Below are 57,671 nucleotides of genomic sequence, written 5' to 3'. Positions count from 1 at the left end.
GAGGAAGAGGCCAAGGAGGTCCCCTTCAGCGTCAGCGTCCTGAGCGGCGAGGCGTTGGAGACCCGGCGTCTCGTCACGCTCGAGGACGCCCTGAGACAGACGCCGGGCGTCGACGTCAATTCATCGGGCGGCGCGAGCGACGCCAACATCCGCATCCGCGGCGTCGGCTCGCTCTACCAGGTCAACGCCGAGGACGGCTCGGTGGTCATCAATATGGACGGCGTTCCGCTCTCGGGTCGCGACGCCTCGCTCTCGACGCTCGACGTCGAGCGGGTCGAGATCCTGAAAGGGCCGCAAGGGACCCTGTTCGGACGCAACAGCGAGGCCGGCGCCATCAATATCCGCAGCCGCCGTCCGACGCGCGAGCGCGAGGGATACCTCCGCATCGAGGGCGGCCAGGAGGGTCAGCATCTCGAAGAGGCCGCCGTCGGCGGGGCGCTCTCCGAGAATCTCATGGCCCGGCTCGCGGTGCGCAACTCGGGCTCGGACAACCCGGTCGACAACGACCAGACCGGCGATCCCGTGACCTATCAGCGCGACCTCGCCTTCCGCGGCTCGCTGCTGTGGGAGATCGCCCCCTCCACCTCGGCCTTCCTGAGCGTCCAGCATCAGGAGATGGACGGACAGATCCCCCAGATCGTGCTGATGCCCTACGACGATCACCCGAGCGTCGACGTCTCCCGCAGCTCGATCGACGACAACGAGAAGACGCTCGACATCCAGTCGCTCGAGATCCAGCACGACCTCGCGAATAGCCGCATCACCTCGGTCACCTCCTACAACAGTTCGGACCTCTCGATCGACAAGGTTTACGGGCGCAAGGCCATGCAGGCGCTCTACGGCTATGGAATCGAGTACCCGGCCACCGACATCTCCGAGAAGAACACCTTCAACCAGGACCTGCGCTGGTCGTCCCTGCCCGAGTCTCCCGTCTTCTGGGTCATGGGGGTCAATGTCACCCGATCGAAACGCACCCTGGATTCGATCGATCACCTCAACGACAACGCCCAGGACCGCCGCTTCGACACCCACAGCGACGCCGTCTACGGCGAGGTCACCTATCCGCTCGGCGATGCCTTCAAGGTTACCGGCGGCTGGCGCCACACCTGGGACCGCAAGCGCTACGGGGCGACCTACAGGGACTCGAGCGGCCATCGGACCTCTGACAGCCGCCGGCTCAGCGACAACTACGACACCGGCCGCGTCGCCCTCTCCTACGCGCTGAATCCGGCGACCAATGTCTATGGCGTCCTGTCGCGCGGCTACAAATCGGGCGGATTCAACGACTATGCGACCAAGGCCGCCGACAGCGAGCCCTACCGGGCCGCGGTCGTGAACACCGCCGAGCTCGGCTTCAAGAGCGAGTCCGAGGACGGCCGCTTCGACCTGAGCGGCGCGCTCTTCTTCAACAGCGTCGCCGACGACCATCTGCTCGGCTACGAGATCGCGACCATGGCCACCCAGGCGGTCAACGCCGACACCGAGAGCCTGGGCGCCGAGCTGCAAGGTACCTGGCGCGTCGGCGGCGGACTCTCGCTCTCGGGCGGACTGAGCTACATCGACGCCACCATCACCAGCGACGCCACCGGGGTGCAGGGCGGCGACGTCGAATCCGGCAATCAGGTGCCGGACGTGCCGCGCTGGAGCGGCCTGCTCAACGCCAGTTATCAGCGGGCGCTGGACGATTTCTGGGGGCTCTCGGCACCGGTGCTCAACGCCCATATCGACTACCGCTACAACGGCTCGCGTCCCGCCGATCCGCAGAACCACTTCGACCTCGACGCCTATCACAAGATCGACCTGCACCTGGGCCTGCTGGTCGGCGACGCCGAGGTCTATTTCTGGGCCGACAATCTGCTCGACGAGCGCTACGACCTCTACGGCTACTACCTGGCCCCGGGGATCAATATCGGCATGCCCAGCCGCGACCGCACGCTCGGCCTCGGCGTCAGCTATCTCTTCTGAGCGACCAATAATAGGGATTCGAACGATGACGGAAGCGGCGCACTCGATCCTGGATCAGTATCGATCCACCTCCCTGGACGCTCTGGTGTCCCAGGAGGAGGAGCCGCCACGCCCCCACACCGGGGTGCATCGACACGAACGGCTGAGACTGGCGAACGGTGGAGGACAGCTCGAACATCTCTGCTTCGCCAACGGGCTCCTGATCGGTCGCGGCGACTATCGGCTGGAGCAGGCACACACCGGAAGCTATCAGGACACGGAAACCGTCTTCGGGGCGGGCCTTCTGCTCGCGGGCCACTTCGACCTCGAGATCCGGGACCTGCGCCTGCGCGAGCGCATCTCCACCGACCGCATCTGGATACACTCCGGGCACTTCCCCTCGATGCGCTACTGTCAGCCGCCGGGCGAGAGGCTCCAGTCGATCACGGTCGAAGTCTCGGACAGCCTGCTGGAGAGCTTGCGCGAGGAATCCCCCAAGTCGATCAACGCCAGCGTGCGCAGGGCTCTGAGACGATCCGGCCCCACCTTCGAGGCGCTGCCCGGAACTGGCCGATCCGCACGCCTCATCGCTCGACGCATGCTGCACCTCGACACCGCCGATCTCTGCGAACGGCTCGAATTCGAGTCCCTCGCGCTCGATCTGCTCGTCCGCCTGCTGCGCGCCGACGACGGCAGCGAGCCGGGGCTCACGGCGGCGGAACGGCGCGAGCGCCGCCTGCGGGTCGCGCTCGAGGAGGCCCGAGACATCCTCGACACCGACCTGACCGCCACGCCGACGATCGCGGAGCTGGCGCGCCGCGTCGGGCTCAACGAGTGCTATCTCAAGACCGGATTCCGCCAGCGCTTCGGCTCCACGATCGGCGTCTATGCCCGCGCGCAACGCCTGGAGCATGCGCGCAGGCTCATCGAGCGGGAGGGCCATGGCGTGCAGGAGGCCGCCCAGGCGGTCGGCTATTCCAGCCTCGGCTGGTTCTCGTCCTGCTTCCAGTCGCACTTCGGCTATCGGCCCTCGCATCTCGGACGGCGCCCGCGGCATTAGCGGCGCAGACGGGCCTGCAGGAAGAGGTCGTCGGACAGCCCCTGATCGAAGCGTATGTCGGAGAACAGCAGGGTCGTGTGCGAATCGCGGCGCATGGAGGTCACGTCCATTCGGGTGCGCATCCAGATCCCCTGGATCTCTTCGAAGCCGCTGTATTCGTCGACCTTGAGCAGACGGTCCTGCTTGTCGTAATACTCGATCCGGACCGGGAGCCAGATGTCGCCCCGCACCCAGACCAGACGCCGCCCGTAGTTGCTCTCGCTGTCGTCCTTGAGACGCCGTTCGACGACGTAGCAGCGGGTCTCGAGACAGGGCTCGGTGCGCAGCAGACGATGGGTGTCGTCGTCGAGCTCGCGCTTGCGCAGGTCCTCGTTGTAGAGATCGCTGCGCATGAAGACGCCGCGCATCCCGTTGCCGCTGATCCGGCGCAGCAGATTGTTGGCCGGCATGAAGACCCACATGTCGTCGTGCCGGGCCGGATCCTCGTAGTTGAAGGTCAGATACTTGACGCCGCGCACGTCGGTCGGCGCCTGGAAGCGCATCAGGTCCTTGCGGACCCCGTCGTAACGTTTCGAGTCGCTCTCCAGCACCCGTTTCAGCGTCTTGCCGTCGCGCTCGACCAGGATGGTGATGACCTGCCGACGATCGCGGCTGGTATCCACGGCCTCGACGCGGCGCGAGACCTCGCGTCCGTCCGCCGGCGGCGTCTCGTACTCGGGTGCCGCCTGCGCCGAGGCGCTCAAGAGTCCGAGGACCGCACATCCGGTCCGCAAGACGTGATTCAGTCGCTCGTTCATCCGTTCCTCCCGTGTAATGCATGGACAGACCGACCCGGAATCCGGGGCGCGCGTCTGCCGCTAGCGGAAAAAGTGGGTCAGCTGCGCGTACAGCAGCCAGTTGTCGGCGAATTGGCCCAGCCCGCTGTCGGCCGGCCCGTCGATGAAGTAATGCCCGAGTTGGAAGCTCCAGTCGTCGACCGGGCTGTACTCGGCGTAGATCTCGGTCATGCTCTCGCCGCTGACGACGTCGGCCATGCCGCGCACTCCCAGGGTCAGCTGGTCGTCGAGATAGCGGTCGCTGAGGCCCAGGGTCAGGCCCGCGTACTGTCCCTCGCCGTACTCGTCGTCCGCCTCTACGTCGTGGAAACGGTCGACGTAGAGCTGCAGATTCAGGTAGGCGGTGGCATCGAGCTGGTAGTCCCAGCCGACGACCAGCTGCGTCCGGGCGGTGCGAGTCATGCGTCCGTCGCCGCCCGTGATCGGATAATCGGGCTTGTGCGCCAGCTCGAGACGCAGGGTCGAATCGCCCACCCCCAGGGCCACCTGGGCGCCATAGGCGTGATAGCGCCGATAGCCGGTGCGCAACATCCCCTCGCCCAACCGCTCGACCAGCGGATCGTCGCGATAGCCGTCGAAATAGACCAGATACCAGTCGAGCCCCTGGCCGTAGTGGCTGTAGCGCAGGGCCAACTCGGAGTCGTCCGGGTCGTCGGCCTCTTCCAGGCGCAGCTCGCCGAGCCGGTCCGCCTCGCGCAAGGCGTGAACGGCATCGGGCTCCCAGGGGCTGCCGAAGGCGGCCTGCTGGTCGACCGCCGCCCAGGGCAGCCAGACCAGCTCCAGCGACTGCTGGGCACCGAGCCATTCCAGGGCCACCAGATCGCTGGCCAAACGGGTACTGCTGCGTCCGGTGGCGAGCGGGTCGCGGTTGTCCGAGGGATTGATCAGATCCATGGTGTTGCGCCCGTCGGCCACGCCCCAGAGGATGCGCTTGCGCCCGACGCTCAGGCGCAGGTCGGACACCGGGCGTAGGTTCAGGTACAGCTCGTGCAGGCGCGGCTCGAGCGTCGCGTCGAAGTCGTGACGCTCGGGGTCGAGATCCACGCCGGCCTTGGCGAACAGCTCCCAGGAGGCCTGCTGCCGATTCAGGTTGACCCACAGACGCTGGCGCAGCGAGAGCGTCTCCATGCCCTGGCGGGTCAGCCCCTGATAGCGGCTCTCGACATGACCGTCGTACCTCCAGCTCCCGGTCTCGGCGGACGCCGCCGAGACGACGGCGATCAGCCCGCAGCAGAGGGCCCGCAAACGGCACGAACGCACGGCCGATCTCGGCGATCGCAGCATCTAGACGCGGGCCTCGTCGCCAAGCGCCGTGCTCGCCTCCCGGCGGCCCCCCTCCTCGCCCAGCGGCTTCAGCAGCACCAGCAGCGCCGGGCCGAGCAGCAGATCCGCGATCAGGGCACCGACGAAGGCGCAGCTGGAGAGCAGACCGAAGTCGTTCAGGGTGTCGATGGAGGAGGCGCTCAGGACGCTGAAGCCGATACTCAGCACCAGGGTGGTGAACAGCAGCGGACGGCCGACGCTGACCAGGGTCCGGTGGATGGCCTGGGCGTAGTACGGGGTGCGCAGGAACTCGAGGCGGAAGCGGTAGAAGAAGTGGATGGTGTCGTCCACCGAGACGGCGATGACGATCGGCGCCAGGATCATCAGCATCATGTGCATATGGATCCCGACCAGGCCCATGACGCCCAGCGCCAGCAGGACCGGAAAGAGATTGGGCACCATGGCGATCAGCCCCAGGCGCAGCGACCGCAGCACCAGGATCAGGAGCAATGCGATGCCGCTGAAGGCGGCGAGGAAGCTGGATTGCTGACCGCGCACGATATGCCCGGCCAGCGACGCGATCATGGCCATGGTGCCCGTGTAGGTCACTTGGATGTCGGACGAGAGTTCCGACTGGACGAAGCGGTCGACATCGGCGATGAAGCGATGCACGTCCGCGGTCGACAGCCCTTGGGTGCGCACGCGCAGACGGGCGCGGTCGTAGTCGAAGCCGACGAAGCGGTCGAGCAGCGCCCCGCCCCCGGTCTCGTAGAGAAACAAGAGCTCGGCGGCCTGGCGGCGGGTCTCCGGGAGGCGGTAGAAGGCCGGATCGCTGCCGTTCAGGGCCTGGCGGGTGCGCTTGACGGCATCGAGGATGGAATCGGTGCGCCGGGTCAGGCGATGGTCGTCGATATAGGTCTGCAAGGCCTCCATCTGGCGCAGGAATGCCGGATCCTTGATGCCGTCGGAGCGGCCCGAGTCCAGCACCACCTCCAGCGCCATGGATCCGCCCATCTGGCGGTCGACGTATTCGTAGGCCTGGCGCAAGGGGTGATCGGGCGCGAAGTCCTTGACCGAGTTGGTCTCGGTCTCGACCTGGGCGTAGCCCGCCAGACTCAGGGCGCTCACGGCCAGGAAGGCGGCCAAGACGCGGCGCGGATGGGCGACGGCGAGGTCGCCGGCCGCCGCCAGCAGGCGATGGAAGCCGTCGATGCGATCGCGGCCCCCGTCCGTCCGCGACACCGCGCGTCCCGTGCGCCGGGACCGCGAGAAGGACGCCAGGATGGGGGTGAGCGTCACCGACACGATCAGGGCGACCACCACCCCGAGGGCCGCCTGCAGACCGATTTCGCGGATCGGGACGATGGCGATGGTCAGAAAGGCTAGGAAGCCGACGGCCGTGGTGAGACTGGTCAGCGAGATGGGCATCAGAACGCGCCGCCATGTCTCCAGGATGCTCGCGTTCAGCGCCTCGTGCCCGCCGGCGCCCTGGAGCCGGAAGCGGCGCTGCTGCTCGGCGACGAAATGCATGCTGTCGCCGATGCCGACGCAGATCAGCAGGATCGGCAGCATGATCGCCAGCTCGGACAGACCGCCGCCCAGCATCCCGATGATGCCGAAGGTCCAGACCAGGCTGACCAGGATCACGGTAAATGGGATCAGCACCCCGGAGAGGCTGCGCGTGGTGAGCGCCAGCAGCACGACCATGAGCCCCAGTGTGAAGAGGCCGAGCGAGGCGCTCTCCTGTGCGGCGATCTTGCTGTAGGTGGCGTTGATGATGGGCCCGCCCACGGCATAGGTCGTCAGATCCGGGAAATCCGCCAGGATGCGCGGCACGGCCTCGGCGACCGCCCCGCGCGGATCGGCGGCATGATCGGACGTGTCCTCGGGATAGTCGTCCAGCTCCAGCAGCAGGGCGGCGGTACGCCCGTCGCGCGAGATCAGGTTGTCGAGCAGCTGGGGATCCCCGGCGATGCGTTCGCGCAGGGCGTCCATCCGAGGTCCTTGCTCGGGAATCCGCTCCATGAGGGGACGGACCTCGATGCCGTCGGGAACCCCGATCACCTGCTCGGCGTTGCCCAGCCAGGTGAGTCGGCGCAGATAGGGAACGTCCAAGCGCAGCCGGACCGCCAGGGTCTCGAGACGCTCGAGCACCGCAGGATCCAGCACGCCCTCGGTATCGACCAGGATGTAGATGAAATCGTCGTTGCCGAAGGTCTTCCAGAAGTCGTCCAGGGTCTGCTGGGCGCGATCTCCGGGCATCAGCGCTCGGTCCTCGTGCTCGGTGTAGAGGTGGCTCCACTGGCTGGCGAGAAAGACCGTCAGCAACACCAGCAGCACCAGCGCCCACCAGCGATAACGGACCAATAGAGCGGCCAATCCCGCCTTCGCTTCAGTCATATCCTGTTCTCGTCAAGGTGAAGGACGTCGAAAGCCCCTCGGCAACCGAAAAGGCGGTCGCCGACTGCGATTCGTGTTCGATATCGAGGCGCCGCCTTCGTGCTGGCGGCGCCCGGCGCCGAGGCTAGAAGGCGTAGCTGGCGGTCACGCCGAAGGTGCGGGGCGCCCCAAAGATGGCGAGGGCGTCCGTGCCGTAGGCGGAGGCGTAGCGGATGTAGTCCTCGTCGGTCAGATTCTTGCCCCAAAGCACGACCGACCAGTCGTCGCTGCTCAGTCCCAGCCGCAGATTGAGCAGGGCGTAGGGATCCTGAGAGAGGGTGTTGGCGGTGTCGAAGTAGACGCGCCCGGTGCCCTTCAGCTCCAGGCGCGCACCCAGGAGCAGATTGCCGAGTGGCTTGTTGTACTGGGCCGCCAAGAGATAGGTGTAATCAGGCGCGAAGGGTGCGCTGTTGCCGGTGTAGTCGGCCCCGGCGGAGGGGTCGACATAGTCCATGAATTCCGTGTCCAGATAGGCGCCGTTGGCGATCAGCTCCAGCTCCTCGGTCACGGCCGCCTGCATTTCCAGCTCGACGCCGTAGTTGCGCGACTCGCCGGCGTTGGTGGTGATGACGAATGCCGTGCCCGGAACCGTCTGGCCGATCTGCTGATCGTCGATGTCCATGCGGAAGATGGCACCGTTCAGACGCAGGCGACGGTTCCACCAGATGGACTTGAGGCCGAGTTCGTAGCTGGTGCTGAGTTCGTTGTCGTAGGTGTTACCCGTGGCGCTCACCAGGGGGCTGTTGAAGCCGCCGCTGCGCGCGCCCTGCGACACGCTGGCGTAGGCCATCAGGTCCGGCGACCAGTTGTAGGACACGGAGAGCTTCGGCAGGAATTCGGAATAGCTGGCGTCTTTGTCGAAGCGCACGGGTTCGCCGTACAGCAGCCCACTGCTGGAGAAGTCCTTCTCCTCGTGTTCGTAGCGCAGTCCCCCGGTCAGGCTCCAGCGCTCGGTCAAGTCATAGCTGACCGAGCCGAAGACCGCCTGTCCCTGTTCCTCCAACTCGTCGCTGCCCACGGAAAGCGGGAACCCTTCCGGATATCCGTACACCGCCATCGCGTCGCTGCCGGTCGTGCTGTCCAGCCAGTTGTCGTGCTTGGTGTCGAAGAGGAAGACGCCGACCAGCCACTCCAGGCGTCCGCCGTCTTCCTTGGACGTCAACCGCAACTCCTGGGTCCATTGCTCTTGGTTCAGCTTAGCGAGGGCTTCCATAATGTCGTAGGCGGAGAAATCTGTATCACCGAGATTTTCGGTCTCGTTCTTGCGGTAGGCGGTGATCGATGTGAGGGTGGCGACATCCATGTCGTAGTTCACATCCAGGGAGAAACCGTAGGAATCGTGATGTTCGCGCTGATCGTCCCGGTCGGAGGTGATCTTGCGTGGAGTCGCGTTCGAGATATCGCTGCCGCTCACGTAGGAATAGTCGTAGGTCCCGTCACGTGCCTCGGCCTTGTCCACCGTGAGCTGGACGTCCAGCCCGGAGAGCGGCAGCCAGCGCAGTTTGCCGCGAAACATGCCCTCGTCGACGTCGTCCACGTCCTGGCCGGACACAGTGTTGGTCGAATAGCCGTCGCGCAGGGTGCGCACGCCCGCGAGACTCAGGAACATCTCCTGATCGATCAAGGGGATGTTGCCGCTGAGCTCGCCGACACGGTATCCCTCGTTGCCGACCGTCACCCGCGCCTTGGCGCGCGCCTCGTTGTCGGGTCGGCGGGTCACGATGTTGATGGCGCCGGCCTCGGTGTTGCGTCCCCAGAGCGTTCCCTGTGGGCCACGCAGCACCTCGACGCGCTCGACGTCGAGCAGGTCCACGTTGCTCATGAGCGCACTCAGGGGGTCCATGCGGATCACGCCGTCCACATAGACGCCGATCCCCGCCGGTGCCCCCGGCGTCTGCTGACTGACGATGCCGCGCAGCGACATGAAGCTGGTGGCGGTCGCGCCGTTCTGGATGTAGAGGCTCGGCACGCGCGCATCCAAGTCGTCGGCGGTCTCAATGCCGGCGTCCTCCAGCTCCACTTCATCGATCGCCGACACGCTTAGGGGGACGTCCTGCAGGGACTGCTCGCGCTTCTCGGCCGTCACGATCAGGGTCGGCAGCGAGACACCGTCTTCGAGGCCGGTCTCCTGTGCCGTCGCCGGTCTCGGCAGACCTCCCATCAGGACCAGACTCCATCCGAACAGGACGGTTTGCGCGAGATGGATACGAGAATTGGACATGCATCACTCCTGAACGAGGGCATGGCCCGCGCGATTACTGCTCCGCGCCACGCACCGACTCCGACGAGGGTTTCAGAATGAGGCAACGGCGCACCAGCGGCGCAAGCCTCAACGAAGAAGCCCAGATAAGAAGAATCATTCTCATATCCGTGGCCGATCGAGAGCATGCCCCAGTCCTGTCCGCCGCAGCAAACGACCAAGCCGGAAAGTTCCCGATCCAGATAGAAGGATTCCCGTTTCGGCTCATCCTTGCGGCGCATATACGGGAATAATTCTCAATCGCTATTTGTTTGGGAGCCCCGATGCATACCGATCGAGAGAAATCCGAGCCCGACGACAAGAACCCCTGGGACGTGATGCAGCCCGTTCGGGGCCAGATCCGCTTCGCCATGGCGCTGGCGGGATTAGGAACGTTTCTGGGACTGGTGGCGCTCGCCATGCTCGCCTGGGTGATCCATCGATTGATCGAGGCCCCAGGAGACTGGCCCTGGACGCCGATGTTCGGCGTCCTCGTCTGTACGGTGCTCGCCTATCTGCTGCGCATCAATTCCTTCGACCAGTCGCACTACGCCGCCTTCCGACTGGAGCAGATCCTGCGCACCCGGCTCGCCGAGCACCTGGCACGGGTCTCGCTCGGCGAGATCCAGCGCATCGGCGCCGGGGCGCTCGCCAAGGTCATCCAGGACGACGTCAAGGAGCTTCACATCTTCGTCGCCGACAGCACACCGCTCTATGCACGGGCCTATGCGGGTCCGGCGATCACCCTGATCGCCCTGATCTGGCTCGACTGGCGTCTCGCACTCGCGGCCGTCGCGGTGCTGGCGCTCGGCTTCGCCGCCATGAGTCTGGCGATGCGCGACCGCGCCGAACTGGTACGCCGCTACCATGCCGCACGCGAACGCGTCAGCGCTGCCGTCGTCGAGTTCGTCCAGGCGATGCCGGTGGTGCGCACCTTCGATACAGGCACCGACACCTTCGGCCGCTTCCAGCGCGCGCTCGAGGCCTATCTCGGATTCCTAACCCACTGGTACCGCGAGGCCAGTCTCTCGGGCCGGCTCGGCATGGCGGTGCTCAACCCCATGCCGACGCTCGCCGTCCTCTTGTGGCTCGGGGCCTGGCTCGGCTGGAGCGAGTCGCTGGACTTTTCGACCTGGCTCGCCGTGCTGCTGATCGGCACCGGCATGGCCGAGGCCATGATGCCGCTGATGAGCCTCTATCACCTGGTGGACAAGGCCAAGCTCAGCATCGCGCGCATCGACGAGGTGATGGACAGGCCCGAGCTGCCGCAGGTCGCGCCCGAAAAGGCACACCGCCCGCAGGACGCGAGCCTCGTGTTCGAGGGGGTCGGATTCCGCTACGACACGGACGGGGAAGAGGCCATCGCCGACCTGAGTTTCACTGCCGCGCCGGGCACGGTGACCGCGCTCGTGGGTCCGTCGGGGGCCGGCAAGACTACGGTCGCGCGGCTCATCCCGCGCTTCTGGGACGTCACGGCCGGGCGCGTGCTGGTCGGCGGCGTCGACGTGCGCGAGATGCGCGCCGACGATCTCATGGGCCAGGTCTCCTTCGTGTTCCAGGACACCTTCCTCTTCGCCGGCTCGATCGCCGAGAACATCCGTCTCGGTGTACCGGACGCCAGCCAGGAGGCGGTCGAGGCGGCCGCCCGCGCGGCCCAAGCCCACGCCTTCATCGAGTCCCTGCCCCAGGGCTACGAGACCCGCGCCGGCGAGCGCGGCATCTTCCTCTCCGGCGGCCAGCGCCAGCGCATCACCATCGCCCGCGCCATCCTCCAGGACCGCCCGATCCTGGTCCTGGACGAGGCCACGGCCTTCGCCGATCCGGAAAACGAGCTGGCCCTGGTCGCGGCCCTGTCGCAGCTGATGCGGGGCAAGACCGTGATCCTGGTGGCCCACCGTCTCTCGACCATCCGCGACGCCGACCAGATCCTGGTCCTGGATCGCGGACGCCTGGCCGAGCGCGGCCGTCACGACGATCTGCTCGCGCAAGACGGGCTTTACGCCCGGCTTTGGCATGGCTACGAACAGGCCCAGGCGTGGATGCTGCACCCAGACGCACCGCCGAGCGCGCACGCCCCCTCCCCCGCCCGCCTCGCGGAGATGCCATCATGACGACCGACTCCAGCCCGACCATGTCGGCCCCGAGCGCGGGTCCGCGCCCCATCACACCCTGGCTCGAGACCTACCGCCAGCTCCTGCGCAGCTCCGGCACGCGCGCCGCCGAGCTCCGGGCGGCACTGCTCGGACTGACCATCGCCGCCGCCCTCCAGGGTCTGGCACTGGCCTGTCTGCTGCCGCTCTTCTCGGCCGTCCTGCCGGATCCTCACTGGCCGGCCGTCTGGACCTGGCTCGCGGTCATGACCGCACTGATGGGACTGGCGACGTTCGCGCGCTGGCGCGCCCAGGGCTTCGATTTCGACGGCCACATGGCCGCCGCGACCCACGAGCTGCGCACCCGGCTCGGCGAGCAGCTGCGCCGCATGCCCCTGGAGCGGCTGCAGGACAAGCGCACCGGAGAGGTCAGCTCGACCCTGCTCGGCAACGTCGACGAGAACCTCAACTATCTGCTCACGGTGGTGAATCTGATCCTGAGCGCCATCGTCACCCCTTTGGTCGCAGCGCTCGCCACCCTCTTCGTCGACTGGCGCATGGGACTGATCCTGCTGCTGATCTTCCCGACCATCCTCCCGCTCTACCGCTGGCGCCGACCGGTCTTCGCCCGCAACATGCGCCGTCTCGCCGAGACGCATCAGCGCATCAACGGGGACATCCTCGAATACACCCAGGGACTGCCGGTGCTGCGCGCCGCGCGCTGCGCCGGGGAGCGGGCGGCCAGCCTGCAGGAGGGATTCGAGGAACTGCGTCTGGTGCAGAGCCGGGCCCAGCGCGCCGGCAACCGGCCCAAGGTGCTGATCGCGAGCCTGGTGGAACTCGGACTGCTGCTGGTCGTCGCCGTCGGCGTCACCTGGGTGATCGCCGGCACGCTCGATGTCGCCGTCCTGGCGGCACTGCTGGTGATGGTCTCGCGCTTCGCCGAACCGCTGGCCAATTTCGTCAACTACACCGCCATCCTCGAACTGATCGAGACGGCGCTCGAGCGCATCGAGGCCCTGCTCGCCATCGAGCCCCTGCCGCAGCGCACACCGACGGCGGTACCGACGGAGTTCGACATCGCCTTCTCGGGCGTGACCTTCGGCTATGCACAGAGCGATCGTCCCGTGATCCGCGACCTGGACGCCGAACTGCCGGCACGGCAGATGACGGCGCTGGTCGGCCCCTCGGGCTCGGGCAAGTCGACTCTGACCCGATTGCTGATGCGCCATGCCGATCCGCAGCGGGGCACGATCACCATCGGCGGGGTCGACGTACGCGCCATCCCGCCCGAGACGCTGAACGGCCTGATCTCGGTGGTCTTCCAGGACGTCTATCTGTTCGACGACACGGTGCTGGCCAACATCCGCATGGCCCGGCCCGACGCCAGCGACGCCGAGGTCGAGGCCGCGGCCCGCGCTGCCCGCTGCCTGGACTTCATCGAGCGACTGCCCCAGGGCTGGGACACACCTCTCGGCGACATCGGCGGACGCCTCTCCGGCGGCGAGCGTCAGCGCATTTCCATCGCCCGCGCCCTGCTCAAGCAGGCACCCATCGTGGTCCTCGACGAGCCGACCGCCGCGCTCGACACCGAGAGCGAACGCTCCGTGCAGGAGGCGATCGACGCACTGGTGCGCGACAAGACGGTCATCGTCATCGCCCACCGGCTGTCCACCATCGCCGGCGCCGACGCCATCCTGGTGCTCGAGGACGGACGCTTGGTCGAGCGGGGCCGACACGCCGCGTTGCTCGCCGCCGACGGACGCTACCGCGCCATGTGGGACGCCCAGCAGCGGGCCAAGGCCTGGCATCTGATCGAGACGGAGCCGGACCGCGACACCCTGCCCCCGACCGACCCCCAAACCATTCCAAACAGCGCTGCTGGCGAGCCGCGCTGACGCACGCCCATCCATCACGCAACAACGAGGTCACCACATGAACCGAATCTCCGCCCTGCTGGCCGCCGCCACCCTATCGGCGACCGCGCAGGTCCAGGCCCATTCCGTCTGGATCAATTCCTTCGAGTCCCATGCCCACGAGCCCAGACACACCATGGTGTCTCTGGGATGGGGCCATGCCCTGCCCATGGACGACCTCCTCACCTCCCCCAACGGGCGCATCGCCATCGAGCGCTTCGAGCTGTTCGACCCGGCCCTCGAGAAGACCGCCCTCCTGGTTCCGGAATTCAAGCTGAGCACCCCGGAGCTCGAGACCGACAATTTCGATCTCTTCGCCGGAGACCTGGGCACCCAGAAGATCGCCCTCAAAGAGGGCAGCGCCAAGGGCGTCTATCAATTGAGCGCCGTGTCCAAGCCCACCTTCTACACCCAGTACATCGACAAGGACGGCAGGCAGCGGATGAAGCTCAAGTCCAAGGATCAGCTCGACGACATCGAGAAGGTCCTGATGTCGGTGAAATACCAGGCCTTCGCCAAGTCCTATCTGACGGTGGGCGAATGGACCGCGCCAGAGCCATTGGGTCAGGCCCTGGAGATCATTCCGCGCACCGACCTGAGCGACCTCCATGTCGGCGATCTGGTCGAGGTGGACGTGCTCTTCTACGGCAAACCCCTGAATGCGACGGCCAAGAGCATCGAATACATCACGGCGCACTCCAGCAGCTTCGGCCAAAGCGACGGCTTCTACCTGATGTCCTACATCATGGAGGGCAAGGCGCAATTCCGCGTCCAGAGCGCCGGGCAATGGATGATCTCGGTGAACCACAAAGACGACGTCACCCCGGATGGCCCCCTCGCAGATCTGCAGGGCAAGGCCGAGCACGTCTACACCGGAGCCAGCTTGACCTTCAACGTCAAGTAATCGCCCCCAGGGAAACGCCGATTCATGGCGTTTCCCGTCCCCGCCTCTCTGAACCGACATTCTCGAACTCGCGGATGCCTGCGCTTGGTCTCGACTCGGAGAATCCGAGCGGGCGATGTCGTGGCGGGTTTCGAAGAACGCGTTTCATTGGCGACCTTCGGGGAGCCGCGAACGGTCGGGATTGGGGTGCGATACCGATTCTGAACTCATGCATCGCCAGATCCATCACCCATCACCGGAGCATTCCGCCATGAACAGGCTTTTCATCCTATCGACGACATTGCTGCTGCTCTGTGGACCGGCCCATGCCGAGCCGAGCGGCCGCGACATCATGCTGAAGGTCGATGCGGTCGACACCAGCCGCGATACCAGGCTGGTCTCCACCATGATCATCGAACGGGGGAACCAGAAGCTGGTCCGGCGCATGGAGAACTGGACCAAGCAGTACGGAGAGGATCTCAAGGACGAGCGCACACTGGTGCGCTTCGTCGAGCCGGCCGACGTGTACGGAACCGCCTACCTGACCTGGTCCTACGACGACCCGGCGCGCGAGGACGACATGTGGGTCTTCCTCCCGGCCGAGAGTCTGGTCCGGCGCATCAGCGGCGGCGGGAAGAAAGGGTCCTTCATGCGCTCGGACCTCGCCAACGAGGACATCGAGGATCGCGGCGTCGACGACGATACCCATCGCCTCCTCGGCAGCGAGACGCTGAACGGTGCCGAGTGTTTCGTCATCAAGTCCGTCCCGCGCCCGGAGCTCAAGAAGGACACCAACTATTCCAAGCGGGTGCAGTACATCCACAAGGATGTCTATCTGCCGGTGCGCGTCGAGTATTACGACAAGCGGGGCAAGCTCCTCAAGACTGCCACCCACGGCGGATTCGAGCAGATCTGCGGTATCTGGACCATCACCAAGAGCCTCTTCGAGACCCCGAGCCGCAAGACCCGCACCCTGTTTCAACGTTCGGAGATCGTCTACGACCAGGGTCTGGACGAGACCCTGTTCCTGCAGAGCAATCTGAAGCGCTGAGCGGTCGGAACGTGACGAAAGCTCGGCTCGCAGCCTGTTTCGCTCTGCTGATCCCGCTGGCGACCCCGGCCCATGCACGGGAACCGGCGCCCGCCGGCGGCCTCGGCGGAGACCCCTTCGGCTCGGGATCGGAGACGGATCCCTTTGCCGCGCTCGAGTCGGTCTCACAACCGGCCGAACCCGGCCAGGATGCGCAGGCCGAAGCGGGACTCACCCTGCACGGCTATCTCGAGAGCCGCGATCAGATCCGCACCGGAGCGGACCAGGCGGCCATCTCGACCCGCCAGCGGCTCTGGCTCGAGGCCGACGGCACCCTGCTGCCGGAGGGCACGGCCGGGAACCTCGGCGAGGTCCGCTTCTTCGCCTCCGGCGCCCTCGACATCGACCCGGCGGCAGCCGATCTGTCCGACGACCACGATACCCTGCGCCTGCACGCCGAGGAGGTCTTCGTCACCCTGGATAGCGACAATCTGGATCTGGTGGTCGGGCGCAAGATGCTGCGCTGGGGCATGGGCGACGGCATCAATCCGCTCGACCTCATCAATCCGCTCGACTACCGCGATCCCATCGCCTCCGGCCGGGCGGACAGCCGGGTGCCCGTGGTGCTCGGACAGGCGATCGTCCGGCTTCCCGCCGTCGGCCCCCTGCAGGAGGCCACGCTGGAGGCAGTGGTGGTCCCATTGGCCCAAGTCGACGAGCTGAACGCCCCGGGCTCGGCCTGGGAGGGTTATGCGCTCAAGGAGCTGCGCAAGGCGGACGCCCAGGGGCAGCTGATCTTCGCGGATCAGCAGAAGCCCGACGACCTCTGGAACGATGCCGAGTTCGGGGTCCGTCTCGCCGTGACCACCTCCGGCTGGGACCTTGCGCTCATCGGCTTCCATGGACGCCTCGATTCAGCCGTGCTCGCCCGCGATCTGGTACTGGATTCAAACGGCAGGGCCGTCCCGCGCCTCACCCCCATTCATCCGACCTTCTCCGCATTCGGCATCAATGTCGCCAAGGGACTGGAGCGTTCGACCATCCGCGGCGAGCTTTCCCTCAAGCCGGATCTGCCGATGATGCTGCGCGACGACAAGGCAACGCCTGGGTACGACAGACGCTCGGTGGTCGAGGGGGTCGTCGGGATCGACCGGACCTTCGGAATCAACCTCTATACCAACCTGCAGTACTACTTCACCTCGATCCCGGATGCCGCGGACCTGGCCGGCGAGTCCTACGACCACGGCATGACCTACGAGATCCACGATCTCTTTCTTCATGACGATCTGGAGGCCGGCATCCGGGGCGTGGCCTCGTTCGCGAACGAGGGCTGGACCTTCGAACCCTATGCCGAATACCGCCTCGGCGACGACTGGCTGCTCGGGGCCTCGCTGCTCCTATTCGAAGGGCCCGAGGACAGTCGCTACGGGCAGTTCGCGGACAACGACATGCTGAACATTCGGCTGCGATACAGCTTTTGACCTCAGGAAGACGACGACTCATGGCAAATACACTGGAGAACGAAGGCATCGGCGGCTACAGCCGTTTCTGGACGGCGGTGGCGGGTCACATGATCCGTTTTCGCTGGCTCTGGCTGGGCATCGTCCTGGCCATATCGGTTCTGTTCGGCATGCAGATGTCCAAGGTCCGGTTCGACAATTCCAGCGATATCTGGTTCGTCGAGGGACACAGCGTCCTCGAGGCGAAGGCGCGCTTCGACGCGGTCTTCGGCAACTACGAGTTCGTCTATCTGCTCTTCACCCAGGAGCGAACGCCCTTCACGCCGGAGAACCTGAGGACCATGTCCTCATTGCCCGAGCGCTTCATGGAGACCGTGCCCTATGCCGACAAGGTGACCTGGCTCGGCAACGTGGAGCGCATCCTGGGGACCGGAGGTGCGGAGCAGGAGGTGGTGATCCAAGACTTCATGCCCGAGATCCCACGAACGTCGGCGGACATCGAGACCAGACTGCGCGAGGCCCTGGCGGAAGAGGAATTCGTCGACAACCTCATCGCACGGGACGGCAGCGTGCTCGCCATGCTGATCGAGCTCGGCGCCTATCCCGACGAGGAAGAGGATTCCAACCCGAGATACAGCGTCGCGGAGGCCGTCGACAAGGTATTGGCCGAGCCGGCCTACGCCGCGCTCCAACCCTATGTCGCCGGAGCCCCGCATTTCAGCTACCAATACGACGCCCTCGCCAAACAGCAGACCTCCAAGCTGTTCATGACCCTCATCCTCGTCATGGCCGTCCTGCTGCTCTGGCTGGCCCGGGGACCCAGGGGCGTGCTGGTCCCACTGACGGTGACCGTGATCGCGGTGTTCTGGACCATCGGGACCATCGGCGCGCTCGGTCTGACGATGAACCTGCTGAGCATCGCCCTGCCGGTCATGCTGATCTGCGTGGGCATCGGGGATTCGATGCACGGCATCGCCGCCTTCCACGACCGGATCGACCGCGGTGTCTCGCGGATCCAGGCCCTGAAGGAGGCGTTCGGCGAGGTGGGCGGCCCCATCCTGCTGACGTCGCTGACCACCGGCATCGGCTTTCTCGCCTATCTGACCACCCATGTGAAGCCGTTTCGGGAAATGGGAATCTATGTCGCCAGCGGCGTCTTCTATGCCTTCGTGCTGACCATCATCCTGGTCCCAATCCTCTACTCGTTCGGCAGCAAACACCCGAAGCCGAGCGCCAGAAGGCGTGACAGGGGCGGTGCCGGAGACGTCTTCGATCGCTGGCTGCGGCTGGTTCACCGCGGCGTCGTCGGACACCCGCGCAAGATCGTCCTCGTCTTCTCCGTCCTCCTGGCCGTGACCGTCTGGGGCTTCACGCTGATCAAGGTCGAATCCAACACCTCCAAGCTGATCTTCAAGAGCGAGCCCCTGCGGCAGACCCTGGACCTGGTCGACGAGCGGCTCGGAGCGGCCTCTTCGCTGGAATATCTGCTCGATACCGGAACGGCATCCGGGGTAAAGGACCCGGAATTCATGGCCCGGCTCGACCGGCTGATGCTGGCCGCGGAGGCGCATCCGCTGGTGACCAAGAGCGTCTCCGTCACCCGGGTCCTCAAGAAGATGCATCGGGCACTGCACGGCAACGATCCAGACGCCTACCGTCTGCCGGAGACGCGCGAGGCACTGGCTCAGTACCTCTTCCTCTACGAAACCTCCGGCGGCAACACCCTGGATCGTCTGGTCGGCTTCACCTACGACCAGGCCAGACTGACCCTCAAGATCAAGTCGCTCGACACCGCCGACGCACGGGCGCTGTCCGATTTCATGCGTGCGAAGGTCGCGGAACTGTTTCCCGATGGCGATGTGGAGATCGTCGAGGCGGGCGGCATGCGAAATTATCTGGCCCTGAACGACATCCTCTTCGAGGGACAGCGCAACAGCTTCATCGCCGCGCTCTCCGCGATCACCCTGGTGATGATCCTGGTGCTGCGCTCCGTCCGGCTCGGACTCATCAGCATGATCCCGAACCTGCTGCCCGTGTTCGTCACCATGGGATTCATGGGCCTGATGGGCTGGTATCTGGACCTCATCACCATCAGCTTCGCCGCCGTCATCATCGGCGTGGCCGTCGACGACACCATCCATTTCTTCACCCGCTTCAAGGCGGAGTTCAACCGCAGCGGGAATTACGACCAGGCACTGCGAGACACCCTGAGCAGCGTCGGTCGCCCCCTGACCTTCACCACCCTGATTCTGATCATCGGCAACGGGGTCTTCCTGACCTCCGCGTTGCTCGGCTTCTTCAAGCTCGGGCTCCTGTTCGGCTTCGCCTTCACCTGGGCCCTGCTGGCGGACCTCTTCTTCGCCCCCGCCCTGATCATGCTGCTCAAGCCGCTCGGGGCCGAGAGGAGTGCGCGAGAGCATCATCCGTTGCGTGAAGCCTCAGATCATTCGCACACCCTCGGATAATTCGGATCCGGCAGCTGCAGCTGGCCTTCCGCGTCGATGAAGGTCTGGCTGCTGTAGTCGCTACAAGCAACGGGCGTCACCTGCGGAGGCGCGGCCAGGATGGGATCGCCAGCGGCCGCTCCGCCCAGATCCTGCTGCAGGTAGTCGATGAATCCCTGGGCATAGTCGATGTAGGTGTCGACCATGCGTCCGTCCTCGCTCACGGTCTCGAAGGTGGCATAGCCGTCGCCGCCGGCGGCGAGATAGTCGTTGGTCACCACCGTCACCTGATCGGTGTCGGCGAGCGCGCTCCATTCGGTCGCGCCCTTGCGGCGGATCTCGATGTTGGAGAAGCGGCTGCCGAAGGGCTGGCTCAAGTCCAGATCCCAGCGCAGATTCGCGGCGTAGGGATAGGCCCCGGTGGAGCCGTCCTCGACGTCTTGGAAGGCCGAGACCGACTCCTCCAGCACCTGCCTGATTTCGGCGCCGGTCATCCGGAGGTTCACCAATGTGTTTGCGAAGGGCAGCAGGGTGAAGACGTCGTTGATGCTGATGTCGCCGGCCGGGATGTCGATGCGCACCCCGCCGCCGTTCTGGATGGCGACGTCCGCCTCGAAGCTGCGCTCCAGATAGGCGTAGGCGACGAGCTGCTGGATGTCACCACCGTTGGCCTGGGTCATGCGAACGTCACAGATGGAGCTGCGTCCCTGGCCCGGAATGCGCTCCAGACAGAGGTTCTCGGTGGCCCTGCCCACCAGGGAGGTCTTGAGCACCTCCACGTCCTGGGCGTAGTAGTCGACGATCGATTGGGTGGTCGCGTCGGGCTCGACGATATCGAGCTCCGGGGTGGCCGCGATCAGATCCAGGACCGCCTGCAGATCCGCCCCCTCCAGGGCCGCGTCATCCCGTTCGAAGGTATCGCCCAGCAGCAGATGCGGCGTCCCCGAACAGTCGCTCACATGCCCGGCCTCATCGAAGTTCAGATGCAGCTCGCCGACCACGTCCGAGTATTGCCAGGCCTGGACCACGCAGACCAGATTGCCGTCCAGATCCCTGACCCGAGTCGGATAGGGGCCGGCCGGGTTCAGACCGAAATCGGCGAATCGCTCGCCGAGCAGGGTATGGGAATCGCCGCCGACGATGGCATCGACCCCGCGCAGCTTGGCGGCCATCGCGAGATCGTTCTCGTACTGATAGTGGGTCAGCAGGACGATCTTGTCGACGCCCATGGCCGTAAGCCGATCGATATAGCGCTGAGCGGTCTCGGTCTCGTCGAGGAATTGGGTGCTGTCCAGTGGACTCGAGGACACCTTGGTCTTGTGTGCGATATCGAGGCCGATGATGCCGACCGATTCGCCCCCGATCTCCTTGACGACGTAGGGCCGAACCAGCTCGGTCGCCGCATCCGGATGGAGCGGTGTGCCGACTGCGGGCACCACGTTGGCACCCAGCACCGGGGTCCTGCATAGGCTCGGATCGGCATTGAGATACCCAAGGAACTGGGCCAGACCGGAATCGCTATCGTCGAATTCGTGATTGCCCAGCTCGAAGGCATCGAAGCAGACCTGGTTCATGACCGCCGCGTCGGCCTCGCCCTTGAACAGGGAGTAATAGATGGTGCCGGTGACGGCATCGCCCGCATGCAGCGTCAGTACGTTGGCGTTCCGCGATCTCAGCGCCTCGATCTCGGCCACGACGCGCGGAAAGCCGCCGGTCTCCACATCCACCGTCACCGAGTCATCCCCGCCCAGCACCAGTTCTCCGGAGTTCGCCTCGATATGGGAGTGATGATCGTTGATGTGGATCAGCGTCAAGTTGAACCCCGATCCGCCCGTATTCGGACCACCCTCGCCGCTGGGACCTCCTGCCGCGAGCGCCGCATCCAGCGTGGTATCGCCCATGAGGCCGGATGCCGCCGCCGAAGAACCGATAGAGATGGCCGCAATCAAGGCGGCGATCAGAGAACACGATTTGCCGAACATGACCCCTTGCTCCTGCGTTGACTCATCTGCGGGTCAAGGATAGGGATCGATGGTTACCGGTCTGTGAATTGGCCTGCCCGAGAACGATCGTGCAAGAAAAACGTAACCTCGGCGAAGTACCCTTGAGCACGAAATGGTATCGAGCCGATACACCTTGTCCGAATCGACTGGATCTCTGGCGGAACACTCTCAAGGGCTGCTGATGATGAAGAATCGACTCTATTTTCCGCTCGCTATGGCCTTATTCGGCGCATCCGGTGTCGTGGCGGCCGATTCCCCGGCAACGGGTTTCTATGTCGGAGCAGGCCTCGGGAAGGCCTATGCCGATCTCGACGAAGGGGACGTCACGCAACCGCTCGCGAACGCGGGGTTCGCGATCGCCGGATCCTCGAAGGAGGATGATGCGACCTCCTGGCGGCTGTTCTTCGGTCTTCGCCTCAATCCCTATCTGGCCCTGGAGGCCACTTGGCTCGATCTCGGCGAATACGAGATCAAGACGGACATCGGCGGCAGCAACCCGGGACACCTCCGCTCGACGCTCGATGCGGGCAGCACATTCAATCTCGGCCTGGTCGCCGGCTATCCCTTCACCGATCGCGTCCATGGCTTCGCCAAGCTCGGGGCCGTCGTCTGGAGCGCCGATGTCGAGAGTCGCGCCTATCTCGCCTCCGGCAGCGCCATCTCCAAGGATGACGACAGTGGAACGGACCTGAGCTTCGGGCTCGGGGTCAGCGTCGACCTGACCGAGCAGATCGCCGTGCGCGGGGATTGGGATCGCTACCAGTTCGGCGGCAAGGTGGATACGGACATCGACGTCTGGAGTGTCGGTATCCAGTATCGATTCTGACCGAGCCTGGGCAAGTTCTGGGCGCCAGGTTACGCGGTTTTGGCGCCCCAGCGGTTCCGAGATCACCGGCTTCACGTCTTCTCATGATGCGAACGTAATCGACCAACATCCGCTGCGGAAAGACATCGACGTCGATCCCCTACCACCCGCCCCAGCGACCCCCGACGGCGAGATTCAGGATGACGTAGAACGCCTAGTCGAAGGGTCACCACTCCCAGCCCTGGCCGTCGTTGTCGACGCGGATCCTGAACCGCGACTTGCCGCTCTGTTCGGCCTGCAGCGGCACCTCCTGTCATTCGGCAGCTCAAACACTAATGCGAAGCTGTCTCATTTGCGTTAGCGGCATAGGATCCTTAACATAGCCGTACCTTCGCATCCAAATGAGGCCCTCATGCCGCAGCCAATCGCCTCGTTCTTTGCCGCACATCGCTCCGTGCTCCTCGACGCCGCGCGTCACTTCGCCCCGATGGATCAGGCTGAGGTCTGGGTCGATGAGTGCCGGGCCAGTGTGCCGACGGCGATGGTGCATCCGCTCCACAACTTCGCCTTCTATCGACTGATGGACCTGGCCGGGGCCGACCTGGGTCGGGACCAGGGCGACGCGATGTCGCTGCAGCATTTTCGGGTGTTGCGCCAAACCCTGGAGTACTTGCCTCCGTTCAGTCAACAGGTTTGGGCGTGGATGCGGCTGGACGGCTTGGGCTACGCGGAGATCGGCAAGAGGCTTCATCTCGACGAGACCGCCGTCGCCAATCGCGTCAAGCACCTCCTGTTTTGCGCCAGCGACGATCTGCGCTTGGCGGCCGACGGGCACGGCGACTCCCATGGCCTGCCGCGGCTATTCGCCCATGCGATGAAGGGCCGCCGCCGCGTCGTCCATCAGACGGCGCTGAACTGGTTCGCGCGGCTGGCCACCGACGAGATCGGTCCCGGCGATTCAAGCGCGTTTCACCAGTGGGTCTCGCGGTCCCCGCAGCACGTGCTGGCTTACGCTCGGCTCGGTGCGCTCTGGGCCGACCCGAGTCTCGACCTGCTTCTGCGACGGGTGGCTCGAAAGTTTCCTTTACCGGTGCGAGAGCACCTCCAACAATGCTCTTTGAGGGATTTCCAATGAGCAAGATCGGCATTTTTTACGGCAGCGCCTCCGGCGTCACCCAATCGGTGGCGATGAAAATCCGCAAACGTCTTGGCCAAGACATCTGCGACCTCTACAACATGGAGGAAGACTTCGATGACGTCGACGACATGCTGAAGTACGACTTTTTGCTTTTCGGCTGCTCGACCTGGGGGGCCGGAGAGGTGCAATCCGACTGGCGCGATCCGCTGTTCGAGATGTCCGTCGACAAGCCCGACTTCTCCGGCAAGACCATCGCCCTCTTCGGTGCCGGGGACTGCGTGGATCACGGCGAGCATTTCGTCAGCGCGCTGGGGACCCTGTACGACGACTTCACCAAATACGGAGCCACCCTGGTGGGCGCGATTCCCACCGACGGCTACACCTACAAGAACTCCTTCGCCGAGCGTGACGGCACCTTGGTGGGTTTGGCCTTCGACGAAGTCAACGAAAGCGGCAAGACCCAGGGACGTCTCGACACCTGGATCGAGGTCATCCGCGCACACTTCCCTTCCGCCGAGGGCGAGGCCCAGACCGAGGCCGCATAGAACCCTCGTCAGGCGTCGGGCAGAGTCTCACCCACATGGGTGAGCTGCCCCGCCCCTTCTGATGTCAATTCCCACAACCATCGCCCGGGTTTAGGGCCAGATCGGACTCGAATCGGGTGGATCCTGGCGAGACCATTCAGCCACGCAGGCAAGCGGAAGGCGGATAGCGGAAGGCACGCTGGAACGCCGTGGAGAAGTTGGCGGCACTCGAATACCCAGCCTCGAATGCCGCCTCTCCAACCGTCACCCCCCTCTCCAGTAGCGCGAGACGAGCGAGTTCGAGGCGACGCATCCGCATGAATTCGTTCACGGTCGTCCCAAAACAGCCCTTAAACACCCGCTGCAGGGTGCTGACGCTCATCCCATTTCGGGAGGCGATGTCGGCGATGCTCATGGGTTCATTGATCGAGCGCAGGATATAGTCGCGAGCCTTGCGCGCGCGGACCAGATCGCGCGTCCCAGGCGAGGACCGCGCGCGAGCGGGTTTCTCGTCGACGCCATGCGACAGCGCACCGCGAAAGATGGCCAAGGCCGCAATGGTACTCTCCAGGCTGGCGATGGGCCTGTCGCCGCGTTCCTCGGCCAGGATCTCCTCCGCATAGCGAATCGCCTGAGCGCTAGGTTGCCAGCGCAGGAACGTCAGATCCTCGGGGAAGCCTTCGATCAACGACCTCTCCGTGGACGACTCGCCGGCGCCATCGCCCGGTTGAGACACCGGCAAAGTGATGACCACTTTGCGCACCCGTTGACCGGCTCGAACCCATCGCTCCAACAGCGCCTCGCGACGGTTGATCCAGAGATGGCCGCTCGGCCCATGCTGGGCGGTCATCGCCAATGGCCGGCCATCCAGCGCCGCGTCGAGATCTCCTTCCAGCATGACGCAGACCGTCACTCTTGGCGGCAAGCGCAGACTTCCGTGCGCCGATGCCGTCTCCAGGGTGTCGTTGGCGTGGATCTCGAGCTTCAGATCGACTTGACTCTGGGTGCAGCGTCCCTCGAGCAGCCTGTTGATCCGATTACCCTGACCGTCGACGAAGGCGCTCGCCGCCAGCGCAGCGGCTGAGTCTCGTCGAGCGCCAAGGGTGGGCGTGGAATCCGAGACCTCCTCGGGCGGATGTGCTTGGGTGTGCAAGGTGCTTGGACAAGATTTCGACATTTTATGATATTGCTTATCAATAACATTTAAGTCGATCCTTAAGCAAGCACGGCCTTCCAGGGCGGTCCCTCGCCCTACCGCAGATGCTCACGCAAAGGGTCCTCGGCATCTCTGCTTCGAGCGGATGCTTGCGCTTGCGCAAAGCACTTCAACGATCGGTCAAAAGCGGATGCGGTTGAGAATCTTTATCATCCGATGGAAATTCCGATCAGGAGCACGCCTTTCGAGCGGCGAGGCAAGCAACCATGATTCAAAACGATAGACAGACACTCGCGCGTCACCGCGACACGCCCCACGCATCCAAGATCGCCCTAGCGGCCGGACTCATGGCCTCGTGCGGCGCGAGCGCACCGGTGCTCGCGGAGACGTTCGATCAAACGACCGAAAGCGTTCTTCTACCGACCTTGCGGATCGAGGCTGCGGCGGCGCAGGAGCTGCTCGGCAACACGGAGGTGACCCAAGCGCAGATCGACGATCGCAATCCCTCGACCGTCAAGGATCTCTTCGCCGGCGAATCCTCGGTCACCGTCAGCGGCGGTGCCGCCATCGCCCAGAAGGTCTTCGTCAACGGCATCGAGGAGAGCCTGCTGTCGGTGACGATCGACGGCGCGCGGCAGAACAAATCCGCCTTCCATCATACCGGCAACATCCTGATCGACCCGACGCTTCTCAAGCGGGTCGAGATCACCCGCGGCCTCGCGCCGGCCGATGCCGGACCCGGTGGACTAGGCGGCTCCATCGCCTACGAGACCAAGGATGCCCGCGATCTCCTGGACCCGGACGAGGGCTTCGGCGGCCTGGTCACCCTGGGCACGGACACCAATGGCACCGACCTGCGCGGCACCCTGACCCTGTTCGGCCAGGAGGACGGCTTCGAATACCTGCTGAGCGGCGCGCGCGAGGTCGGCGACGAGTACGATGACGGCGACGGCGAGACCGTGCCCGGCACCGAGCCGGACCTCAGGGCCTATGTGGGCAAGTTCGGCTATACCACGGCGGACGGTCAGCGCATCACCTTCGCCGCCTCCAAGACCGAGGACAAAGGGACGCGGGCGGCACAGGCCGGCTCCGGCGGCCTGCTGTTCATCCGCCCGGACTTCGCCGAGGTGGTGGGCCGCCCGAGCGTGATGGTCGACGGCTACTCGGGTCGCGAGTCCTACACCCTGACCTACACGGACGAGACGCCCGAGGGCTGGTTCGCCCCCACCGTCCAGCTCAGCTACAACGAACAGGAGATCGACGCCGTGGGCGTCTGGGGTCTGAACACCAGTCTCAGCGGCACCTTCAAGAACGAATGGCAGCTGAGCGACGGAACGCTGAGCGCCGGGCTCGATTTCTTCAAGGAGACCGCAGAGGGCAAGTCGCGCGGCAGCGGCCGCACCGCGAGCCGCGGCGAGGAGGAGATGTGGGATGTCGGACTCTTCGCCCAGGCGCGCCAGGACCTCGGCGCACGGGTGTCCCTGTCGTACGGTCTGCGCGTCGACATGCAGGAATTCGAGGCCGCCGACGGCAGCGATTTCAGCGCCGAGGGTCTCTCCGGCAACGGCGCGGTCGACATCATTCTGACCGACACCCTCACGCTGAATGCCGGCCTCGCCTCGACCTGGGGCGGATACGAGCTGGGCGAGGCCGCGCTGGTGAACTTCGGCGGCGACTGGACCTACGACGGCTTCACCACCTCGCGCTCGGACGCCGCACGGCTGGGTCTGCGCTACGACAGCGGACCCTGGGCGGTGAGCGGGGCGCTTTTCCGCACCGAGATCGACGACATCAATGCCGTCCTGCCCAGCGGCGGCGACCGGGGAGCGAAGACCGATCTGACCTCCGAGGGCTTCGACGGCTCCATTTCGTGGACGGGCGCCCTCGCCTTCGCCGCCATGAGCTACACCTATGCTGATGTGGAGCTCGACGGCGAGGCGATCAGCTCGACCGCCTATTACTTCGGCCGCCCGGTCGGGCACATCTTCGCCCTTGAGGGCGGCTGGGACATCAGCCCGGCCTGGCGGATCGGCGGCACGGCCGAGATCGCGCTGGAAAACAACGACACCGAGATCGAGCTGCCGAGCTACGAGGTTCTGAACCTCTATGCCGCTTACCGGCCGCGGCAGATCGCGGGGCTCGAACTCCGGCTGGATATCGGCAACGTCTTCGACGAGGCCTATCAGAGCCGTAGCTCGGACGGGCTCGGTCTGGCCAATGTGATCGCCCTGAACGAGCCGGGACGGACCTTCGGGCTGACCGCGCGCTGGCGTTTCTGAGTCCTGTCGAGCCGCGGGGACATGCGGCTCGCGACCGACGTGCCCCTGTCCGACGGACAGGGGCTTCACGAAGACCCCGAGGGCCGGATATTGATCTCCAATCGCTTCCATCCAGTACATGCCGACACCCTCGAGCGGCCTGCGCCCAAATGGCCTGGCATGCTCGCCGCATTCATGACCTGCGTCCTGCTGAGCGGTCAAGCCTTGGCCCTGACGGTGACCGATGTGCTCGGACGCCAGGTCGAGCTCGCGGGGCCGGCCGACAAGATCATCCTCGGCGAGGGGCGATTCCTGGCGGTGCTCGGGGTGCTCGGCGTCGAGAGGCCGCTGGAGCGGGTCGCGGGCATGATGAACGAGTTTCGCCGCTTCGACCCGGTCGGCTTCGACCGCTATCGACGGGCCTTTCTGGAGATCGACCGGATCCCGACCTTCGGCCAGATCACGGAGGATTCGGTCAGCGTCGAGCAGGCGATCCTGGCGTCCCCGGACGTGGCCATCTTCGGTGTCCAGGGACACGGGCCTGGGGCCAAGGCGCATCACATCATCGATCGCCTGGAGGCCGCGGGGATTCCGGTGGTCTTCATCGACTTCCGTCAGCAGCCATTGGCCAATACCGCCCGCAGCGTCGAGATCGTCGGGCGGGTGCTCGGACTCGAGGACGCGGCGGAGCGCTTCAAGACCTTCTACGAGACGGCCGTCGAAGAGGTCACCGGGCGCCTGCGCAGGAACCCGCCGGAGCATTGCCCCTCGGTGCTGCTGGAGCTGCGCGTCGACACGGACCGCAGATGCTGCATCACGGTCGGCAAGGGCATGTTCGCCGATCTGGTCGAGGCCGCCGGCGGCTGCAATGTCGCCAAGGATCTGCTGCCCGGCGCGGTCGGGGAGCTGAGCCTGGAGCACGTTATCGCCTCGGCGCCCGAGGTCTACATCGGGTCCGCGGTCGGGGATGCGAGCGCGGCGTCCGCGGCGGCACCGACCCGCATCGTCCTGGGGCCCGGCGTCGATCCGGAGACCGCGCGGACCTCCCTCAAGGCGGTGCTCGAACGCCCGGGCTTCGCGGACATGCCGGCGGTGGTCGAGGGCCGGGCGCACGCCCTCTGGCACCATTTCTACAACTCGCCCTTGAATGTCTACGCCCTGCAGCGGATCGCCACGTGGCTGCATCCGGAGCGCTTCGCCGATCTCGAGCCGGAGCGGACGCTGGAGCGGCTGCTGGCGGGGTTCGCCCCGGTGGATCTCGCCGGCACCTATGCGATCTCGAACCGGTAGCCGAGATGCCATCCTCTAGCACCAGTCTGCAGGCGGCCAAGGCCGCCGGCTACTTCGACTCGCTCTGCCGTCACTTCGCCCGCAAGGTCGCGGTCGAGCGCGATGGCGACCATGCCAGGGTGCGTTTCCCCATGGGGGACTGTCTCATGTCGCTGGAGGGGCAGCAGATGCACGTCCAGTGCATCGCGGACGATGGGCAGGCACTGGAGACGCTCAAGTCCATCGTCGCCGCACACGCGCTGCGTTTCGCCGAATGGCGCAATGCCCGCCTCACCTGGACCCATAGATGATGGAGTCCCTCGCCCGCGATCCAGTCGGCGCGGCCTCGGCCTACCGCCGACGCACCCACAGGCGCGTCCTGGTGCTGTCAGCGATCGGCCTCGCCCTGCTGGGCTCGCTGTGCCTCGACGTCGCGACCGGCCCCGGAGGTTTCGGCCTGCACCAGGTGCTGTCGGTATTGGCCGATCCCGGCGCCGAGGGGCCGCAGCTGCGGATCATCGTCTGGGATCTGCGTCTGCCGATCGCGCTGATGGCGGTCCTGGTCGGCGCCATGCTCGGCGCCGCGGGCGCCGAGATGCAGACCATCCTCAACAACCCCTTGGCCGATCCCTTCACCCTCGGCATCTCCTCGGCGGCGGCATTCGGCGCCGCCCTGGCGATCGTGATGGGGGCGGAGCTGGTGCCGATCGGCAGCGAGGCGCTGGTCACGGTGAACGCCTTCCTCTTCGCGCTGCTGACCGCCTATCTGCTCTATCTGCTCACCCGCCTGCGCGGCGCCACCAGCGAGACCATGGTGCTCCTGGGAATCGCCCTGATGTTCACCTTCAATGCCCTGCTGAGTCTGCTGCAGTATGCCGCGAGCGATGTGCAGCTGATGCAGATCGTGTTCTGGATGATGGGCTCGCTGTCGCGCGCCAGCTGGGACAAGCTCGCCATCTGCGCCCTGGTACTGGTCCTGGTGGTCCCCTACTTCCTCTCTCGGGGCTGGGCGCTGACCGCGCTGCGTCTGGGCGACGAGCGCGCGGCGAGCCTGGGCATCGACGCGCAGCGGCTGCGGCTGACGGTCCTGCTCGGGGTCTCGCTGCTGGCCGCGACGGCGGTCTCCTTCGTCGGGACGATCGGCTTCGTCGGGCTCGTCGGTCCGCATATCGCCCGCCTGGTGGTGGGCGAGGATCAGCGCTTCTTTCTGCCCCTGTCGATGCTCGCCGGCGCCCTGATGATGTCGCTGACCTCGATCCTGAGCAAATCCATCACCCCGGGCGTCATCTATCCGGTCGGCATCATCACCGCCTTGATCGGCATCCCCTTCTTCGTCAGCCTGGTCCTCTCGGTCCGGCGCAGGAACTGGCAATGAGTCTCGATGTGCATGGTCTGAGCTTCGCCTACCCGGACAAGCCGGTGCTGCAGGGGATCGATACCGGCCTGCTCCCCGCCGGCGCACTGACCGCATTGCTCGGCCCCAACGCGGCGGGCAAATCGACCCTGTTTCGCTGCATCGCCGGTATCCTGCGGCCCCAGACGGGCGCGATCCGACTCGGCGACCGGTATCTGCTGGAGATGCCGCGGGCGGAACGGGCTCGAAGGGTCTGCTACATGCCGCAAACCTTCGCGAGCGCCGCGGCCCTGACCGTCTTCGAGGTCGTCTTGCTGGCGCGCAAGCACCTGCAGGATTGGCGGGTGCGCGACGAGGACGTGACCATCGTCGAGCGCATGCTGCACCGCTGCGGCGTGACGCATCTGGCCGAGCGCCATGTCGCCGAGCTGTCCGGCGGGCAGCAGCAGATGGTCTCCATCTGCCAGGCCATGGTCCGGACGGCCGAGGTGTTTCTGCTCGACGAGCCCACCAGCGCGCTCGACCTGCGCCACCAGCTCGAAACCATGCGGACGCTGCGGGATCTGACCCTCGAGCGCAAGGTCGTGACCGTCGCCGCGATGCACGACCTGAATCTCGCCGCGCGCTTCGCCGATCATCTCCTGCTGATGCGCGACGGCAGGGTCCTGGCGGCAGGCCCGAAGGAGGAGATCCTGTCCTCACCCGTATTGGCAGAGACCTATGGCGTCGAGATCGAGCTCGCGCGCACCAGCGACGGCAACCTCATGGTCGCCGCGCGTCTGTGAACGGACAAGGGCTCCGATCCCCCTCGATCGTGAATGACAAGACCCTCTGAACCTCTCTATCCCAAGACCCATCGTGCCCCGACGGAGCGTCCCCCTGAGTCGTGCACGCCCGGGATCTGCTCGAACGGTGGTGCCTTGAAATAGTCCCCCCAGACGACGCGGACCTCCACCTTCACCACCTCGGCGTGCCGTTCCTTTTCGGCGACCAGACGCATCAGCTGAGCCTGGTCCGCCGTGGCCGGTTGCGGATGGGCGTCGACGTTCTCCCGCAGCGGAGAGGTCATCATCGGGTCCGGGTCTCCTGGGCAGAGGTGCCGCTTCTCGACCGGAGCCTGGTCGTCCTCCGCGTGTCAGTCGCAATAACAATCATTTCCATCTAGAAGGTCATCGGGATCCAGATGCCGGAGGCTCGTCCTGTACAGGGGCCTTGGGCCTCTGTATACAACGTTATATCATTACATTTTGATTCGATCAGATAGGCTCGATTCGAGCCGATAGATTAGTGAGGCCCCTATGACTCTGTGCTGCAGTCCCAACAGAAATTGGCCATCGGTCGCAACCATTGCACTCATCGGCGGACTGGGTCCGGCGATCATGGCGGTACCGCGCGCCAGCGCCGAAACCGGGTTCGCCGAGTACACCGAACTGGATGTCATCGAGGTCACTGCGGGCGTTCCCACGCCGGGCGACCCGCGTCTGCAGGCAGCCAATATCTCGGTCCTCACGGGCGAGGAACTGCAGCGCCGCGAGCGCTTGACCCTGGGCGAAACGCTGCAGGAACTGCCCGGCGTCGACTCGATCACCGCGGGCAATCAGGTGGGCAAGCCGGTGATACGCGGCTTGAGCGGCTATCAGGTCCAGGTGCTGTCGAATGGTATGGGTGTCGACTACCAGCAATACGGCGCGCGCCACCCGCCGAACATCGATCCCTTCCTCGCCGAGCGGATCGAGGTGGTGCGCGGTGCCTCCAGTCTGCTGTACGGATCGGGCGCGCTCGGCGGTGCCATCGACGTTCAGGGGCCGGCCTTCGACTTCAGCGGCGACGGCACCCTGCAAACCAGCGCCGACACCCTGCTCGTGTATCACAGCAATAACGATCAATGGGATGCGGGGCTGAAGGCACGCGCCAACAACGACATCCTGAGTCTCTATACCGGTCTCATCCGCCGCTCGGCCGGCGATCTCGACACCCCGAATGCGGCGACCGCGCCAGGCTCGGGCGACCCCACCGATCCCAAATTCACCGGCCGCCTGCCGCACACGGATTTCGACCAGGCCAATGCCCAGTTCGGCATGGGACTCATGACCGGCATCGGCGAATTCGACGTTCGCATCAGCCAGTGGAACGACGAGAACAATTATCTCCTGCCGACCGGAAAGGGCATCGGGCTCTGGTTGCGCAACGACGAGGTGCAGGTGTCCGGGGATCTACCGCTCGCCTCCGGCTGGACGCTCAACCCCACCCTCTCATGGCAGAACAATCTGCGTCGCGCCAACTCTGAGGGACGCACGCGAGAGCAGGGCTATGACGGCACCGTCCATCTGGAATTCGATCTCTATCAGGCACGTCTCGAGGCCATGCACGACGCCCTAGGCCCATTCGATGGCGGCACCCTCGGGATGGAGTACGCGCACAAGACGCAATACTCGCGCGGCACCACGGTGCTGGCTCCAGGTGGAGAGGTCAGCAATCTCGCCTTCTTCCTCTTCGAGAGCAAGGACATGGGTCCCCTGACCCTGCAGACAGGACTGCGTCATGACTGGCACAGCGTGACGGCCGACGCGAGCAAGACCAGCGGCGATCTGGGCTTCTCGGGCCGGGTCACGCACGATTACAGCGTGCTCAGCGGATCCCTGGGGGCGGTCTACCGGCTGACGGACCGGCTGGCCCTGGCGGGCAATCTCGCCCGCGGCTTTCGCGCGCCGAGCCTGTTCGAGCTCTATGCCGACGGCGTGCACGGCGGCGTCGCCGCCATTCAGCAGGGCAACCCGGACCTGGACGCGGAGAAGTCCTTGAACCTGGATCTCGGGCTGCGCTGGCAGTCGCCCCGCTTGCGGGCAAGCGCGACCCTGTATCGCAACAGCATCTCGGACTACATCTATCTGCAGGACACGGGCGAAGCGCGCGGCAACCTTCCCGTCTTCGTCTACCAGCAGGACGACGCCCTGCTGACGGGCCTCGAGCTCGAGGCGCACTGGGATCTGACCGATCGCCTGGAACTGTCCGGGGCACTGGAACTGGTGCGCGGCACCAACGACCGCACCGACGAGGATCTGCCCCTATTGCCGGCGGATTCGCTGCGTCTCGCCGCCACCTACCGCTTCGACGACCGTGGTCCGATCCGGGAGCCCTATCTGACCCTGAAGGTCCGGCACAACGCCTCCAAGGATGCCGCACCCGGCGAGCCCTTCGCCCAGTTCGACGACATGCCGTTCGGTACCGCCTCCACCGATGCCTACACCCTGATGGATCTGGAGGCCGGCATCGCGCTGCGGGCATTCGGCAACCGTCTCGCACGACTCAATCTGACGGTCAGCAACCTGTTCGATACCGAATACCGAGACTTCCTGGATACCTATAAGGGCTATACCCTGAGTCCCGGCCGCGACATCCGTCTGAGCCTGAATGTGCCCTTCGGCGGCTAGCCGCCTCATCCCGGCATGGCAGGCATCCATGCAACTTGCGCCGAGCGGTGACGGATGATAGAAAGCGCTTATAGAGATGCATTCGCATTTGGGGCCTATTGGAATGTGGCGTAATACCGAGGAAACCTATGGCCTGATCGCCGTGCTGCTGCACTGGCTGGTCGCGGCCGTCGTGATCGGGCTGTTCGCGCTGGGGCTCTGGATGGTCGAGCTGACCTATTACGACACCTGGTACAGACGAGCACCGGATCTGCACAAGGGTGTCGGGGTGATGCTGCTCCTGGCGCTGCTGCTACGGGTCGGCTGGCGGCTAATCAATCCCATGCCACGCCCGGAGCCGGGGCCGCCCCTGGAGCAGCGCATCGCGGTCCTGATGCATGCCCTGCTCTACCTACTACCGTTCCTGGTGATCGCGAGCGGCTATCTGATCTCGACCGCCGACGGTCGGCCGCTCGACGTCTTCGGCCTGTTCAGCATTCCGGCGACCCTGACCGGATTGCCGAGCCAGGCCGACCTGGCGGGCGACATCCATCTCGTCCTCGCCATCGCGCTGGTATCCCTGGCTGGTGTCCATGCCCTCGCGGCGCTGAAACACCATTTCATCGACCGCGACGCGACCCTGCTGCGGATGCTCGGACGCCGTTCCGCGCGGTCCTAGCCGTATCCTCCGCAAGCGAGACCGCCGTCGGCGGTCAAGCCAGCCCGATGTCCGTGTCCGGCGGAAGACCGTTCCCCGGACATCTTGTCCGTGTCTTGTCGACAACTCATTCAATGCAAGGATAATCATGATGATGCGCAAGCGACTCACCGCCCTCAGCCTCGCGGCCGCCCTGACCCTGCCCGGCCTAGCAATGGCCGAAGACTATGTGATCGACACCGAGGGCGGACACGCCTTCATCCAGTTCCGTATCCCACACCTGGGCTACAGCTGGCTCTACGGCCGCTTCAACGACTTCTCCGGCCGCTTCAGCTACGACGAGGACACGCCGAGCGAGGCCAACATCGAGGTCACCATCAAGACGGCCAGCGTCGACTCGAACCACGCCGAGCGCGACAAGCATCTGCGGGACAAGGATTTCCTCGACGTGAGCCAGTATCCGGAGGCGACCTTCAAGAGCACCTCCTTCACCCCAAAGGATGACGGCACGGCAGTTCTGAAAGGCGACCTGACCCTGCGAGGGATCACCAAGCCTGTGACCATCGCGGTCACCGAAATCGGTGCGGGCCAAGACTCTTGGGGCGGCTACCGACGCGGATTCCAAGGCACCACACGCTTCGCGCTCAAGGACTTCGGCATCGAGCGCAACCTCGGCCCGGCCTCGCGCGACGTCGAAATGATCCTGAGCATCGAGGGGATTCGCCAGGACTAGACCGAAGGGTACCGCCCGGCTTGGGAGATGCGCCCGAGCCGGGCGGCAGGATCTCGACTCCACCAGCTCATATCGCTTTTCAGCGTCTTACCGGCATAGTGGCGCAGCTTGATCTCCGCAGCGATGCGCTCATAAAGCGCTGGCCAGCATCCAGGCAGCTCGGCCGGAACCGCCGAGGCCGAGCGTCCCGACGCCGAGGCAGCCGGGGCATCGTTTGACGCACCCGACGTGGATACCCCCAGTGTCGTGGCCCGCTGAGACTCACGGGCTCGGGTCTCACAGGTCTCCTCTACTGCTCCGCCCACATGCCGCCTATAGACTGGTGGCGTCTCTGTGAGACTGCGCTCATTCTGATCGCGGGTCCGCGAGACATCTGGAGAAGCGGAACGCCATCAGAAGCGCCCTCGCCGTCCCGATCGACTGAAACCGCCCCGCTTTGCACGAAGTACAGACGCACAGCATCGACGGCCTGCTTGCGCATCCACTCATCTTGCCCCTTCTCCGCGAGCTTACGAAGGAAGGCGCGGACACTGGTCCGCTCCAATGCCGGTTGGCCATACTTCGCGCAGAAATCCAGGTAGAAACGTAGTAGCCACTTGCGATAGTGCGGTTGCTGGTAGTCGGGGATCCCGTGCTGCGAGAAGGTCTCGTCGAACCGCGCGGACAGCTCGAGCGGAAGAGGCAGCATGGGAGATATGCGCTCTTCTGTTTATCACACCGTGGTGAGCAGGGCATACGGAAGAGGCCCTTGCGCGCGATGGGTTTTTGTGTTGATGCCGAGCGAAGGATGATAACTTACACGGGACGCAACAGTAGGCATCAGAATTCGGGCAGTGGCCAACGATGGCGAAGCAAAAGAAACTAAGTAATCCATTCTCAAACGGCGGTGGCGGCGTTCATTTCGAAGCGCATGTCCAGGCGTCATTTGTCGCGCTGATGCTTACTGGAGGGAACGCACCCTGTCTTCCCTGCTGGCCTATTGTGGAAATCAAACTTCAGGGCAAGATCGACGGCTTTGATACAGACGACCTGATTGTTGTCGTGGAAAACGTGAACAGCAAGGAACGGCGGAAGTTTCTCGGGCAGGTTAAGCATTCCATTGCCATCACGCAGGGCAGCCCCCTGTTTGGAGAGGTGATGCAGGCCGCCTGGAATGATTTCAAAAATCCCAAGGTGTTCACCAAGGATAAGGATATTATTGCACTGATAACAGGACCGCTCAGCGCGACCGATACACACAATGTACAATGGCTGCTAAACCAGGCGAGACACACCAAAAACGTTGATGAGTTCTTCAGAAACGTCCAACAGACGAATTTCAGCCCACCCAAGAGTACCGAAAAACTAGAGGTCATTCAGCACCATCTAAAGGCAGCGAACGGCAGCAACGATGTATCAAGGGATGAACTCTATGACTTCCTGAACCACTTCCATTTGCTCGGTTACGATCTTGGTAACGAATTTGGTGTTGTGCTGTCTCTACTGCATTCCCACATTTCCCAATTCCAGCAGCAGTATCCGCAGTGGGTGTGGTCACGGGTTGTCGATATTGTACAAACATGGAATCAGGATGCCGGTACGATCACGCCCGGTAAGCTGCCGGAGGACCTTCTGGATGCCTTTAAACAAAAGGCCGTGGCAGAGATGCCCGAGGAATTCAAGGCGGCACAGGAGAAACCTAAAACCGATTGGAACCAGCACCCGGACGCTACCTATTTGGCTTTGGCGATTTTGATCGGCTCTTGGCAAGATAAAAGTCAATGTGACCTTGAGGCGATAACCCAACTGCTCGGCATCAGTTATGATGAATGGTTAAAGAAGGCACGGGAAATATTACACCGTCCTGATAGCCCGCTATCTCTCAAAAACGGCACTTGGAAAGTTGTTAATCGAGCCGAGCTTTGGAGCCTGCTGGGATCGCGCATCTTTGATCAGAACCTCGATATGTTTAGGACGCTTGCTGTTTTCGTCCTGAAGGAGCCAGACCCCGCTTTTGAACTACCCGCCGAAGAGCGATACGCGGCAAGCATTCAAGGCAAGGTGCTGAAATGTTCACACGTGTTGCGAAAAGGCATTGCCGAGGGCTTGGCCATTCTGGGCAGCCTGCCTGAGTCGTGCACTAACTGCTCGCAAGGAAAAGTTGAAGCGACCTGCGTATTGGTGATACGCGAACTTCTGACCGATGCCGACTGGGTTTTGTGGGGCAGCCTGAATGGTCTGCTGCCAACCCTGGCCGAAGCCGCCCCGGGTGATTTTCTTGATGCGGTGGAGAAGGCGATGCGTCTGACGCTATGTCCTTTTGATGAGCTTTTTTCCCAGGAAGGCAATGGCATCACCGGCAGCAATTATCTAACCGGCCTGCTCTGGGCGTTGGAAGGGCTGGCCTGGGATGATCAGTATCTGGTTCGAGTCTGTGTTGCACTTGCTGAACTTGCCAGCCATGACCCCGGCGGCCAGTGGGCCAATCGACCATCCAATTCGCTTGCAACCATTTTACTGCCTTGGCTGCCGCAAACGCTGGCATCTGTTGACAAGCGCAAGGTCGCGGTGCGAACGATCCTTAATGAATGGCCGGATATTACCTGGAATCTGATCATTCAGCTTCTTCCCGGCCAGCATCAGACCTCTTCCGGATCGCACAAACCAAGCTGGCGCAAAACCATCCCCGATGATTGGGAAAAAGGCGTGACGCATCAGGAATACTGGCAGCAGGCATCTTTATACGCGGAACTTGCAGTGGCTGCTGCTGGTCAAGATACCGCGCGGCTTTCCGCATTGATTGATAATTTTGATAACCTGCCTGAACCAGCTTTTAATCAACTCCTCCAGGCTCTTTCCTCACAACCCATTTCAGTGCTCCCCGAAGAGCAACGACTTTCGATTTGGGACCATCTCACGAAGTTCACAAACGAACACCGGCGGTTTGCCGATGCGAAATGGGCATTGCCCGACGAACTGATCACCCGTATTGAACACGTTGCCGGGCAACTCGCCCCTGCCAACCCGTTCAACTTATATCAGCACCTTTTTTCAGACCGTGACTTTGATCTCTACGAAGAGAATGGCGATTGGGAGGAGCAGCAAAAGAAGCTCGACGCCCGACGCGAAACGGCCATTTCGGAAATTTTTCAGCAAGATGGTGTTGATGGTGTTATTCGATTTGCCGAATCCGTTTCTTCACCCGGTCAGTTAGGGCACGCGCTTGGTGTTATTGCCGATGACGTGTTTGAACGTACTCTTTTACCGCATTTCCTAGACTCGGCGGACAGCAAACGCAAGGCTTTGGTGAGCGGTTTTATCTGGAGACGTCACCATCGCAAAGGCTGGGAGTGGTGCGATAACCTCGATAAATCTGATTGGACACCCGAGCAAATAGGTCAACTTCTGGTTTGTTTGCCTTTTACCAAGGAAGCATGGGATCGCTCCTCTGAATGGCTTCAATCCCACGAAACTGAATATTGGACGCGCACCAGTGCGAATGCTTATCAGGCCGATGGTGATCTTTCCATTGCGATTGAAAAACTGATTGAAAATGGTAGGCCATATGCGGCAATCAACTGTCTGGACAGGATGCGCCATGCCAAGCAGCCAATCGATAGCAACCAATGTGTCCGAGTGTTGCTTGCAGCGCTTTCCTCCAGCGAGCCCAGTTACGCCATGGATGGGTACCACATCGTTGAACTGATTAAGTTTCTTCAGGCAGAACCTTCAACTAACCAAGACGATCTATTTAGGGTCGAGTGGGCATATGTTCCCTTGCTTGATCGTCATAGAGGCGCCGCGCCCCAACTCATTGAAAGCAGGCTAGCCAATGATCCCGAGTTCTTTTGCGAGCTCATCCGACTGACCTACCGTTCCAAGAAAGAAGATCAGCCATCGAGAGAACCAACCGAGGAATCAAAGGCGATCGCAACAAATGCCTGGCGGCTACTGCATGAGTGGAAGACACCGCCTGGAACACAACAAGATGGAACATTCAGCGAAGAGCGCTTTATTTATTGGCTCCAAAGGGTAAAGGAAATCTGTACGGCATCCGGCCATCTGGAAGTTGCACTCATCAATATTGGCGAAGTATTGATTCATGCCCCACCCGATCCAGACGGCTTATGGATACGCCGCGCCGTCGCTGCCGCACTGAATGACCGTGAAGCCGATGACATGCGCAACGGTTACAGTACTGGGACATACAACTCACGCGGCGTTCATTGGGTTGACCCAACCGGAAAACCGGAGAGAGAACTGGCTGAACAGTTCCGAAGTAAAGCCGAGGAAGTAGAGAACGCCGGATTTCAGCGATTTGCCGTTACCTTGAGAGGTTTGGCGGACAGCTACGACCGTGAGGCGGAACGAATAATTAACGATCACAACCATCGGGAAGATGAGTAATCCAAGATGCCTAATCGGGTAAGGGCGGATATTTAGCCCGCCCTCCCCACACCACCCAGCATGCGGGTCCGCACTAGGGGGTTCTCGAGAAGGGAGCACACGAGGACTTCAGGCATAGCCATGCGCTTTCATCCACTGATCGCGAATGCTGATCAAGCCCTGGCCTTTCAGCCAGTCATTGGTCATCCCGGTTTGCGTGCCCAGCGACCGAGACAGGTGCCAGTCGCCAGGGCTTTGACCATCCCATTACACACAAATCTGTAAGTGCTTGATGTCGCGTGACCGCCCTAAAAACGTCTATCTATATAAATCAGCGATTTAGGAACAGATCAGCGGAGATGTGTGTAACGAGATGGGCTTTGACCCGCAACGTTTTGCACCCAATAAATTTCTGATCGGATAGCCACATGAATCTTGCAACACTCAGGGTAGAAGGAACAGGCGAAGCGCTAGAAGCTATATGCGATTCGCTCAATCTTGAAATCGATAATTCATGGAAAGAAGGCGAAGAAAGAAGGCGTGGTGGCTACTATTCTACATCTGGATTTAATACTACGATTGTCGATGCCGAAAACCCTAGGAAAATGGTTGCCGCCATTCGTGCCTTCTTAGTGAAATGCAGAAAAAAGAAAATCGTCTTTTCTAATTCGAATCTCTCCACAGAACTTGCAATAGGCGTCACAGTTGGAGAAAAAGAGCAGTATGTTGCCTGTGTTGATTTGCCCCCCTCAGACTTGATGTCTCTGGCGGAGCTCGGAATTTCTCTTAGTGTGGCAGCTTATCCTGCTTCAGATGAAGATGATTAGCTGATAAAACGCATAACACATGACTCAGAGCCGACCCAATGCCACACGCCGAGCTTGACGCAAAACATCGAGGTAGAGCCAGCGCATTGGGCCTAGAAACGTCCCGAACTATTCAAAAGCGCGTATACAATCTTCGGGAACTTGACAACCAGTAAAGATCGGCTCATCAATCGTTCGCATGGAGACGCCGTGCGCTGGTTTGACAAGCGTTTTTAAGGATGGCGGATCGGTTTTGCGGCGAAACTGTTCAGCCTCATAGCTGTTTCCTGATAGACGCAGTTGGTGATCACTGCCTCATCAGCCTCCCGTCTCCATCAGGTGTCGGAATTCAATCGGCTTACTGCCCGGGCTGAGGTCGCAGGCCTCCGGCTTTATTCCCATGGCATCGCCGATTGCCGCTTTCAGTTTCTCGGCGTTACCCGGATGGGTGCGGAGCACTGTGCGCAGATCGACCGATTGCGGGGCGCCCAGGCAGGGCAATAGCCGGCCATCGGCAGTGACGCGCACACGGTTGCACGCCTTACAAAAATTGTGACTGCGCGGGGAGATGAAGCCGACACGGGTTTCCGATCCTTGAATGCGGTAATAGCGCGCCGGGCCACCTGTGGTTTCTGTTGTTGGAACCAGTGCGAGTTCGGTCGCCAGCTCCTCACGAATACGGTCGGCCGGATAGAAGGTCTCGGCCCGGTCATGTTCCCCAATCGTGCCAAACGGCATTTCTTCAATAAAGCTGAGATTGATCCCTTTGGCCATTGCAAAACGGGTCAAAGCGAGAATCTCGTCGTGGTTGCGGCCTTTGAGAATCACAGTATTCAGCTTAATCCGTTCAAAGCCGGCGGCGATGGCGGCATCAATGCCGCGCAACACCTTGGCGAGATCCCCAGTGCGGGTCAATGCGCGAAAACGCTCTGGTCTCAGGCTGTCGAGACTGATGTTGATGCGCCGTACCCCAGCTTTGCGCAGCGGATGGGCCAGGCGTTCGAGCTGGGAGCCGTTGGTTGTGAGTACGAGCTCGCTCAGGCTGGGCAGCTCGGCAATCTGGCGAATCAGCCCGAGCGCCCCAGGACGTACCAGAGGCTCGCCGCCGGTGAGACGAATCTTGTGCGCACCGAGATCTGCGAAGGCGGCGGCAACCGCGGCTAGCTCATCCAGCGACAGCAACTCCTCGCGATCTGTGAAGCCTGGCTTTGCGGGCATGCAATAGATGCAGCGGAAGTCGCAGCGGTCGCTAAGGGAGAGTCGCAGATAGGTGATGCGGCGGCCGAAACGATCCACAAGCGCAGGTGGTTGGTGGGAGCCGATTCCCGTGCGCTTGCCCGGCAAGTCAGTTGGCTTCATCAGGCCAGGTTCCGTTTTCCAAGTGTTTGTTGTGGGGGATGAGGGTAGCAGAGGCGCGCGCATCTTGTTGGCACATGACTGCTTCACATCTGAGCCGGCCGTTCTGTTTGCAATCCATTTACAACGTTTTACCGCTCATTTACAGCGCGCTGAGACGCTGTTTACAGCCGCCGTTTATAACGTATCGGGCAAGCCAGTGATGCACCGAAAAGGGGGAGGACTCCTAACAATGAAAATGCTAAACCGGCGTGAGTTCCTGCGCACGACCACACTCTCCTGCGTCGGCGTTTTTGCGGCAAACAATGCCTGGGCGTTGAACGCACTCCAGCCCGTCGCCGATCCGCTCGGCAGCGAATACCCCTACCGCGACTGGGAAGATCTGTATCGCGACGAATGGACCTGGGACCGCATCGGTTATGCGGCCCATTGCATCAATTGTCTTGGCAACTGCGCCTGGCAGGTGTTCGTCAAGGACGGCATCGTGATGCGCGAAGAGCAGCTTGCACAGTATCCGCAGATCAATCCGCGGGTTCCGGATGCTGACCCGCGCGGTTGTCAGAAGGGGGCGATCCATTCGGCCGCCATGTATGAAGGCGATCGGATTCACTACCCGATGAAGCGCGTCGGCGAGCGTGGCGAGGGTAAATGGCAACGCCTCACCTGGGACCAGGCCACCACAGAAATCGCCGATAAGGTGCTCGATATCTTCGAGCAGCACGGCCCTGGTCAGCTGATGACGCACACAGGAAGCGGCAACCTCAGTCATGTGCGCCTGGCCGCTCCTTATCGCATGGCCTCGCTATTGGGTGGCGTGCAGGCGGATATCTTTACGGACGTCGGCGATCTCAATACTGGAGCCCACCTCGCATACGGGGATCCAATGCAAAGCTTCACGTCGGACGCCTGGTTCGACGCCGACTACATTCTGTTGTCGCTGATCAATCCGAACGCGACGCGTATCCCGGACGCCCACTTTATCTGGGAGGCACGCTGGAATGGCGCACGCGTCGTTAGCATCGCGCCCGACTTCAATCCGAGCTCTGTGCACGCGGATCTGTGGATTCCCATGCGTCCCGGTGCCGACCCCTTCTTCAATATGTCGCTTGCGCAGGTGATTCTTGAAGAAAAACTCTACAAGCCGGCCTTTGTGAAAGAGCAGACCGATCTGACGCTTCTGGTGCGCGAGGATAACGGCCGCCTGTTGCGCCAGAGCGATCTGGAAAGCGATGGCAAGGAAGATGTTTTCTTCCTCTGGGATACAAAGACGAATCAAGCCGTTGCAGCGCCGGGGTCGATGGGAAGCGAAAAGCGCTCCATCGCGCTCGGTGACCTTGACCCGGCCCTGGAAGGCCTGTTTGAGGTCGCCGGCATCCAGGTGCGCCCTGGCTTTGAGCATATGCGCAACGAGGCGATGCGCTGGACCCCCGAGGTCACCCAGGAGGTCACTGGGGTGCATCCGGATATCGTCCGCCAGGAGGCACGCTATCTGGCGGCCGCCAAGAAAGCCGTTCTGCTCAACGGCTTCAATATCGGTCGTTACAGCAATGGGATGTATACCGGTTGGGCGCAGACCCTGCTGCTGGCCCTGACCGGCCACGGTGGGCCGAGCGGCGGACTGGATACATCCTGGATTGAATGGAGTCAGCCCAAGCTGCTCGAGCTTGCGCTCTTTGGCTTCAAGAAGCTCCCGCGACTCGAGGCAGGCGGGCTTGGCGAGTTCATGCGCGGGGAGATGTATCGCGAAACCATCGAGCATTATGACCCGGTCAAGTTGAAAGAACGCGTCGGATTCAACGTCGATGAGTTGCTCGAGATGATCAAGGAGAGCATCGACGAGCAGGGGATGCCCTATTACGGCAAGGTCAAGGGCATGATCCTGATTGCCGACAACAAATTTCGGCGCAACAAGGGTGCGAACCGCTACCGCGAGCGCGTTCTCGAGGAGGTCGAGGAGCTCTTCGTCGATGTCAATGTGCGCATGGATTCGACCGCCGAGTGGGCCGACTACATATTGCCGGCCGCCAGTCACTATGAGGCATGGGACCTGCGCTCGGTCGGCTTCCACCGGTTTGTCAACGTCTTTACCGCGCCGGTCGAGCCCATCGGTGAGGCCAAGCCAGATTGGGACATCATGGCCCTGTTGGCGCGCAAGATCCAGGATCGCGCGATTGCACGCGGCATTGGGTCCATTCAGGACGGCACCGTGACCCGTGATCTCGACCGCATTTACGACGATTTCACGATGGACGGAGCGCTCAAAACCCAGGAGGACGCGGCCCGCTGGCTGGTCGATAACAGTCCCGAGCTTGACGGCACGCTCGAGGAGGGTGCCAAGCGCGGCTTTTTCGTCCTCAACGCCAAGGGCGGGCCAGCGCACAGTCCATTACACGCGGACAAACCCATGCATCCGTTCGAGCGCCAGGTGGTTGACAAGGAGCCCTATCCGACGCTGTCCGGCCGCATCACCTTTTACTGCGACCACGACCGCTTCATGCGGCTTGGGGCGCGGGTCCCGACAGCACGTCACCACGCCGGAAAGGATGCCTCCAGATATCCGCTGAACTTCTACACGCCTCATACCCGATGGGGGATCCACAGCAACTGGCGCTCGAACAAGTTCATGATGCGACTGCAACGGGGCGAGCCGAACCTTTACATCAGCCCCTTGCTGGCTGAAAGCAAAGGAATCGCGGATGGCTCCAGGGTGCGGGTGTTCAATGGAATTGGTGAGTTTTTTGCGCAGGCGAAGTTCTATCCAAGCTTGCCGGCGGATTCGCTGATGATGGAGCACGGCTGGGAGCCTCACCAGTACGAGCAGCGCAAGCCGCTGAATAATGTCACTGCAACCATACTCCAGCCGCTCGAGCTAGTCGGCAATTGGGGCCACTTGAAATTTAGCCTGTGGAAGTGGAACGCAAACCAGTTGGCGCATGAGAGCAGCGTCGACATCGAGCGGGCCTGAAGCCCTGGAGCACCTTTCGATGACTAATGGATCCAAGCGCCAGCTGCGCATGGTCATAGACCTCAACAAGTGCATCGGCTGCCATACCTGTACTTCGGCCTGCAAAATGATGTGGACGAACCGCAACGGTCGCGAATACATGTACTGGAACAATGTCGAGACCCGCCCCGGCGCGGGTTACCCGCGCAACTTCCAGGAAAAAGGCGGCGGTTTTAACAAAGACGGCCAGCTCAACATCGGCCAGACGCCGCCGCTCGAGGACTATGGCATCCCCTGGGAATACAACTACGAGGAGAGCCTGATCAACGGGAGCGAAACCTCGCTGCGCCCGAATGTCTCCCCGACCTGGGGGGCCAACTGGGATGAGGACAAGGGCGAGGGGGTGTACCCGAATGCCCATTACTTTTATTTGCCAAGGCTGTGCAACCATTGCAGCAACCCCGGGTGCCTTGCTGCCTGTCCGCGCAAAGCGATCTATAAACGTCAGGAAGACGGCATCGTTCTTGTGGATCAGGAGCGCTGCCGCGGCTACCGCTACTGCGTCACTGCCTGCCCGTACAAAAAGGTCTACTTCAACGAACGGACTGGCACGTCCGAGAAGTGCCTGTTTTGCTATCCGCGCATCGAGAAAGGCTTACCGCAGGCCTGCGCCCGCCAGTGCGTCGGCCGCTTGCGCACGGTCGGCTATGCCGACGACATCGAGGGTCCGGTGTATCAGCTGGTGGATAAGTACAAGGTGGCGTTGCCGCTGCTCGCTGATCGCGGCACCCGTCCGAACGTCTTCTATGTCCCGCCGGATTCACCGCCGCGATTCAAGCCGGATGGAAGTCCGGACGCGACGCGGCGCATTCCAATCGAGTATCTGGAGGGGTTGTTCGGCCCGCGCGTTAGCGAGGTTCTGGAAACCTTGGCCGCTGAGCGCGCGCGCAAGGCGCGAGGCGAGGACTCCGAATTGATGGATCTGCTGATCGGCCAGCGCCAGAAGGCGCTCTTCAAGCTGGGGTAATGCTATGACGCAAAACCACGAACAGATTTTAGAGCGCTCACGAGCCTGGCAGTTGCTCTCCATTGCCTTCGCCCATCCGGTTCCCGAGCTGCACGGACTGCTCGCTGATCGGGGCTTTCAACAGGCCCTTGAAGAAGCATTGGCAATAGCCCACGGCGTGCGCATTGGGTTGCCCAGCCTTAGCGTCGATTTTCAGGACTTTGAAGCCCAGTACATCGCATTGTTCGACACGGGTTCCAAAGGACGCCCGCTGGCTCCACTGCGCGCGAGTGCCTACGATGTCCTCCTGGCCGGCGAGCCCGTGCCCCACCTGATGCTGAAGTACGCGCAGTTCTACAAGCACTTTGGCGTACAGGCGCGTACCGGCCAAGGAGATAACGCCTTGGCCGACCACCTGACCTGTCAGCTCGACTGTCTTGCCTGGCTCACACACCTAGAGGCCCGCGCCGGGGCACAGAGCGATGCAGAGGCCGGGTATAGACGCGCCCAGCGTGATTTCATCACCCGGCTGCTGGGCCCGCATTGTCGTGAATTCGTCCCAAGGCTGTCGGATGCCTGTGCTGAGCAGGGCTTTGATCCCGTCTTCGCCGCGCTCGGAGAAGCACTCGAGCGTCTGCAGACCCTGGAGTTGGAACGCTTCGGTTCCACCGGTAACGTCAGCGTCTCGCGACCGCCCATGGGCGTGGCGGTTGCGGGACCCACGCGAAATCTCTGGAGATAGCCAATGGACAAGCGATTGCGAACGGCCAGTATCTTGGTTCTGGCGATGGGATTGTTGTCACCGATCACAGCGAGCCTCGCCGATCCGAATGCGCTCTCGGTCAAGCCTGGGGATACCATTCCATTAACGGTGTTTCCTCCGCATGTCTTTTTGCGGGTCGCCAATGATCCGCTTGAGATCCTCTGGGAGCGGGTGCCCGAGTATGAGGTGCAAGTGGTGCCGGTGCCCGTGGTGCACCGCTCGGTCGAGCTGCGCAAGGCCAACTCGGGCGAGCCGATGCCGCTCTTTTTCAGCGTCGCCAGCGACGGTGAACGCCTCTATGTCAAGCTGCGGTGGCATGATGCGACACCAGATCGCAAGACGGGCATGGATCAGTCGCGCGATGGCGTTGCCGTGCAGTTTACCGTCAACGCGGATCAACAGACCTCGCATACCATGGGCGCCCCCGGGAGACCCGTCAACATCTGGTATTGGCGTTCGGATAGCGAGAGCGCTGAGAACCTGGCAGCAGGTGGCTTTGGCTCGGCGACGCATTTGCCGGAACAGCCTGTCAGCGCGCGCAGCCATTATGCCAAGGCCGCTGCGGCCGAAGATAACCAATGGACAGTCATCTTGTCGCGACCGCTCGCGACCGATGGCGAATATGACGCACAGTTCGAGCCCGGCATGGTGCGTTCGATGGCCTTTGCGGTTTGGCAAGGTGCTTTGGATCAGCGCGATGGCCTCAAACGCACCACCCCTGGCTGGATCAAGGTTGATCTGAGCCCGCTCAAGGCGGGTTAGACCGATGCCAGCGCCAAACGTCACTCTGCACCCGCCCGCTCAGGATCTGGAACCTTGCACAAGGGGACATGCCTGCAGCTTCTGCCCGGACGAGCCCGAATGTCAGCGCGACAAGCCGGGCCATGATCGTGAGCTCATTGCTTCACGACTGGCTGTGATCGATCGGATCGTGCTTGTCCTTGGCAACAAGGGCGGCGTTGGCAAGAGCACCGTCGCGGCCAATCTTGCCGCAGCGCTTGCTCAGGAAGGTCATCGTGTTGGGTTGGGCGACGCCGACATTCACGGTCCGAATGCCGGGGTCTTTTTCGGTTGTCAGTCCGCGCGGGTCAAGGTCGGACACGCCGGCATTCGGCCTGTCGAGTTTCGCTCCCCGGACGGTGCCGCCACCTTAACCTTGGGATCCTTGGCCATGCTGCTGCCGGAGCCGGATTCCCCGGTCGTCTGGCGCGATGCCTACAAATTCGACTTTATCCACCATCTGGTGGGTTCCTTCGACTGGGGGCCGCTCGACTATTGGATTCTGGATATGCCGCCCGGCACCGGTAACGAACTGATCACCATGTGCGATCTGATCGAGGACACCGAAGCAACGGCACTGCTGGTCACAACGACGCAGGCGGTTGCCCTGCATGACAGCCTCAAGGCCGCCCGATTCTGCCGCGAGCGAGGTTTGCCCATGCTGGGCTGGGTAGCAAACATGGCCGGTCTGGTGTGTCCGCATTGTGCCGGTGAGATCGAGCTGTTCCCGCGCTCGGAGATGAGCGAGCAGCTCACCGCGGCGGGCTTGGAGCGGCTTGCAGAGGTACCTGTCTCGCTGCGGCTCGCATCAGCCTCTGACGCCGGACAATCGGTGGTCTTTAGCGCCCCAGACAGCCTGGAGGCATGCATCTTTAAAGATTTGGCACAGCGGCTCGCGCGTTGATTGATAGGGGTTGCCGCGCCCCGCTAAGGCGATTGCCGGAAATGTTGATACCAGATGGCGCCGGATTGAGGCTCGCCTTCAAGGAGCACCACCCGGAGCATAGCCGGGCTATGTGACGGGTGGTGCGACACCGAAGGCGGGCGTCAAGACAAGCCAGATGGTATGAACATTGACAGAAATAGCCTAAGCTGGCGTAGCCTCAAACTGATCGGCTGCGATGACTGAGATCCCCTGCGATGACTGACGCCTTGCAGTTGCTCACTGCGCATATCCGTGAGAACGAAGACAGCCTGGTCGATCAGGTCATTCACGCGGCGAGCGACACAGGTTACTTCCAATATACGCCCGCGTTGACGCGCGCCTGGCGGGAGTCCGTCCTGGGGCTCAACACCGACCTCTGTGCCGCACTGTCGGCCTGGGCGGATCTGCCGCCCATCATCGCTGAAGCCGATTATCAAACGGAGCCGTATTGTCAATTCGCGCTCGAGACCGGGCGGCGGCATCGCGCTCGTGGCGTCACGCTGGGTCTCTTTTTAGGTCTCATCAAGCATTTTCGCGCCTGCTATCTGGATCTGGTGCGCGAATGCCCACTGCCGGAGCATGAGCACACCCGCGCGCAGCGTTTTGTCGAGCGCTTCTTCGATCGGGCCGAGCTTGCCGTCTGCGCCGACTGGGATCGCCCGGACAAAGACGAGGTGATCGCGGACCTAACGGCTAAGAACCGGCTTCTGGCGAATGAAAAAGACAAGTATCTGACGCTCTTTGAAAGCATTCGCGATCCGGCATTCGTGCTCGACGTGGCGGGCAAGGTGGAGAACCTGAATGCCGCAGCCTGGCGGCTGCTGGGAATCGAGACCGATTCAGGCGAGGCCTACTATTGTCCGCAAGGCGAGCTTCCCGAACGCAAACGCATCGACGCATTCTTCAGTGGTCAGGGGCTCGAAGACGATACGACCATTACCTTGGAGACCGCACAGGGGCGACGTAGCTTCGAGGTTCACCGCAGAGCTGTTCTCGAAACCGGCAGCAAGTACTCGGGCTCGTTGTTGGTGTTGAGCGACGTGACCGCCCACTTGCGCGCCTTGGCCGAAACCGAGCAAGCGAATCGGGCCAAATCCGCATTCCTCGCCACGGTCAGTCATGAAATCCGCACGCCTCTGAACGGGATTCTTGGTGCGGTTCGGCTGTTGGGGCGGGATCAGCTCACGCAGGAACAGCAGTCCTATGTCACCGCCATTGCACGCTCTGGGGAGCGGCTCCAGACCCTGATCGACAATGTGCTCGACTACTCGCGCATCGAGGCCGGCAAGCTTGCGCTTGATGCGGGTCCATTCAATCTGCGCGAGATTCTGGACAATGTGATGGCCATCATGTCCCCCCGCGCCAAAGAACTCGGGCTTGGACTGGTCCTCGATGCCCCTGATGTATCCACCGCAATCGTGCGCGGCGATTCCTGCAAGCTGCAACAAGTGCTGCTGAATTTGGTCGGTAATGCACTCAAATTTGGCGATCAGGGCGACGTCAGGCTTGGGCTGCGCCGTCTTGAAGGCACTGTCGTGCGTTTTGAAGTTGAGGATTGCGGGCCTGGAATTGCAGCCGAAGAGCGCGAGCGACTTTTTCTGCCCTTTACGCAGTTGCACCGGGCTTCCCCGGCCCGCGATCGCGCGCGCGGCAGCGGTAGTGGCCTCGGCCTGGCCATTTGCCAGCATTTGACGAGGATCATGGGCGGGCGCATCGGGGTGGATCCTGCTCGATCGCGCGGGAGCATTTTTTGGCTCGAGATTGCCTTACCGCCAGCGGGGGAGCCCGCTGCACCGGCCTGTCCTGTAGTGGATGTACCGCAGCCCTCGCGGCCACTTTCGCTACTGCTCGTTGAAGACGATGAGGTCAACCAACTCGTCGCCTGTGGCTTGCTTGAGTGTGCCGGTCACAGCGTCACAATCGCCGGGAATGGCGCAGACGCCATTGATGCGCTGAAGACGCAATCGCAGCCGGGTTTCGATGTGGTCGTACTCGACATCCGTCTGCCAGACATGGACGGTTTTGAAGTGGCCGCTCGGATCCGGGAGCTCACAGATTGGCGAATGCCGATCGTCGCCGTTACCGCTCATGTTGCCCGCAGCGAGATCAAGCGCCGCGATACGATCGACGCGCTGCTCATCAAGCCCTTTGACCCGCAGGAGTTGCAACGCACGCTCGCGAACCTGACGAATCCAGGTGCGCGGGTTCGTTTCCTGGATCGATCGGTGATCTGCGAGCATCTGGAGCAGCTGGGTGTTGCGCGTACCGAGAGAATCGTCTCCGCCTTCGAGCGGGTTTGCTCGGTCTCACTGGCCGAATTGGACGATGGACCTGAGCCGCAGCCGGCGACCATTGCCGCTGTGGCCCATCGCTTGCGCGGTGCTGCCAATGGACTCGGATTGCGCCATCTGGCACGACAAGCCGCGAAGGTTGAATTGGCCGCGACTCAGTTCGCTTCTGCGGATCTTCTTGGTTTGCTGGGCGACCTCAAGGGCAGCGCGCTGAGATCGCAGCGGGTATTGGAGTCTGCCTGGCGGGCGATGGTATTACCGAGAGCAAGCGCTAACGATTCTTGACCTTGGCTTTGAAGAGGTACCCTAAGCCCTGAATGGTCATGATCAGTTTCGGTGCGCGCGGATTCTCCCCGAGCTTGCGCCGCAGCCTGCTGATTAGAACGTCCACAGTGCGATCGCTGGGTTGCCAGTCGCGGTTGCTGAGGTGGTCGAGCAGGGCATCGCGGCTCAGGGCGCGCCCTGGCTTGGCTGTGAGCACTTCGAGCAGGTTGAACTCGCCACACGTGAGCGCGACGCCTTGCCCATCAGCTGCCAGCAGACATCGCTGATGGAGATCCAAAGACCAATCACCAAAGTTGCGGTGCCTTGGTTGATCCTGCCCTGAATCTGCCCCTGAATCTGCGCTGACCCGGGTGCGGCGCAGCAGGTTGCGCGCCCGCACAAGAAGCTCCCGGGCATTAAAGGGCTTCACGACATAGTCGTCCGCCCCAAACTCTAACCCCAGTATCCTATCCACGTCATGATCGCGACTGCTCACGAAAATGATCGGCATCTGCGAATGCTGGCGAATCTCGCGGATTAGACTGAACCCATCCTCCCCAGGCAAACCGACATCCAACAGCATTAAATCAATGCGCTTTCGGGCCATTGTTGCGCGTGCTTCCTCTGCATCGCCAGCCTCGTCGACTGCGTAGCCATCCTGCGCGAAGTAGCCCGAAAGGGTGGCGCAGGTGACCGGATCATCATCAACAATCAATATGTTATCGGCCAGGAGATTCGGCTGAGTTTCGACAGGTTGCATCTTAGTACCTCATTTCAGCTTCACTTGCGGATACAGGTGCTTGGGTTTCACGCGCGCTTTTTCATTTGTGAATTGCCAGTCGACCCCGATTTGCGCCTCATTTCGTTGTTGTGCCCAGGCGGCGGTTTCGCGGCGAAGGGTTTCGACCTCGCTGATGCGCCGGTTGAGACACGGCTTGGTCATCACGCCGAGCTCGATTTCGGCCATGCCTCACCAGCTCCCATGCTTCGGGTTATAGTGAATTTCCAGCCGATCAATCAACCGCCGCGCTTGCTCGGGTGGAAAGGCTTTGTACAGAGAGGCAGGCGTATTGGGGTTATCCCCGACGAGGACGACCTTTTCGGCATAGCGATAGTCCACGTCGAGCCATATCTTGATTTTCTCCGCCAGGTCGATGGCGGTTTTGGTTTCACGCACGCTGACTTTGTGCCATTGCCCCAGCGGCTCGGTGATCATGAAGTTCACCGCCGTGCCGATACGCTCCTCATACTCATATCGTAGCGTTCAGGCTGCCCCGGTACCAAACGTGTTTAAAAAGGGGCTGAAAGCCGCACAATGGGTAGGAATTAACCAGATATTAGGTTTCTCGAATATTAGAAACGCTTGATGCAATTGCCCTGCTTGGCAGCCGTACATGTTTGAGCGAGCGTAACAGACTCTGTAGATTAAGATCGGCACGGCCGTTCGTAGGCTTGCAGATTTGCTCCAGGCTTCCTTCTGACCTCGCCTCGCGGCTCGGCCCTTGCCCTTCGCTAGTCGTTTTCGCCTGATCAGAGACCAGACGGTGATCCTCCTACAGGGGACCTTCACACCATCAGTTCATGCCCATGCTGGGCGTACCACCGGGCGCTTGTTCGGACGCAAACTACGCTACGCTTCGTTTGCGCCGCACAGCTTCAGCTGTTATGCATCAGATGCGGAGTTAATGTGAATCCGACAACAAGAGTTTGTAGTGGATCTGACTTCGAAGAGAAGATTGGATATTCCAGAGCAGTAGATGATGGTAGGTACGTATTCGTTTCTGGCACGACAGGTTACGATTACAAATCCATGCACATCGCTGTAAGCGCTATCGAACAAGCAGAACAGTGCTTCAACAACATCCGTGTCGCTCTTGAAGAATGCGGAAGCAGTTTAGAACGCGTCGTAAGGGTCCGCTATATTTTCCCAAGGCGAGAAGATTTTGAGCCCTGCTGGCCGGTATTTAGAAAATACCTTGGTGCGGCGAAGCCTGCGGCCACCCTAATAATTGCTAGCCTGCTGGATGAAAAAATGAAGTTAGAAATCGAAGTAACTGCTTTGAGCGCCAACAATCCATAACAATTTGCTCAGCGCCGACCCAATACCGCGCGCTGAGCTTGGCTCATAACATCAAGGTGGAGCCAGTGCGGTATTGGACCGAGAAGCGCCCCTAACTATTCAAAAAGCGCGTACAGAATCTTCAGGGACTTCAAAGCCATACGATCCGGACAGATGAGACCACCCCGCCCCGCTCCATCCTGCAGGACGCCGTAGAAGGGAACTCGGCGTATCGGCGTCACCCCCAAGCCCCCCGCCAGAGATCTTCCCGTTCGGAACAAGATTCTTCCTGTTTCGAGTAGGCCGGCCTACGCCCGCAAAGCGAATATGTCTCATATACATTCTCGCTACCAAGGCTCGCGGTGCCGGCCCCCTCCCCCAGCACTCGACCGACTCACGACCGAACGGAACCCAACATGTCTCCGACCGAAGGACTCTCCATTCGCGGTCTCGCCAAGACCTATCCCAACGGCATCGCGGCCCTGCGCGGCATCGATCTCGAGGTGGCGCCCGGACTCTACGGGCTGCTCGGCCCGAACGGTGCCGGCAAGAGCACCCTGATGCGCACCCTGGCGACGCTGCAGACGCCCGATCGCGGCGAGATCCGTCTCGACGGGATCGACCTGCTCGCCGAACCCGACCGGGTGCGCGGCCGTCTCGGCTATCTGCCGCAGCAGATCGGGGCCTATCCGGGCGTCACCGGACGCGAGCTGCTGACCCGTTTCGCCTGGCTCAAGGGCCGTACCGAACGCCGCGAGCGGCGCGCCGAGATCGCGACCCTGCTCGAACGGGTCAACCTCGCCGAGGCCGCCGACCGGGCGGTCGCGACCTATTCGGGTGGCATGCTGCGCCGTTTCGGCATCGCCCTGGCCCTGATCGGAGCGCCCCGGCTGCTGATCGTCGACGAGCCGACCGCCGGGCTCGACCCGGCCGAGCGCAACCGCTTCCATCGCGTGCTGGCGGACGTGGCCGCCGAGGCGGTGGTGCTGCTCTCGACCCATATCGTCGAGGACGTCGAGAACCTATGCTCGCGGGTCGCCATCCTCGCCGAGGGGCGCATCGTCGCCGAGGGCACGCCCGCCGAGCTCACCGGACGGCTCGCGGACCGGCTCTGGTCGCGGGTCGTACCGCGCGGCGAGACGCCGCCCCCGGCCGTTCATCTCTCGGCCGTGCCGGGCGGCACCCTGGCCATCCTCGAATCGGACCGGGCGCCGGATGACCGCTTCGACGCCCATCGGCCGCGGCTGGAGGACGCCTACCATGTGGCACTCGCCGGAGCCGGCGTCCTGGAGGCCGCGGCATGAGCACCTTCTGGCACGAGGCGCTCGACGAGCTGCGCGCCGGGCTGCGCAGCGGGGTCGTCGCGCTCATCTTTCTGGTGCTAGTCGGCTACCTGCTGATGGTGCTCGCCAATTCGGGCTATCTGCGCGACATGGGCGCGGTCGACATCCCGCGCAACGCGCCGAGCCTGGTCTATCTCATGACCTCGGGCGACGCCTTCTTCCTCTTCTTCGCTTGGGCCTGGGTCTTCGCCCAGCCGATCCTGCGCGACCGCTCGGCGCGTCTGAACGAGCTGGTGCTGGCCGCGCCCATGCCGCTGTCCGGCTGGCTGACGGCCCGTTTCATCGGGGCACTCGGGGTCGCGTTGCTGGTCGGCAGCTCGCAGATCGTCGGTTTTCTGGCCGCGCCCCTGCTGGAATGGATGGGCGCCGTGCCGCCCGGCTCGGTCGCGCCCGCGCCCTGGGCGGCGTTCGCCTGGGCCTGGCTGGTCTTCACCCTGCCCCTGGCGCTCGGCGCCGGTGCCCTCTACTACCTGGCGGCGATCCGCACCCGCGGGCTGGCCGGCCCCTTCGCCGTCGCCGCCGCGCTCATGACCTTCTGGATGGTCTCCATGATCGTGCTCAAGGGCGCGGACGCCAGTCCCTTCCTCGCCACGCTGCTCGATCCCTCCGGCTTCGCCGAGGCCGAGCATCAGGTCGAGCACTGGACGCCCCTTGAGAAATCCACGGCCCTGCTGGCGCCGACCCCAGCGCTGATCCTCAGCCGCCTGCTCTGGTGCCTGGTGCCGCTCGCCCTGCTCTGGATCGGGATCCGACGCGCGACGCGGGAGTCGCTGATCCTGGAGCAGGCACCACGAAAGGCCACCGCGAGGACGGACCGTGCGACGCGGACCGGATCGGCGCCCATGTCCCTGCCCGGTCCAGTGACCGGACCCTCCTGGTGGCGCGCCTTGATCGCCGAATCGCTCTGGCAGCTCGGGCAACTACTGAGGCGGCGCGCCCTCTGGGGCGCACTGGCCTTCCTGACCCTGCTCGCCGTGGTCGGCGCCTTCTTCCATGTCGTCCAGCACGCCGACGGTCCCTTGGTGCCGCGTCCCGAGCTGGTCGCACCGCTGCTGACGGAGCTCTTCTTTCTCATCATCGCCTTCGTCGTCGCCGGACTGGTCGGCACCACGATGCGGCGCGACGACCAGATCGGTCTCGGCGAGATGCTGGACGCCGCGCCGGCCCCGGAGGGCGTGCGTCTGGTCGGACGGCTCGTCGCGGTTGGGGCTCTGACCCTGATCCTGGCGCTGGTTCCGGGTGCCGGCACCCTGATTACGGCTGTGCTGACGGATCCGGGCAATCTGGATCTCGCCCTGCCCCTGGGCCACCAGGTCCTGGTCCTGTTCCCCGCCCTGCTTGAGCTCGCCGCCGTCACCGTCCTGCTGCACGCGGCGATCCGACGTCCCGGTCTGGCCTATGCCGCCTCGGTGCTCGCGGCCTTCGTGATGGTGGTCAACTTCGAGTCCGAGCTCGTGTCCTATCCGCCCCTGCAGATCGGCATCCCGGTCGGCATCGCACTCTCCGGGCTCACCGGATTCGCCCCCTGGATGGAGCAGATTCTGGTATCGGGCGGCTTCAAGCTGGCGCTCGTCATCCTGCTGCTGGCTCTGGCCGCGAGCCTATCCCCGCGCGGAACCGACACGGGCGGGGCCGACCGCTGGCGCGCCTTCCGCACCCGTCTCGCCGGACCGGCCGGCCAGGTGGCGGGCGTGGCGCTGATCGCCCTGACCGGACTCGCCCTGCTGCTCCATCAGCGCTACCGGGTCGAGGGCAGCTACGAGACGCTCGCCCAGACCCAGGCCAAGGACGCCCGCTGGGAGGCGCATTGGCTGTCCTCGGCAGCGCCCTTCTCGGTCGCGGGAGGCGCGGTCAATCTGACGCTCGATCCGGACGCGCGCATGCTGCGGGGCCAGTGGACGCTCGATGGCGTGCGGACCGACGAGGGCATCCTGCATGCCGAGCTGCCGGACGGATTCCAGTTGGAGAACGCCACGGTCGAGGGACAGCCGGCGGCGACCATCGTCGAGGAGGATCATCTCGCCGTGCGTCTCCCCCACTGCGGTCCGTCCGGATGCCGTGTCGCACTGCATTGGTCGCAAGCGGTGCGCGGCTGGAACGACGAGGATCGTCCCGGCTGGCTGCTGCCCAATGGCTTCTGGCTGCACGCCGCCGAGGTGCTGCCCAGGCTCGGACTGGATCCGGACCGGGTGCTGCGTGTCCCCGCCGAACGGGCTGCGCTCGGGCTCTGGCCCGATGCCGAGCTGCCCGAGTATCGCGCCACCCTGTCGAGCGGGGCCGCGGCGCCGGCCGGCGACTGGCGCTGGAGCCTTCGGATCGCGGGCCGGAAGGATGTCGCCGAACAGGGAGGGACGCTCGACGGACCGCTGGATTTCGCCGCCGTCTGGGCACCCGAGGCAGGGCGCACCGAGCTGAACGGCGTCGTCTATACCCAGGATCCGAGCCGAGCCGACACGACCGTCACCATCGCCGAGGACCTGACCGAGATGCGCACCTGCGTCGCACGACGCCTCGGCGCCGCGCCCGAGGTGCGGCGGGTGATGCAATGGCCACGCGGGCTCGGGGACTCGAGCCTCGCGGGCGACAGTCTGATCCTCGCCGAGGATCCGCACTGGGACGTCGCCGACCAAGGCGTCGGACGCTGGAAGCGCCGCGCCGCCATCGCAACCGCGCTGGCTCAACGGCAGATACGCGATGCCGCCGATCTGCGCCAGGGACCAGGATCGCTCTGGCTCGCCGCTGGCGTGCCGGGCGCGATCGGCTTGCTCTGCGTCGCTGAAACCGACGGTATCGATGCCCTCGCGGCGTTGATCGCACGCGGAGCCGACGCGACCACTCAGGCGCTCGCGGGCAGCACAGTCCCGGTCGGCGCGCTGCGAATGGCCACCTCGGACGGCTGGGCGCGCGACTATGGCCCGCTCGCCGCGCTCGACTGGACCGCCCGCCAGGCGCCAGACCAGTTTGCAACGCTCCTGACCGAGATTCGCCGGGGAGACGATCTCGACACCGCACTCGCCGCTGTCGTCGGCGAAACCTCCAGCGCACGCATCCTGGGCACGCCGAACACCTCGGACGTGCAGACCGCGACCCAGCCGCCCACCGGCAAGCGCTGGCAGTGGTTCGAGGGTGGATGGCTGGCGAGCCGCTCGGCCGCCGAGGCATGGCGCTATCGGGTGGAGCAAACTCGATTGAACCTGGAGCCGAGCGACGATCCGTCACCGCACCTTGCGGAACCAGACGCGGCTACGTTCCTATACCTCGATGCCTGGCCGGGATACGAACGGGCGCCAGCGGACAATCTGGTGCATGTGGCTGACTGAGGAGGAACCGCAAGCGCCCGGTCAGGCGCATGCCGACAGCAATTCGGGCAGGCCACCTCAGCGGTGAGGAGACCCCGGTCGTCATCAAACTCGACGGCCTGCCGCTATCGGCAAGCAGTTCGACCATGAGCCTGCTCGACTAGACCGCGTCGCGGTCCTCAAGGGTACCCAGTGCACCCTTGAGGGCTCAACGCATAGCTTTACCCATAACTCGCCCCTGCGGAACGCTGAGCCTCAAGAGCGAGCACGAAATCAGCCGCGCGTTGCAGCCCGATCCACAGGGATTGCGGTCCCGGGAAGCCATCACTTTTTCGGTTGAGGAAGCCACCGAGGGTGGCCACCATGCGGACCATGGCATCGAGGAGTTATTGTGATTTCTGGTGTACAGGAGCCCGAGGAGGGATGGCGTATCCTGTCGACTGGTCACGACCAAGATCACAGACGACAGAGGTGGATACGCCATGACCGAGTCTACGCTTGAAGTTCTTTCACAACCAGAAATCGAGGGGCACGACCCGCTGCATGCGTTGCTCAGGA

42 protein-coding genes and 1 pseudogene (1 of these 43 running past the window's edge) are annotated in these 57,671 nt (G+C 63.2%); 30 read left to right on the top strand and 13 right to left on the bottom strand.

All coding sequences use genetic code 11. From position 1 onward, the window contains the following. Together THIDRDRAFT_RS15470 and THIDRDRAFT_RS23935 are read left to right on the top strand one after the other, a co-directional pair. Window positions 1–1,965 carry the 3' portion of a TonB-dependent receptor gene (locus tag THIDRDRAFT_RS15470; protein WP_007041814.1) on the top strand. The gene continues 138 nt to the left of window position 1, outside the view, so only the last 1,965 of its 2,103 coding nucleotides appear in the window; the start codon falls outside the window, past its left edge; it ends in the stop codon at window positions 1,963–1,965. Window positions 1,966–1,990: 25 nt separating this feature from the next. Beyond that, window positions 1,991–3,004, top strand: coding sequence for a helix-turn-helix transcriptional regulator (locus tag THIDRDRAFT_RS23935; protein WP_007041813.1), 1,014 nt, complete (start codon window positions 1,991–1,993; stop codon window positions 3,002–3,004). On the opposite strand, the gene THIDRDRAFT_RS15460 is transcribed toward THIDRDRAFT_RS23935, so the two are convergent. From THIDRDRAFT_RS15460 to THIDRDRAFT_RS15445, 4 genes are all read right to left on the bottom strand, one after another. Beyond that, the gene (locus THIDRDRAFT_RS15460) at window positions 3,001–3,801 is read right to left on the bottom strand and encodes an outer membrane lipoprotein-sorting protein (RefSeq protein WP_007041812.1); all 801 of its coding nucleotides are present in this window, start codon (window positions 3,799–3,801) and stop codon (window positions 3,001–3,003) included. The two genes, THIDRDRAFT_RS23935 and THIDRDRAFT_RS15460, sit on opposite strands and share 4 nt — an antisense overlap. Window positions 3,802–3,861: 60 nt before the next feature. Beyond that, complete coding sequence (locus THIDRDRAFT_RS15455) at window positions 3,862–5,100, bottom strand: hypothetical protein (protein WP_139058763.1); 1,239 nt, start codon at window positions 5,098–5,100, stop codon at window positions 3,862–3,864. A gap of 24 nt (window positions 5,101–5,124) precedes the next feature. Beyond that, on the bottom strand, window positions 5,125–7,503 hold the full coding sequence (locus tag THIDRDRAFT_RS15450; RefSeq protein ID WP_007041810.1) for an efflux RND transporter permease subunit: 2,379 nt from the start codon (window positions 7,501–7,503) through the stop codon (window positions 5,125–5,127). Between the two features lie 124 nt (window positions 7,504–7,627). After that, window positions 7,628–9,763: a TonB-dependent receptor gene (locus tag THIDRDRAFT_RS15445; RefSeq protein ID WP_007041809.1), complete on the bottom strand. Its 2,136-nt coding sequence runs from the start codon at window positions 9,761–9,763 to the stop codon at window positions 7,628–7,630. A 302-nt stretch (window positions 9,764–10,065) separates the two neighbouring features. Here THIDRDRAFT_RS15445 and THIDRDRAFT_RS15435 point away from each other — a divergent pair, with 302 nt between their 5' ends. The 6 genes from THIDRDRAFT_RS15435 (at window position 10,066) to THIDRDRAFT_RS15410 (ending at window position 19,625) form a co-directional block, all read left to right on the top strand. Continuing rightward, the gene (locus THIDRDRAFT_RS15435) at window positions 10,066–11,892 is read left to right on the top strand and encodes an ABC transporter ATP-binding protein (RefSeq protein ID WP_007041808.1); all 1,827 of its coding nucleotides are present in this window, start codon (window positions 10,066–10,068) and stop codon (window positions 11,890–11,892) included. Beyond that, window positions 11,889–13,769: an ABC transporter ATP-binding protein gene (locus tag THIDRDRAFT_RS15430; RefSeq protein ID WP_007041807.1), complete on the top strand. Its 1,881-nt coding sequence runs from the start codon at window positions 11,889–11,891 to the stop codon at window positions 13,767–13,769. Before THIDRDRAFT_RS15435 ends, THIDRDRAFT_RS15430 begins: the two co-directional genes overlap by 4 nt. Before the next feature lie 37 nt (window positions 13,770–13,806). Next, the gene (locus THIDRDRAFT_RS15425; RefSeq protein ID WP_007041806.1) at window positions 13,807–14,691 is read left to right on the top strand and encodes a DUF4198 domain-containing protein; all 885 of its coding nucleotides are present in this window, start codon (window positions 13,807–13,809) and stop codon (window positions 14,689–14,691) included. 250 nt (window positions 14,692–14,941) lie between these two features. Then, window positions 14,942–15,721: an outer membrane lipoprotein-sorting protein gene (locus THIDRDRAFT_RS15420; protein WP_007041805.1), complete on the top strand. Its 780-nt coding sequence runs from the start codon at window positions 14,942–14,944 to the stop codon at window positions 15,719–15,721. Window positions 15,722–15,732: 11 nt separating this feature from the next. Then, window positions 15,733–17,181: a DUF1302 family protein gene (locus THIDRDRAFT_RS15415; RefSeq protein WP_007041804.1), complete on the top strand. Its 1,449-nt coding sequence runs from the start codon at window positions 15,733–15,735 to the stop codon at window positions 17,179–17,181. 20 nt (window positions 17,182–17,201) lie between these two features. After that, a complete protein-coding gene (locus tag THIDRDRAFT_RS15410; RefSeq protein ID WP_007041803.1) occupies window positions 17,202–19,625 on the top strand; it encodes an efflux RND transporter permease subunit in 2,424 nt (807 codons plus the stop codon). On the opposite strand, the gene THIDRDRAFT_RS15405 is transcribed toward THIDRDRAFT_RS15410, so the two are convergent. Then, window positions 19,604–21,586 carry a bifunctional metallophosphatase/5'-nucleotidase gene (locus THIDRDRAFT_RS15405; RefSeq protein WP_007041802.1) on the bottom strand — a complete coding sequence of 661 codons (1,983 nt, stop codon included), beginning with the start codon at window positions 21,584–21,586 and terminating at the stop codon, window positions 19,604–19,606. The two genes, THIDRDRAFT_RS15410 and THIDRDRAFT_RS15405, sit on opposite strands and share 22 nt — an antisense overlap. A gap of 202 nt (window positions 21,587–21,788) precedes the next feature. Between THIDRDRAFT_RS15405 and THIDRDRAFT_RS15400 the strand changes: the two genes are divergently transcribed. From THIDRDRAFT_RS15400 to THIDRDRAFT_RS15390, 3 genes are all read left to right on the top strand, one after another. Continuing rightward, complete coding sequence (locus tag THIDRDRAFT_RS15400; protein ID WP_007041801.1) at window positions 21,789–22,433, top strand: outer membrane beta-barrel protein; 645 nt, start codon at window positions 21,789–21,791, stop codon at window positions 22,431–22,433. A gap of 391 nt (window positions 22,434–22,824) precedes the next feature. Beyond that, window positions 22,825–23,547, top strand: coding sequence for a DUF4880 domain-containing protein (locus THIDRDRAFT_RS15395; protein ID WP_007041800.1), 723 nt, complete (start codon window positions 22,825–22,827; stop codon window positions 23,545–23,547). Next, entirely contained in the window at window positions 23,544–24,095 is a 552-nt protein-coding gene (locus tag THIDRDRAFT_RS15390) for a flavodoxin (RefSeq protein WP_007041799.1), read from the top strand. Before THIDRDRAFT_RS15395 ends, THIDRDRAFT_RS15390 begins: the two co-directional genes overlap by 4 nt. Before the next feature lie 136 nt (window positions 24,096–24,231). Here THIDRDRAFT_RS15390 and THIDRDRAFT_RS15385 read toward each other — a convergent pair whose 3' ends face one another. Continuing rightward, window positions 24,232–25,227: a helix-turn-helix domain-containing protein gene (locus tag THIDRDRAFT_RS15385; protein WP_040845026.1), complete on the bottom strand. Its 996-nt coding sequence runs from the start codon at window positions 25,225–25,227 to the stop codon at window positions 24,232–24,234. Window positions 25,228–25,496: 269 nt separating this feature from the next. On the opposite strand from THIDRDRAFT_RS15385, the gene THIDRDRAFT_RS15380 reads away from it, so the two are divergent. Genes THIDRDRAFT_RS15380 through THIDRDRAFT_RS15360 form a run of 5 tightly spaced genes read left to right on the top strand, consistent with a single transcriptional unit; the run spans window position 25,497 to window position 30,896 of the window. After that, window positions 25,497–27,509 (top strand): TonB-dependent receptor domain-containing protein, encoded by a 2,013-nt coding sequence (locus THIDRDRAFT_RS15380; protein ID WP_007041797.1) that lies wholly within the window; start codon window positions 25,497–25,499, stop codon window positions 27,507–27,509. Window positions 27,510–27,530: 21 nt separating this feature from the next. Beyond that, entirely contained in the window at window positions 27,531–28,778 is a 1,248-nt protein-coding gene (locus tag THIDRDRAFT_RS15375; RefSeq protein WP_007041796.1) for an ABC transporter substrate-binding protein, read from the top strand. A 5-nt stretch (window positions 28,779–28,783) separates the two neighbouring features. After that, window positions 28,784–29,068 carry a DUF2218 domain-containing protein gene (locus THIDRDRAFT_RS15370; RefSeq protein ID WP_007041795.1) on the top strand — a complete coding sequence of 95 codons (285 nt, stop codon included), beginning with the start codon at window positions 28,784–28,786 and terminating at the stop codon, window positions 29,066–29,068. Then, the gene (locus tag THIDRDRAFT_RS15365) at window positions 29,065–30,132 is read left to right on the top strand and encodes a FecCD family ABC transporter permease (RefSeq protein ID WP_007041794.1); all 1,068 of its coding nucleotides are present in this window, start codon (window positions 29,065–29,067) and stop codon (window positions 30,130–30,132) included. The genes THIDRDRAFT_RS15370 and THIDRDRAFT_RS15365 overlap by 4 nt, the downstream gene beginning before the upstream one ends. Next, entirely contained in the window at window positions 30,129–30,896 is a 768-nt protein-coding gene (locus tag THIDRDRAFT_RS15360; protein ID WP_007041793.1) for an ABC transporter ATP-binding protein, read from the top strand. The genes THIDRDRAFT_RS15365 and THIDRDRAFT_RS15360 overlap by 4 nt, the downstream gene beginning before the upstream one ends. A gap of 56 nt (window positions 30,897–30,952) precedes the next feature. Here THIDRDRAFT_RS15360 and THIDRDRAFT_RS15355 read toward each other — a convergent pair whose 3' ends face one another. Then, on the bottom strand, window positions 30,953–31,183 hold the full coding sequence (locus THIDRDRAFT_RS15355; protein ID WP_007041792.1) for a superoxide dismutase [Ni]: 231 nt from the start codon (window positions 31,181–31,183) through the stop codon (window positions 30,953–30,955). Between the two features lie 226 nt (window positions 31,184–31,409). On the opposite strand from THIDRDRAFT_RS15355, the gene THIDRDRAFT_RS15350 reads away from it, so the two are divergent. From THIDRDRAFT_RS15350 to THIDRDRAFT_RS15340, 3 genes are all read left to right on the top strand, one after another. Further along, complete coding sequence (locus tag THIDRDRAFT_RS15350) at window positions 31,410–33,542, top strand: TonB-dependent receptor (RefSeq protein WP_007041791.1); 2,133 nt, start codon at window positions 31,410–31,412, stop codon at window positions 33,540–33,542. A gap of 103 nt (window positions 33,543–33,645) precedes the next feature. After that, a complete protein-coding gene (locus tag THIDRDRAFT_RS15345; protein WP_007041790.1) occupies window positions 33,646–34,200 on the top strand; it encodes a cytochrome b in 555 nt (184 codons plus the stop codon). Between the two features lie 127 nt (window positions 34,201–34,327). Continuing rightward, window positions 34,328–34,912 (top strand): YceI family protein, encoded by a 585-nt coding sequence (locus THIDRDRAFT_RS15340; protein ID WP_007041789.1) that lies wholly within the window; start codon window positions 34,328–34,330, stop codon window positions 34,910–34,912. Between the two features lie 289 nt (window positions 34,913–35,201). Here THIDRDRAFT_RS15340 and THIDRDRAFT_RS15335 read toward each other — a convergent pair whose 3' ends face one another. Next, window positions 35,202–35,600: a hypothetical protein gene (locus THIDRDRAFT_RS15335; RefSeq protein WP_007041788.1), complete on the bottom strand. Its 399-nt coding sequence runs from the start codon at window positions 35,598–35,600 to the stop codon at window positions 35,202–35,204. A gap of 155 nt (window positions 35,601–35,755) precedes the next feature. Between THIDRDRAFT_RS15335 and THIDRDRAFT_RS15330 the strand changes: the two genes are divergently transcribed. Together THIDRDRAFT_RS15330 and THIDRDRAFT_RS25680 are read left to right on the top strand one after the other, a co-directional pair. Continuing rightward, on the top strand, window positions 35,756–39,298 hold the full coding sequence (locus THIDRDRAFT_RS15330) for a hypothetical protein (protein WP_007041787.1): 3,543 nt from the start codon (window positions 35,756–35,758) through the stop codon (window positions 39,296–39,298). 407 nt (window positions 39,299–39,705) lie between these two features. Next, window positions 39,706–40,104 (top strand): hypothetical protein, encoded by a 399-nt coding sequence (locus tag THIDRDRAFT_RS25680; RefSeq protein WP_139058762.1) that lies wholly within the window; start codon window positions 39,706–39,708, stop codon window positions 40,102–40,104. Window positions 40,105–40,401: 297 nt separating this feature from the next. On the opposite strand, the gene moaA is transcribed toward THIDRDRAFT_RS25680, so the two are convergent. After that, entirely contained in the window at window positions 40,402–41,442 is a 1,041-nt protein-coding gene (gene moaA, locus THIDRDRAFT_RS15325; RefSeq protein ID WP_007041786.1) for a GTP 3',8-cyclase MoaA, read from the bottom strand. 64 nt (window positions 41,443–41,506) lie between these two features. Between moaA and THIDRDRAFT_RS15320 the strand changes: the two genes are divergently transcribed. The 6 genes from THIDRDRAFT_RS15320 to THIDRDRAFT_RS23920 all read left to right on the top strand — a co-directional run bounded on the left by THIDRDRAFT_RS15320 (window position 41,507) and on the right by THIDRDRAFT_RS23920 (window position 50,433). After that, complete coding sequence (locus THIDRDRAFT_RS15320) at window positions 41,507–44,404, top strand: molybdopterin-dependent oxidoreductase (RefSeq protein WP_216725640.1); 2,898 nt, start codon at window positions 41,507–41,509, stop codon at window positions 44,402–44,404. A 19-nt stretch (window positions 44,405–44,423) separates the two neighbouring features. Beyond that, window positions 44,424–45,410 carry a 4Fe-4S dicluster domain-containing protein gene (locus tag THIDRDRAFT_RS15315; RefSeq protein ID WP_007041784.1) on the top strand — a complete coding sequence of 329 codons (987 nt, stop codon included), beginning with the start codon at window positions 44,424–44,426 and terminating at the stop codon, window positions 45,408–45,410. A 4-nt stretch (window positions 45,411–45,414) separates the two neighbouring features. Further along, a complete protein-coding gene (locus THIDRDRAFT_RS24740) occupies window positions 45,415–46,131 on the top strand; it encodes a molecular chaperone TorD family protein (protein WP_007041783.1) in 717 nt (238 codons plus the stop codon). 33 nt (window positions 46,132–46,164) lie between these two features. Then, on the top strand, window positions 46,165–46,914 hold the full coding sequence (locus tag THIDRDRAFT_RS15305; RefSeq protein ID WP_216725639.1) for an ethylbenzene dehydrogenase-related protein: 750 nt from the start codon (window positions 46,165–46,167) through the stop codon (window positions 46,912–46,914). 4 nt (window positions 46,915–46,918) lie between these two features. Next, window positions 46,919–47,836: a P-loop NTPase gene (locus tag THIDRDRAFT_RS15300; protein WP_007041781.1), complete on the top strand. Its 918-nt coding sequence runs from the start codon at window positions 46,919–46,921 to the stop codon at window positions 47,834–47,836. Window positions 47,837–48,531: 695 nt separating this feature from the next. Further along, on the top strand, window positions 48,532–50,433 hold the full coding sequence (locus tag THIDRDRAFT_RS23920; protein ID WP_159105424.1) for an ATP-binding protein: 1,902 nt from the start codon (window positions 48,532–48,534) through the stop codon (window positions 50,431–50,433). On the opposite strand, the gene THIDRDRAFT_RS15290 is transcribed toward THIDRDRAFT_RS23920, so the two are convergent. From THIDRDRAFT_RS15290 to THIDRDRAFT_RS23910, 3 genes are read right to left on the bottom strand one after another with little or no spacing between them, the layout of a single operon-like run. Further along, window positions 50,420–51,172 (bottom strand): response regulator transcription factor, encoded by a 753-nt coding sequence (locus THIDRDRAFT_RS15290; protein WP_007041779.1) that lies wholly within the window; start codon window positions 51,170–51,172, stop codon window positions 50,420–50,422. The two genes, THIDRDRAFT_RS23920 and THIDRDRAFT_RS15290, sit on opposite strands and share 14 nt — an antisense overlap. A gap of 9 nt (window positions 51,173–51,181) precedes the next feature. Further along, entirely contained in the window at window positions 51,182–51,379 is a 198-nt protein-coding gene (locus THIDRDRAFT_RS23915; RefSeq protein WP_007041778.1) for a hypothetical protein, read from the bottom strand. Window positions 51,380–51,382: 3 nt separating this feature from the next. Then, window positions 51,383–51,637 carry a hypothetical protein gene (locus tag THIDRDRAFT_RS23910; protein WP_050984737.1) on the bottom strand — a complete coding sequence of 85 codons (255 nt, stop codon included), beginning with the start codon at window positions 51,635–51,637 and terminating at the stop codon, window positions 51,383–51,385. 462 nt (window positions 51,638–52,099) lie between these two features. On the opposite strand from THIDRDRAFT_RS23910, the gene THIDRDRAFT_RS24735 reads away from it, so the two are divergent. From THIDRDRAFT_RS24735 to THIDRDRAFT_RS15275, 3 genes are all read left to right on the top strand, one after another. Further along, the gene (locus THIDRDRAFT_RS24735; protein WP_083827499.1) at window positions 52,100–52,492 is read left to right on the top strand and encodes a RidA family protein; all 393 of its coding nucleotides are present in this window, start codon (window positions 52,100–52,102) and stop codon (window positions 52,490–52,492) included. Window positions 52,493–52,887: 395 nt separating this feature from the next. Further along, window positions 52,888–53,775 carry an ATP-binding cassette domain-containing protein gene (locus tag THIDRDRAFT_RS15280; protein WP_007041776.1) on the top strand — a complete coding sequence of 296 codons (888 nt, stop codon included), beginning with the start codon at window positions 52,888–52,890 and terminating at the stop codon, window positions 53,773–53,775. Beyond that, window positions 53,772–57,134, top strand: coding sequence for an ABC-2 transporter permease (locus THIDRDRAFT_RS15275; RefSeq protein ID WP_007041775.1), 3,363 nt, complete (start codon window positions 53,772–53,774; stop codon window positions 57,132–57,134). The genes THIDRDRAFT_RS15280 and THIDRDRAFT_RS15275 overlap by 4 nt, the downstream gene beginning before the upstream one ends. A gap of 200 nt (window positions 57,135–57,334) precedes the next feature. On the opposite strand, the pseudogene THIDRDRAFT_RS15270 reads toward THIDRDRAFT_RS15275, so the two are convergent. Continuing rightward, window positions 57,335–57,484: pseudogene (locus THIDRDRAFT_RS15270) on the bottom strand (IS4 family transposase); the annotation flags it as partial. Between the last annotated feature and the right edge of the window lie 187 nt (window positions 57,485–57,671).

It is taken from the genome of Thiorhodococcus drewsii AZ1, assembly GCF_000224065.1.
Taxonomy (GTDB): Bacteria; Pseudomonadota; Gammaproteobacteria; order Chromatiales; family Chromatiaceae; genus Imhoffiella; species Imhoffiella drewsii.
The sequence above is the reverse complement of the archived record's forward strand: the minus strand, read 5'-3'. Positions and strand labels throughout refer to the sequence as shown.

Coding starts and splice junctions, on each gene's coding strand:
- THIDRDRAFT_RS23935 (WP_007041813.1), top strand. CDS start 1,991: ATGACGGAAGCGGCGCACTCGATCCTGGATCAGTATCGATCCACCTCC.
- THIDRDRAFT_RS15460 (WP_007041812.1), bottom strand. CDS start 3,801: ATGAACGAGCGACTGAATCACGTCTTGCGGACCGGATGTGCGGTCCTC.
- THIDRDRAFT_RS15450 (WP_007041810.1), bottom strand. CDS start 7,503: ATGACTGAAGCGAAGGCGGGATTGGCCGCTCTATTGGTCCGTTATCGC.
- THIDRDRAFT_RS15445 (WP_007041809.1), bottom strand. CDS start 9,763: ATGTCCAATTCTCGTATCCATCTCGCGCAAACCGTCCTGTTCGGATGG.
- THIDRDRAFT_RS15435 (WP_007041808.1), top strand. CDS start 10,066: ATGCATACCGATCGAGAGAAATCCGAGCCCGACGACAAGAACCCCTGG.
- THIDRDRAFT_RS15430 (WP_007041807.1), top strand. CDS start 11,889: ATGACGACCGACTCCAGCCCGACCATGTCGGCCCCGAGCGCGGGTCCG.
- THIDRDRAFT_RS15425 (WP_007041806.1), top strand. CDS start 13,807: ATGAACCGAATCTCCGCCCTGCTGGCCGCCGCCACCCTATCGGCGACC.
- THIDRDRAFT_RS15420 (WP_007041805.1), top strand. CDS start 14,942: ATGAACAGGCTTTTCATCCTATCGACGACATTGCTGCTGCTCTGTGGA.
- THIDRDRAFT_RS15410 (WP_007041803.1), top strand. CDS start 17,202: ATGGCAAATACACTGGAGAACGAAGGCATCGGCGGCTACAGCCGTTTC.
- THIDRDRAFT_RS15405 (WP_007041802.1), bottom strand. CDS start 21,586: ATGTTCGGCAAATCGTGTTCTCTGATCGCCGCCTTGATTGCGGCCATC.
- THIDRDRAFT_RS15400 (WP_007041801.1), top strand. CDS start 21,789: ATGATGAAGAATCGACTCTATTTTCCGCTCGCTATGGCCTTATTCGGC.
- THIDRDRAFT_RS15395 (WP_007041800.1), top strand. CDS start 22,825: ATGCCGCAGCCAATCGCCTCGTTCTTTGCCGCACATCGCTCCGTGCTC.
- THIDRDRAFT_RS15390 (WP_007041799.1), top strand. CDS start 23,544: ATGAGCAAGATCGGCATTTTTTACGGCAGCGCCTCCGGCGTCACCCAA.
- THIDRDRAFT_RS15380 (WP_007041797.1), top strand. CDS start 25,497: ATGATTCAAAACGATAGACAGACACTCGCGCGTCACCGCGACACGCCC.
- THIDRDRAFT_RS15375 (WP_007041796.1), top strand. CDS start 27,531: ATGCGGCTCGCGACCGACGTGCCCCTGTCCGACGGACAGGGGCTTCAC.
- THIDRDRAFT_RS15370 (WP_007041795.1), top strand. CDS start 28,784: ATGCCATCCTCTAGCACCAGTCTGCAGGCGGCCAAGGCCGCCGGCTAC.
- THIDRDRAFT_RS15365 (WP_007041794.1), top strand. CDS start 29,065: ATGATGGAGTCCCTCGCCCGCGATCCAGTCGGCGCGGCCTCGGCCTAC.
- THIDRDRAFT_RS15360 (WP_007041793.1), top strand. CDS start 30,129: ATGAGTCTCGATGTGCATGGTCTGAGCTTCGCCTACCCGGACAAGCCG.
- THIDRDRAFT_RS15355 (WP_007041792.1), bottom strand. CDS start 31,183: ATGATGACCTCTCCGCTGCGGGAGAACGTCGACGCCCATCCGCAACCG.
- THIDRDRAFT_RS15350 (WP_007041791.1), top strand. CDS start 31,410: ATGACTCTGTGCTGCAGTCCCAACAGAAATTGGCCATCGGTCGCAACC.
- THIDRDRAFT_RS15345 (WP_007041790.1), top strand. CDS start 33,646: ATGTGGCGTAATACCGAGGAAACCTATGGCCTGATCGCCGTGCTGCTG.
- THIDRDRAFT_RS15340 (WP_007041789.1), top strand. CDS start 34,328: ATGATGATGCGCAAGCGACTCACCGCCCTCAGCCTCGCGGCCGCCCTG.
- THIDRDRAFT_RS15335 (WP_007041788.1), bottom strand. CDS start 35,600: ATGCTGCCTCTTCCGCTCGAGCTGTCCGCGCGGTTCGACGAGACCTTC.
- THIDRDRAFT_RS15330 (WP_007041787.1), top strand. CDS start 35,756: ATGGCGAAGCAAAAGAAACTAAGTAATCCATTCTCAAACGGCGGTGGC.
- THIDRDRAFT_RS25680 (WP_139058762.1), top strand. CDS start 39,706: ATGAATCTTGCAACACTCAGGGTAGAAGGAACAGGCGAAGCGCTAGAA.
- moaA (WP_007041786.1), bottom strand. CDS start 41,442: ATGAAGCCAACTGACTTGCCGGGCAAGCGCACGGGAATCGGCTCCCAC.
- THIDRDRAFT_RS15315 (WP_007041784.1), top strand. CDS start 44,424: ATGACTAATGGATCCAAGCGCCAGCTGCGCATGGTCATAGACCTCAAC.
- THIDRDRAFT_RS24740 (WP_007041783.1), top strand. CDS start 45,415: ATGACGCAAAACCACGAACAGATTTTAGAGCGCTCACGAGCCTGGCAG.
- THIDRDRAFT_RS15300 (WP_007041781.1), top strand. CDS start 46,919: ATGCCAGCGCCAAACGTCACTCTGCACCCGCCCGCTCAGGATCTGGAA.
- THIDRDRAFT_RS15290 (WP_007041779.1), bottom strand. CDS start 51,172: ATGCAACCTGTCGAAACTCAGCCGAATCTCCTGGCCGATAACATATTG.
- THIDRDRAFT_RS23915 (WP_007041778.1), bottom strand. CDS start 51,379: ATGGCCGAAATCGAGCTCGGCGTGATGACCAAGCCGTGTCTCAACCGG.
- THIDRDRAFT_RS15280 (WP_007041776.1), top strand. CDS start 52,888: ATGTCTCCGACCGAAGGACTCTCCATTCGCGGTCTCGCCAAGACCTAT.
- THIDRDRAFT_RS15275 (WP_007041775.1), top strand. CDS start 53,772: ATGAGCACCTTCTGGCACGAGGCGCTCGACGAGCTGCGCGCCGGGCTG.